This window comes from Duganella sp. P38, assembly GCF_050859475.1.
In the GTDB taxonomy this organism is placed as follows: Bacteria; Pseudomonadota; Gammaproteobacteria; order Burkholderiales; family Burkholderiaceae_D; genus Rugamonas.
The window spans coordinates 4,019,833-4,077,503 of the sequence record NZ_CP193936.1; the positions used below are offsets into that span (position 1 = coordinate 4,019,833).

43 protein-coding genes and 5 pseudogenes (2 of these 48 only partly in view) are annotated in these 57,671 nt (G+C 64.8%); 24 read left to right on the top strand and 24 right to left on the bottom strand.

Annotated features, from left to right (window positions below):
- Positions 1-939, top strand: the 3' portion of a protein-coding gene (locus tag ACRQ5J_RS18640) for a tetratricopeptide repeat protein (protein ID WP_432378786.1). The gene continues 15 nt to the left of window position 1, outside the view; 939 of the gene's 954 nt are visible here — the last part of the coding sequence; its start codon lies beyond the left edge, outside the window; the stop codon is at positions 937-939.
- Positions 940-989: 50 nt separating this feature from the next.
- Here ACRQ5J_RS18640 and ACRQ5J_RS18645 read toward each other — a convergent pair whose 3' ends face one another.
- On the bottom strand, positions 990-1,769 hold the full coding sequence (locus tag ACRQ5J_RS18645; RefSeq protein ID WP_432378788.1) for a substrate binding domain-containing protein: 780 nt from the start codon (positions 1,767-1,769) through the stop codon (positions 990-992).
- Complete coding sequence (locus ACRQ5J_RS18650; RefSeq protein ID WP_432378790.1) at positions 1,682-1,963, bottom strand: LysR family transcriptional regulator; 282 nt, start codon at positions 1,961-1,963, stop codon at positions 1,682-1,684. The genes ACRQ5J_RS18645 and ACRQ5J_RS18650 overlap by 88 nt, the downstream gene beginning before the upstream one ends.
- Before the next feature lie 106 nt (positions 1,964-2,069).
- On the opposite strand from ACRQ5J_RS18650, the gene ACRQ5J_RS18655 reads away from it, so the two are divergent.
- Both ACRQ5J_RS18655 and ACRQ5J_RS18660 read left to right on the top strand, forming a co-directional pair.
- A complete protein-coding gene (locus ACRQ5J_RS18655; RefSeq protein WP_432378792.1) occupies positions 2,070-3,038 on the top strand; it encodes an MBL fold metallo-hydrolase in 969 nt (322 codons plus the stop codon).
- Between the two features lie 70 nt (positions 3,039-3,108).
- On the top strand, positions 3,109-3,720 hold the full coding sequence (locus ACRQ5J_RS18660; protein WP_432383684.1) for a response regulator: 612 nt from the start codon (positions 3,109-3,111) through the stop codon (positions 3,718-3,720).
- On the opposite strand, the gene ACRQ5J_RS18665 is transcribed toward ACRQ5J_RS18660, so the two are convergent.
- From ACRQ5J_RS18665 to ACRQ5J_RS18685, 5 genes and pseudogenes are all read right to left on the bottom strand, one after another.
- Positions 3,717-4,373, bottom strand: a complete 657-nt coding sequence (locus ACRQ5J_RS18665; protein ID WP_432378794.1) for a YoaK family protein — start codon at positions 4,371-4,373, stop codon at positions 3,717-3,719. The genes ACRQ5J_RS18660 and ACRQ5J_RS18665 overlap by 4 nt on opposite strands.
- A pseudogene (locus tag ACRQ5J_RS18670) lies at positions 4,360-4,766 on the bottom strand (DoxX family protein). The gene ACRQ5J_RS18665 and the pseudogene ACRQ5J_RS18670 overlap by 14 nt, the downstream one beginning before the upstream one ends.
- A 94-nt stretch (positions 4,767-4,860) precedes the next feature.
- Complete coding sequence (locus tag ACRQ5J_RS18675; RefSeq protein ID WP_432378796.1) at positions 4,861-6,789, bottom strand: amidohydrolase; 1,929 nt, start codon at positions 6,787-6,789, stop codon at positions 4,861-4,863.
- A complete protein-coding gene (locus ACRQ5J_RS18680) occupies positions 6,790-7,053 on the bottom strand; it encodes a XapX domain-containing protein (protein WP_432378798.1) in 264 nt (87 codons plus the stop codon).
- Positions 7,054-7,167: 114 nt separating this feature from the next.
- Positions 7,168-7,821 (bottom strand): response regulator, encoded by a 654-nt coding sequence (locus tag ACRQ5J_RS18685; protein ID WP_432378799.1) that lies wholly within the window; start codon positions 7,819-7,821, stop codon positions 7,168-7,170.
- 194 nt (positions 7,822-8,015) lie between these two features.
- On the opposite strand from ACRQ5J_RS18685, the gene ACRQ5J_RS18690 reads away from it, so the two are divergent.
- The 12 genes and pseudogenes from ACRQ5J_RS18690 (at position 8,016) to ACRQ5J_RS18745 (ending at position 19,855) form a co-directional block, all read left to right on the top strand.
- Positions 8,016-8,618 carry a LuxR C-terminal-related transcriptional regulator gene (locus ACRQ5J_RS18690; protein ID WP_432378800.1) on the top strand — a complete coding sequence of 201 codons (603 nt, stop codon included), beginning with the start codon at positions 8,016-8,018 and terminating at the stop codon, positions 8,616-8,618.
- 48 nt (positions 8,619-8,666) lie between these two features.
- Entirely contained in the window at positions 8,667-8,981 is a 315-nt protein-coding gene (locus ACRQ5J_RS18695) for a hypothetical protein (protein ID WP_432378802.1), read from the top strand.
- Between the two features lie 75 nt (positions 8,982-9,056).
- Entirely contained in the window at positions 9,057-9,929 is an 873-nt protein-coding gene (locus ACRQ5J_RS18700; protein WP_432378804.1) for a TonB-dependent receptor plug domain-containing protein, read from the top strand.
- Positions 9,917-11,164, top strand: coding sequence for a TonB-dependent receptor domain-containing protein (locus ACRQ5J_RS18705; RefSeq protein WP_432378806.1), 1,248 nt, complete (start codon positions 9,917-9,919; stop codon positions 11,162-11,164). The genes ACRQ5J_RS18700 and ACRQ5J_RS18705 overlap by 13 nt, the downstream gene beginning before the upstream one ends.
- Before the next feature lie 108 nt (positions 11,165-11,272).
- A complete protein-coding gene (locus ACRQ5J_RS18710) occupies positions 11,273-11,926 on the top strand; it encodes a MarR family transcriptional regulator (RefSeq protein ID WP_432378807.1) in 654 nt (217 codons plus the stop codon).
- Between the two features lie 55 nt (positions 11,927-11,981).
- Positions 11,982-12,523 (top strand): annotated as a pseudogene (locus tag ACRQ5J_RS18715) (carboxymuconolactone decarboxylase family protein).
- Between the two features lie 9 nt (positions 12,524-12,532).
- Complete coding sequence (locus ACRQ5J_RS18720) at positions 12,533-13,042, top strand: redoxin domain-containing protein (RefSeq protein WP_432378809.1); 510 nt, start codon at positions 12,533-12,535, stop codon at positions 13,040-13,042.
- Between the two features lie 74 nt (positions 13,043-13,116).
- Positions 13,117-13,899: a rhombotarget lipoprotein gene (rhlP, locus tag ACRQ5J_RS18725; RefSeq protein WP_432378810.1), complete on the top strand. Its 783-nt coding sequence runs from the start codon at positions 13,117-13,119 to the stop codon at positions 13,897-13,899.
- A gap of 21 nt (positions 13,900-13,920) precedes the next feature.
- Positions 13,921-16,842, top strand: coding sequence for a rhombosortase (gene rrtA, locus ACRQ5J_RS18730; RefSeq protein ID WP_432378812.1), 2,922 nt, complete (start codon positions 13,921-13,923; stop codon positions 16,840-16,842).
- A gap of 60 nt (positions 16,843-16,902) precedes the next feature.
- Positions 16,903-18,237: a serine hydrolase domain-containing protein gene (locus ACRQ5J_RS18735; protein ID WP_432378814.1), complete on the top strand. Its 1,335-nt coding sequence runs from the start codon at positions 16,903-16,905 to the stop codon at positions 18,235-18,237.
- Positions 18,234-19,217 carry a MaoC/PaaZ C-terminal domain-containing protein gene (locus ACRQ5J_RS18740; RefSeq protein WP_432378816.1) on the top strand — a complete coding sequence of 328 codons (984 nt, stop codon included), beginning with the start codon at positions 18,234-18,236 and terminating at the stop codon, positions 19,215-19,217. Before ACRQ5J_RS18735 ends, ACRQ5J_RS18740 begins: the two co-directional genes overlap by 4 nt.
- 62 nt (positions 19,218-19,279) lie before the next feature.
- Entirely contained in the window at positions 19,280-19,855 is a 576-nt protein-coding gene (locus ACRQ5J_RS18745; protein WP_432378817.1) for an NnrU family protein, read from the top strand.
- A 112-nt stretch (positions 19,856-19,967) separates the two neighbouring features.
- On the opposite strand, the gene ACRQ5J_RS18750 is transcribed toward ACRQ5J_RS18745, so the two are convergent.
- The 5 genes and pseudogenes from ACRQ5J_RS18750 to ACRQ5J_RS18770 all read right to left on the bottom strand — a co-directional run bounded on the left by ACRQ5J_RS18750 (position 19,968) and on the right by ACRQ5J_RS18770 (position 27,595).
- Positions 19,968-20,984, bottom strand: a complete 1,017-nt coding sequence (locus ACRQ5J_RS18750; protein ID WP_432378819.1) for a diguanylate cyclase — start codon at positions 20,982-20,984, stop codon at positions 19,968-19,970.
- An 8-nt stretch (positions 20,985-20,992) separates the two neighbouring features.
- A pseudogene (locus tag ACRQ5J_RS18755) lies at positions 20,993-24,066 on the bottom strand (efflux RND transporter permease subunit).
- 12 nt (positions 24,067-24,078) lie between these two features.
- Positions 24,079-25,227 carry an efflux RND transporter periplasmic adaptor subunit gene (locus ACRQ5J_RS18760; RefSeq protein ID WP_432383685.1) on the bottom strand — a complete coding sequence of 383 codons (1,149 nt, stop codon included), beginning with the start codon at positions 25,225-25,227 and terminating at the stop codon, positions 24,079-24,081.
- 38 nt (positions 25,228-25,265) lie between these two features.
- Positions 25,266-26,816: an efflux transporter outer membrane subunit gene (locus ACRQ5J_RS18765; RefSeq protein WP_432378820.1), complete on the bottom strand. Its 1,551-nt coding sequence runs from the start codon at positions 26,814-26,816 to the stop codon at positions 25,266-25,268.
- Between the two features lie 146 nt (positions 26,817-26,962).
- On the bottom strand, positions 26,963-27,595 hold the full coding sequence (locus tag ACRQ5J_RS18770; RefSeq protein WP_432378821.1) for an EF-hand domain-containing protein: 633 nt from the start codon (positions 27,593-27,595) through the stop codon (positions 26,963-26,965).
- A gap of 312 nt (positions 27,596-27,907) precedes the next feature.
- Here ACRQ5J_RS18770 and ACRQ5J_RS18775 point away from each other — a divergent pair, with 312 nt between their 5' ends.
- Positions 27,908-29,560, top strand: coding sequence for an alkaline phosphatase family protein (locus tag ACRQ5J_RS18775; RefSeq protein ID WP_432383686.1), 1,653 nt, complete (start codon positions 27,908-27,910; stop codon positions 29,558-29,560).
- 7 nt (positions 29,561-29,567) lie between these two features.
- Here the strand turns inward: ACRQ5J_RS18775 and ACRQ5J_RS18780 are convergent, their stop codons facing one another.
- The 3 genes and pseudogenes from ACRQ5J_RS18780 to ACRQ5J_RS18790 form a co-directional block, all read right to left on the bottom strand.
- A complete protein-coding gene (locus tag ACRQ5J_RS18780; protein WP_432378823.1) occupies positions 29,568-29,936 on the bottom strand; it encodes a response regulator in 369 nt (122 codons plus the stop codon).
- Between the two features lie 79 nt (positions 29,937-30,015).
- A pseudogene (locus tag ACRQ5J_RS18785) lies at positions 30,016-30,489 on the bottom strand (VOC family protein); the annotation flags it as partial.
- A gap of 38 nt (positions 30,490-30,527) precedes the next feature.
- Positions 30,528-32,615: a TonB-dependent receptor domain-containing protein gene (locus ACRQ5J_RS18790; protein ID WP_432378825.1), complete on the bottom strand. Its 2,088-nt coding sequence runs from the start codon at positions 32,613-32,615 to the stop codon at positions 30,528-30,530.
- 144 nt (positions 32,616-32,759) lie between these two features.
- Between ACRQ5J_RS18790 and ACRQ5J_RS18795 the strand changes: the two genes are divergently transcribed.
- Positions 32,760-33,140 (top strand): Fur family transcriptional regulator, encoded by a 381-nt coding sequence (locus ACRQ5J_RS18795; RefSeq protein ID WP_432378827.1) that lies wholly within the window; start codon positions 32,760-32,762, stop codon positions 33,138-33,140.
- Positions 33,141-33,183: 43 nt separating this feature from the next.
- Here the strand turns inward: ACRQ5J_RS18795 and ACRQ5J_RS18800 are convergent, their stop codons facing one another.
- The 8 genes and pseudogenes from ACRQ5J_RS18800 to ACRQ5J_RS18835 form a co-directional block, all read right to left on the bottom strand.
- The gene (locus tag ACRQ5J_RS18800) at positions 33,184-35,562 is read right to left on the bottom strand and encodes a glycoside hydrolase family 3 N-terminal domain-containing protein (protein WP_432378828.1); all 2,379 of its coding nucleotides are present in this window, start codon (positions 35,560-35,562) and stop codon (positions 33,184-33,186) included.
- A 33-nt stretch (positions 35,563-35,595) separates the two neighbouring features.
- Positions 35,596-36,738: a sugar ABC transporter permease gene (locus ACRQ5J_RS18805; RefSeq protein ID WP_432378830.1), complete on the bottom strand. Its 1,143-nt coding sequence runs from the start codon at positions 36,736-36,738 to the stop codon at positions 35,596-35,598.
- Positions 36,739-36,752: 14 nt separating this feature from the next.
- Entirely contained in the window at positions 36,753-38,276 is a 1,524-nt protein-coding gene (gene xylG, locus ACRQ5J_RS18810; protein WP_432378832.1) for a D-xylose ABC transporter ATP-binding protein, read from the bottom strand.
- A 9-nt stretch (positions 38,277-38,285) separates the two neighbouring features.
- A pseudogene (xylF, locus tag ACRQ5J_RS18815) lies at positions 38,286-39,209 on the bottom strand (D-xylose ABC transporter substrate-binding protein); the annotation flags it as partial.
- Between the two features lie 196 nt (positions 39,210-39,405).
- Positions 39,406-41,181 (bottom strand): IlvD/Edd family dehydratase, encoded by a 1,776-nt coding sequence (locus ACRQ5J_RS18820; RefSeq protein ID WP_432378834.1) that lies wholly within the window; start codon positions 41,179-41,181, stop codon positions 39,406-39,408.
- Between the two features lie 7 nt (positions 41,182-41,188).
- Positions 41,189-42,061 (bottom strand): SMP-30/gluconolactonase/LRE family protein, encoded by an 873-nt coding sequence (locus ACRQ5J_RS18825; RefSeq protein ID WP_432378836.1) that lies wholly within the window; start codon positions 42,059-42,061, stop codon positions 41,189-41,191.
- Positions 42,058-42,837 carry an SDR family NAD(P)-dependent oxidoreductase gene (locus ACRQ5J_RS18830; RefSeq protein WP_432378838.1) on the bottom strand — a complete coding sequence of 260 codons (780 nt, stop codon included), beginning with the start codon at positions 42,835-42,837 and terminating at the stop codon, positions 42,058-42,060. Before ACRQ5J_RS18830 ends, ACRQ5J_RS18825 begins: the two co-directional genes overlap by 4 nt.
- A gap of 24 nt (positions 42,838-42,861) precedes the next feature.
- On the bottom strand, positions 42,862-44,052 hold the full coding sequence (locus ACRQ5J_RS18835; RefSeq protein WP_432378840.1) for a fumarylacetoacetate hydrolase family protein: 1,191 nt from the start codon (positions 44,050-44,052) through the stop codon (positions 42,862-42,864).
- A 263-nt stretch (positions 44,053-44,315) separates the two neighbouring features.
- Here ACRQ5J_RS18835 and ACRQ5J_RS18840 point away from each other — a divergent pair, with 263 nt between their 5' ends.
- Genes ACRQ5J_RS18840 through ACRQ5J_RS18850 form a run of 3 tightly spaced genes read left to right on the top strand, consistent with a single transcriptional unit; the run spans position 44,316 to position 49,908 of the window.
- Positions 44,316-45,428 carry an SGNH/GDSL hydrolase family protein gene (locus tag ACRQ5J_RS18840; RefSeq protein ID WP_432378842.1) on the top strand — a complete coding sequence of 371 codons (1,113 nt, stop codon included), beginning with the start codon at positions 44,316-44,318 and terminating at the stop codon, positions 45,426-45,428.
- Positions 45,429-47,039 carry a glycoside hydrolase family 43 protein gene (locus tag ACRQ5J_RS18845; RefSeq protein ID WP_432378844.1) on the top strand — a complete coding sequence of 537 codons (1,611 nt, stop codon included), beginning with the start codon at positions 45,429-45,431 and terminating at the stop codon, positions 47,037-47,039.
- Positions 47,040-47,043: 4 nt separating this feature from the next.
- Positions 47,044-49,908, top strand: a complete 2,865-nt coding sequence (locus ACRQ5J_RS18850) for a glycosyl hydrolase 115 family protein (RefSeq protein WP_432378845.1) — start codon at positions 47,044-47,046, stop codon at positions 49,906-49,908.
- Between the two features lie 4 nt (positions 49,909-49,912).
- Here the strand turns inward: ACRQ5J_RS18850 and ACRQ5J_RS18855 are convergent, their stop codons facing one another.
- Entirely contained in the window at positions 49,913-51,025 is a 1,113-nt protein-coding gene (locus tag ACRQ5J_RS18855) for an endo-1,4-beta-xylanase (protein ID WP_432378846.1), read from the bottom strand.
- Positions 51,026-51,233: 208 nt separating this feature from the next.
- Between ACRQ5J_RS18855 and ACRQ5J_RS18860 the strand changes: the two genes are divergently transcribed.
- The 4 genes from ACRQ5J_RS18860 to ACRQ5J_RS18875 form a co-directional block, all read left to right on the top strand.
- Positions 51,234-53,282 carry an alpha-glucuronidase family glycosyl hydrolase gene (locus ACRQ5J_RS18860; protein ID WP_432383687.1) on the top strand — a complete coding sequence of 683 codons (2,049 nt, stop codon included), beginning with the start codon at positions 51,234-51,236 and terminating at the stop codon, positions 53,280-53,282.
- Between the two features lie 57 nt (positions 53,283-53,339).
- On the top strand, positions 53,340-54,449 hold the full coding sequence (locus tag ACRQ5J_RS18865; protein ID WP_432378847.1) for a LacI family DNA-binding transcriptional regulator: 1,110 nt from the start codon (positions 53,340-53,342) through the stop codon (positions 54,447-54,449).
- Positions 54,446-55,963: a carboxylesterase/lipase family protein gene (locus ACRQ5J_RS18870; protein WP_432378849.1), complete on the top strand. Its 1,518-nt coding sequence runs from the start codon at positions 54,446-54,448 to the stop codon at positions 55,961-55,963. Before ACRQ5J_RS18865 ends, ACRQ5J_RS18870 begins: the two co-directional genes overlap by 4 nt.
- Positions 55,964-56,056: 93 nt before the next feature.
- A protein-coding gene (locus ACRQ5J_RS18875) for a M1 family metallopeptidase (protein ID WP_432378851.1) crosses the window boundary here: on the top strand, positions 56,057-57,671 show its 5' portion. 731 nt of this gene lie beyond the right edge of the window; only the first 1,615 of its 2,346 coding nucleotides appear in the window; the start codon lies at positions 56,057-56,059; its stop codon lies off the right edge, out of view.

A 57,671-nucleotide genomic window follows, 5' to 3' on the forward strand; every position in this document is an offset into this window, starting at 1 on the left:
ATTGCACGTATTACATTGCTGGCCAGCGCGCTTGCGCTGTCGGCCCCGGTATTTGCCGCCGAGCCCTCCGTCCAGGAGGTCTACGCTGCGGCCAGCGCAGGCAAGTACAGCGAAGCGCAGAGCATGCTCGATCAGGTGATCGCTGCGCACCCGAAGAGCGGCACCGCGTATTTCGTACAGGCTGAGTTGCAGGCCAAGCAGGGCCAGTTCGAGGCCGCGCGCGCCTCGCTGGCCAAGGCGGAACAACTGACGCCCGGCCTGCCGAAGGTGAAGCCCGAGGCGCTCACCAAGCTGCGCACGCTGCTGGACGAAGGCAGCAAAACCTACGCCCAGAAGCCGGCGCGCGGCAACGGCTATGAAAGCGGCGGTTACGCCAGGGAGCCCGAAGCCAAGGGCTTTTCCTTCGGCGGCATCCTGATCATTGGCCTGGGCCTGGCCGGCTTCATCTGGCTGGCGACCCGCTTCATGCAGCGCCGCCAACAGCAACAGGCGGTCAATGATCCGTACAACCAGTACAATCCGGGCGCGCAGCAACCGGGCTATGCGCCGGGCGGCTATCCGCAGCAGCAAGGCGTGAATCAGCCGGGCTGGGGCCAGCAAGGTTATCCGCAGCAGCAGGGCTACGGCCAGCCGGGCTACCCGCAACAGCAGCAACCGGGCATGGGCTCGCGCATCATGGGCGGCCTGGCGACCGGCGCGGCGGTTGGCGCGGGCTTTGTGGCGGCCGGGGCGATCGCGCGCCAGTTCACCGGCAACCATAACGAGGCCAACGCGGCTTCGCACGACCAGCCGCGCAACGATATCGTCTACGACGACCCGTCCTCGCGCGATGAGCTGCTGCGCCGCGACGACATGGGCGGCAACGACTTCGGCGTCAGCGGCGGCTGGGATGACGGCGGTGGCGGGGGTGGCGACAGCGGTGGCGGCGACTGGGATTGACGGCTTGGCCTAAGACGGCGGCTCAGCGCCCTGCTCCACCAGCCTCCTCCTCACGGGGCGCGGCGCTCGCCCGCCCCGGCAGCTTCCATCGCCAGGTCCCAGTAAGCGGGACTGCCAAAATATTCCTTTAAATGCCGTATCAGCAGTTGTGCCTTGCCCTGGTTTGAACGCCCGGGCATGTGCACCGCATGGATCGCCGGTTCGTTCGGATCGCGGCGCGGCGCCGGATCGCGCTCGATCGGCAGCATCGGGAACACCGGCACCAACTGGCCGGAGACGATGGCGTCGCTGGCCAGCCAGTTCGCCATGTGGACGATGCCGGCGCCGGCGATGGCCGCATGCAGCAGCGAGTCGGTGTCGTCGCAACGCAGATTGCCCTTCACCGGCAAGGGCTGGTAGTCGTTGACGCCCTGGAAGCGCCACCAGCCGCGCGGCGGCACCCGGCCGTTGACCGTCAAGCATTGATGGTTGAGCAGGTCCTCCGGCGACTTCGGCCAGCCATGCCGTTCCAGGTACGCCGGGCTGGCGCTGACCACGCGGTTCATGCCGGCCAGGTGCGTCGCCACCAGGTCGCTGGCCGGCAGCACGCCGGCGCGCACCGCCACGTCCACCCGCCGCGCCGACAAGTCCACCACATCGTCGCTGACGTGCAGGTCGATTTCGATCAGCGGATGGCGTTGCAGGAAGGAGGCGATGGCCGGCGCCACGTGCAGGCGGCCGAAGGCGGCCGGCGCCGTCACGGTCAGCAGGCCGCGCGGTTCGGTGTCCAGTTCCTGCACCGCGCTGCGGCCTTCGGCCAGCTCGGCCAGAATATTGCGGGCGCGCGGCAAAACCGTTCGCCGGCGTCGGTCACCAACACCTGGCGTGAGCTGCGCAAGAGTAACCGCGCGCCCAGCTCGTCCTCCAGCGCGTTGATCTTGCGCGAGACTGAAGAGACGGCCATTTCCAGCTGCACCGCCGCTTTCGACAGACTGCTCAACTCGGCCACAGTCACAAAGCACTTCAAACCATCAATCACAAGCATCCCTATCTTTGCGTTTTCAGCAAATTGCCTTTGCCTTTTTCAATATTGTGCCATTTTTTGCAAAGATGCATACTGTGTTTATTGGAAATTGTTAAGGAATAATAATATGAAATTCACACCGATCTTCGCCGCCCTCGCGCTAGCCGCTGCTATCACCGCGCCAACTGTCGCTGTTGCCGCCGCACCGCTGGCCGGCACCAACGCGCCGGGCTTCCACCGCGTGATGCTGGGCGAGTTTGAAGTCACCGCCGTCAGCGACGGCACCGTCGACCTGCCGTTCGACAAGCTGCTGCACCAGCCGGCCGACGCCACCAGGAAGGCGCTGGCGCGCAACTACCAGTCGGTGCCGACCGAGGCCTCGGTCAACGCCTTCTTGGTCAACACCGGCGGCAAGCTGATTCTGGTGGACACCGGCGCCGGCGGCCTGTTCGGCCCGACGCTGGGCAAGCTGGTGGCCAATATCAAGGCGTCCGGCTACCAGCCGGAGCAGATCGATGAGATCTACCTGACGCACCTGCACCCGGACCACGTGGGCGGCCTGGCCACCGATAGCAAGATCGTCTTCCCCAACGCCATCATCCGCGCCGACCAGCGCGATACCGATTTCTGGCTGAGCCAGGCCAACCTCGATAAAGCGCCGGCCGACAACAAGGGCTTCTTCCAGGGCGCCATCGCCTCGCTGTCGCCATACGCCGCCGCCCAGCACCTGAAGCCGTTCAGCGGCGACACCGAGCTGGCGCCGGGCGTGCGCGCCACGTCCAGCTACGGCCACACGCCGGGCCACACCATCTACACCTTCGAGAGCAAGGGCCAGAAACTGGTGCTGGTCGGTGACCTGATCCACGTGGCGGCCGTGCAGCTGCAGCATCCGGGCGTGACCATCGGCTTCGACAGCGACGCCAAGGCGGCCGCCGCCTCGCGCGCCAGGGTGTTCCAGGCGCTGGCCAAGGAAGGCGCGCTGGTTGGCGCCGCCCACCTGTCCTTCCCCGGCCTCGGCCACCTGCGCGTGGACGGCAAGGGTTACGACTGGCTGCCGGTCGCCTATTCGCAGCTGCGCCAACCAGCCGCCAAATAAGCATCGGTCAGCACCGTGTCAGCAACTTCTGTAAAATTAGCCGCATGAATATCAGCAACTCCCCCGCCCTATTTCCGTGCTCGTCGTCGACGATCACCCCTTGCTGCGCGCTGGCCTGGCCGAGGCCATTTCCAGCCAGAGCGATATGTGCGTGGTCGGAGAAGCCAGCAACGGCCGCGAGGCCGTGGACGCCTACGGGCGTTTGCGGCCCGATGTCACCATCATGGATATCGCCATGCCGGAACTGGATGGCGTCGGCGCGCTGCACGAAATCCGCCGCGAGCATCAGAACGCGCGCGTGGTCATGCTCACCACCTACAAGGGCGATGCGCAGATCCTGCGCGCCGTGCAAGGCGGCGCCGCCGGTTTCCTGTTGAAGAGTACCTTGCGCAAGGATTTGCTGGACACGGTGCGCGGCGTCCACCTCGGGCAGCGCCGCATCCCGCCGGAGATCGCGATGGAACTGGCCCAGCACATGGGCCAGGGACCGTTAAGCACGCGCGAGATGGAAGTGTTGAATCATGCGGCGAGTGGACATTCCAATCGCCGCATCGCGGAGCGCCTGTCGATTTCCGAGGAAACCGTCAAGGCCCACATGAAGAACGTGCTGGCCAAACTGGCCGCGAACGATCGCACCCACGCGGTGACGATCGCCCTGAAGCGCGGGATTATTTCGATTTAATCCTTGGCCGACATGGCCAGCCACACCAGCAGCACGCACGGCAGCAGCAGGCCGTGGAAACCGGTGTAGATAAAGGCGACGCCGCCCAGCATGCAGCCGGCGGCAAACGCCAGCACCGGCCAGGTCAGCTTTTTGCAGCGGCCGATGGCTTCCGGATCGCCCCGCATCGAATCGACCGCCTCGATCACCAGCGTGGTGACGTTGCCGGTCATGACGGTGGTGGCGGCGGTTTTACCCAGCAACAGCTTGCCGTAGCAGTTCTGCACCGCCATCGCGCCGGCGCACAGCATGCCGGTCAACAGCGTCAGCGGCGCCGAAGCTTCCACCACCGGCGCCGCGTGCCATGCACACACCACCGTCGCCAGCATCATGAACAGCTGGAACAGGAAGCTGTTGCGCAGCACCTTGCTGCCATTGCGCTCCCAGCGCACGATCGCCAGCCGCGCCAGCGCGACGAACAGAATAAACACCGGGAACACCATCAGCTTGATGGCGATCGATTGCGACGGCTCGATCAGCGCACGGCCGATCAGCACGAAGTTGCCCGTCACGTGCGCCGTGAAGAGGCCGAACAGGCCGACAAAGCCCAGCGTGTCGACGTAGCCGGCCAGGAAGCCCAGCGCTACGCCTTGTTTGATATTACCGCGTTCCATTACTACCTTTCTGAAGATCGAGCCAGGCCACCAGCAGGAAGGCGCCGGTCAGGCCAAGGTGCTCAAAAAACTATTCGCCGCCATGAAGCGTTCCTGCCCGCCCATTTCCCAGAAGCGGTTGGCGACGAAGGTGGCCATCAGCGTAAACACGCCGAGGAAGCCGGCGCCCAGCCAGCGATAATAGCCGGTCAGGATAGCCACCGAGGCGCCCAGTTCCAGCGCGACCACCAGCGCCGCCAACGGCGCCGCCGGCGCCAGGCCGAAATGCTGCATCTCGGCGATGGCCGAGTTGAAGTCGGTCAGCTTGTTGATGCCGCCCTGGAGATAGGCGGCACACAGCAGCAGCAGACATACGCGGCCGATCCATGGGGATGCTAATAATTGCCGAGTCATTAAAACTCCTATTGTTGCCCACGTCGTCGTTCCCGCGAAGGCGGGAACCCATGCTCACCATGGGTTCCCGCCTGCGCGGGAACGACGAGAGTTATTAAACTGCCCAGCAGGCGCAACCGAGCGCGCCCCAGAACGACTTGAGATCCGACACCGGCGCCTTGCTGCCCCAAGAGTTGGCGTGCTGGTGGCCGTGCACATTGCAGTTATTGGCGCAGCCGCAGGCGGCCGCCTGCTTCTCGCGTTCCCGCTTCTGCGCCAGCTGGCGTTTTTCCAGCTCCTTCAGCGCCGCGCGGCTAGTGCCTTGCTTCTCGCCCCAGCCGGCATAGCCGCCGAAACGGCGCACCGGCGACCAATCCGGCATGGCCGGCGGCGGCGGCAGGTCATGGCTGGCAAAGGCGCCGGCCGCGTAAACCACTTTGCCGCCAACCACGGTCAGCTCGGAACTCAGGTCCCAGATCTCGCTCTCGGCGCAGGCGAAGAAATCCTTGTCCGGCACGATCATATCGGCCAGCTGGCCCACTTCGATGCGGCCCTTCTTGCCTTCCTCGTTGGAGAACCAGGTGGTGTTCTCGGTCCACATGCGCAGCGCGGTTTCGCGGTCCAGGCAGTTGGCGCGCGGGTACAGCTGCGCGCCGCTGACGGTTTTACCGGTGATCATCCAGGCCAGCGATACCCACGGGTTGTACGAGGCAACGCGGGTGGCGTCCGTGCCGGCCGAGGTTTTCACGCCCGATTCCAGTATCTTCTTGATCGGCGGCGTGGCTTCGGCGGCGCCGTGGCCATAACGCTCGATGAAGTATTCGCCCTGATAAGCCATGCGGTGCTGCACGGCGACGCCGCCGCCCAGCGCGGCGATACGGTCGATCGACTGGTCCGAAATGGTTTCGGCGTGGTCGAAGAACCAGTTCAGGCCCGCCAGCGGGATATCCTGGTTGACGCGCTCGAACACGTCCAGCGCGCGGCTGATGGTTTCGTCGTAGGTGGCGTGCATGCGCCACGGCCACCGGTTCTGCGCCAGCACACGCACCACGCCTTCCAGGTCATCTTCCATATTCGGCGGCATATCCGGGCGCGGCTCGCGGAAGTCCTCGAAGTCGGCCGCCGAGAAGGTCAGCATTTCGCCGGCGCCGTTGTGGCGGAAGTAGTCGTCGCCCTGCTGGTACTTGACGCTCTGCGTCCAGTTGATGAAGTCTTCCTTCTCCTGCTTCGGCTTTTGCGTGAACAGGTTGTAGGCCAGGCGCACGGTCAGCTGCTTTTCGTCCGACAGCTGCTGGATCACCTGGTAGTCTTCCGGGTAGTTCTGGAAGCCGCCGCCGGCGTCGATCACGCCGGTGATGCCCAGGCGATTGAGTTCGCGCATGAAGTGGCGGGTCGAGTTGACCTGGTATTCCAGCGGCAGTTTCGGGCCTTTCGCCAGCGTCGAGTACAGGATGGCCGCATTCGGCTTGGCCAGCAGCAGGCCGGTCGGATTGCCCGAGCCGTCGCGCAGGATCTGGCCGCCCGGTGGTTCCGGCGTGTCCTTGGTGTAGCCGACGGCGCGCAGCGCGGCGCCGTTCAGCAATGCGCGGTCGTACAGGTGCAGGATGAACACCGGCGTGTCAGGCGCCACCGCGTTCAGTTCCTCGATGGTCGGCAGGCGCTTCTCGGCAAACTGGTGTTCGGTGAAGCCGCCGACCACGCGCACCCATTGCGGCGCCGGCGTGATGGCCACTTGCGCCTTCAGCATGGCCATGGCGTCGGCCAGCGAGCGCACGCCATCCCAGCGCAGCTCCAGGTTGAAATTCAGGCCGCCGCGAATGATGTGGCAGTGGTTGTCGATCAGGCCTGGCAGCACGCGCTTGCCGTGCAGGTCGATGATCCGGGTGCCGGCGCCGGCGAGCGCCATCACTTCGTTGGCGCGGCCGACGGCGATGAACTTGCCATCCTTGATGGCCACCGCTTCGGCGGTCGGATTGCTGCGGTCCAGCGTGGTGAACAGGCCGCGATGCAGGATCAGGTCGGGAGTTTGGTTCGCTTGGGTCATTTAGGAGCTCCGGGTTTCATCGGTTTTCTGTGCGCTCGGCAGTTGGCCGAAGCAATGCGGCTTGACGTGGTCTTCGATCCACGACACTTTCGGCGCTTCCGGCTGCCACAACTGGCGCAGCAGCGGCGGCAGCTGCTCGCCGATCAGCATGCCGAGCAGGCCAACCAGCGCGATCACCGGCGGCGCCGGCGAACGCACGTTGAGGAAGCCGTAGATCAGGCCAACCAGCAGGCCGACGGCGATCGAGACGATATACATTTTCATGATTTAGCGTTACTCCAGTAGTTAAATCGTGGCCACAGTGTAGTGACGCGGCGGGCTTTTCACATCACCGGTATTGATTGATTCATCCCCTCCCTTTTGGGAGGGGCGGCGTGATTACTGGTTCACGCCGCAGGCGTGCAGGTCGAGGATGCCGCGCTCGATGGCCAGCCGCACCGCGTGGGTGCGGTCGCTGGCGTTCAGTTTGGCGAGGATGCTCTTCATATGCACCTTGACGGTTTCCTCCGAAATCGCCAGGTGCATGCCGATGCGCTTATTGCTCTGGCCTCCGGCCGCCAGTTGCAGCACTTCGACTTCGCGCTTGCTCAGCGCCCCGGCGTGCCAATGCTCTGCAATGCCGCTGGCCACCGCCTGCGGAATGCTGCGCCGGCCCTCGTGCACACTGCGGATGGTGGCCAGCAGCTCCTTGCGCAGCATGCTCTTGAGCAGATAGCCGGCGGCGCCGGCGTCGATGGCGCGCTGCGCCAGCACATCGCCCTCGTACGTGGTCAGCACCACGATGCGGGCGTCGGGGAACTCCTTGCGGATGGTCAGCGTGGCGTCGATGCCGTTCATATCGGGCATCTGGATATCCATCAGCGTGACGTCGGGCTGCAGGCGGCGATAGGCCTCGACAGCCTGCACGCCGTTGGTGGCCTCTTCCAACAGCAGCATATCTGTTTCGTCGGCGATCACGCTGGCTATGCCCTCGCGGAACATCGGATGGTCGTCGACGCTCAGGATGGTGATGGGCGGGGAAGTTATGGGCATCTCGGGATTAAGGTTCGGGCATCCAACGGTAATAATGACATAAGCGCAAGTGCTTTCCTATACCTCTATTTGGGTAGGCGCCCCCTCCCGGATCGGGGCGTGGCAAAAATGGCAGCGGACATTAATCTTTCACATCATTGACATAGGAGAGCGACATGCGAGATACCAACGACGCTGCCCCACAAGGCAATCAAGTGAAAGTACTGATCGCGCACGCCGACGTTATTGTCAGCGCCGGCCTGGCCGCGCTGCTCGGCGCGCAACATGACATGCAAGTGACCGCCATTGAAGGCGACCCGCTCGAATACAGCGGCGCCGACGTGATCATCCTCGATCACCGCAAAGGGCTGGAACACATGCGCCGGGCCGCCGCCGCGCACCACGGCGAAGGCCAGCCGCGCGTGCTGATCGTCACCCAGCTGGAGCGCGAGTGGGAGGTGCGCACGGCGATGATGGCCGGCGTGCACGGCTACCTGCTGCAAAACTCCGACACCGAGCAACTGCTGACGGCCGTCCGCTCGCTGAGCCGCGGCATCCGCTACCTCAGCGCGGAACTGAGCCGCTGCGTGGCCGACAGCTTCACCCGCATCGGCCTGACCAGCCGCGAGACCGACGTGCTGCAACTGCTGGCGCAGGGCCAGTGCAACAAGTCGATCGCGCGGGAACTCGGCATCGGCGTCGGCACGGTGAAGACCCATGTCAAAGGCCTTTTCGACAAGCTTGGCGCTACGGCACGCACGCACGCGGTGGTGCTGGCCACGCGCCGCGGCCTGGTGAGCGAACATTACTCGCACTAGCATTAACAACCATTGTAGAATCATGGGATGCATACCCGGAACATCTCCATGAGCGCAGCACATCGCCAGACGCGTTATCAGCGCGTCATGATGTTCTTCGTCCTGCTGTTCCTGGCGCTGCAACTGATCGGCGCCAACGCGCACGGCCACGCCTACACCGACCACGAGCCCGATTGCGCCGCCTGCGCCTTGCAGGACATGCCAGCCGGCGACATGCCGCCGCTAGCGCTTACGGTCGAACCGCTGCCGCTGCCCGGCAGCCTGCCGGTATTGGCGCCGGCCGGCGTGGTGCGCGTCGCGCAAACCGGCTACCTCAAGCCACCATCCCACGCGCCGCCCGGCGTTGCTGTTTCTTCCAACTGAATTCCGACCTTTGAACGTTGCACGACCCCGCGCGGGCCGCCGCATCGCCACGCCTGAACATTTTGAGGATTGAACATGCAACTCCGTACCCTGCCGCTGCTGCTGGCCACCATTTTCTCCACCCACCATGCCTGTGCCGACGACGACGCCGTCGTGCCGCAGGTGGAAGTCACCGCCGCCCACCTGAAAAGCGCGCGCATCGATTTGTCGCCGAACGTCGGCACCACCATCTACAGCATCGACAGGCACATGGTCGACCAGCTGGGCCAGGGCGACAACACGCCGTTCAACGAAGTGCTGCTGCGCCTCCCCGGCGTGAGCCAGGACTCCAAAGGCTCCGGCTCGATCCACGTGCGTGACGATCACGCCAATGTGCAGTACCGCGTGAACGGCGTACAGCTGCCGGAATCGATCAGCGGCTTCGGCCAGTCGATCGACACGCGCTTCGTCGAGTCGACGGATTTCATCACCGGCGCGCTGCCAGCGCAGTTCGGCCTGCGCACTTCGGGCATTGTTGACATCCAGACCAAGGAAGGCCAGCCCCAATCGGGCGGTCGCGTGGGTGTGCTGGTCGGTAGCCACGACCATGTGCAGCCGAGCGCGGAATTCTTCGGCACGCAGGGCGCCTTCAACTACTACCTGTCCGGCAGCTACCTGACCAGTCACCTGGGCATCGAGAATCCGCTGCCGACGCGCAGCGCGCTGCACGACGAAACGCACCAGGCCAAGTCCTTCGGCGCCCTCTCCTACTTCCTCGACGATAACACCCGCCTGGGCCTGATGTTCGGCACCTACAACGGCCGCTTCCAGATTCCCAACAACCCGGATCAGCAGCCGGCGTTTGCCGTCACCGGCGCCACCGCGCCCGATTCGGCGCAACTGGACGAGCGCCAGCGCGAGGTGAACCGCTTCCTGGTGCTGTCGCTGCAAAAAGCGTGGGCGACCTGAATTACCAGCTGTCCGGCTTCCACCAGTATTCGGAACTGCACTACACGCCGGACGCCATCGGCGACCTGGCGTACAACGGCGTCGCCTCCGACACGCTGCGCTCCAACACCGCCAACGGCCTGCAATTTGACGCCAGCTACAAGCTCAATGCCGCGCACACGCTGCGCACCGGCCTGGCCTACACGCGCCAGAACACGCACAGCGACAACAGCGTCGGCGTATTCGACATGAACGACGACGGCACGCAGGCCAGCACCGACCCGCGCACCATCGTCGACAACAGCAGCAAGACCGGCAAGCTGTCCAGCGTTTATCTGCAGGACGAATGGCATATCGGCGCGCCGCTGACCATCAACTACGGCGTACGCTTCGACAAGGTGGACGCCTTCGTCAACGAGCAGCAATGGAGTCCGCGCATCAATGTCGCCTACCAGCTGGCCAAAGGCACGGCGCTGCATGCCGGCTACTCGCGCTACTTCACGCCGCCGCCGCAGGAGCTGGCGGCGCAATCGAGCATCGACAAATACGCCGGCACCTCGAACGCGCCGGAAGTGGCGGTATCGGACAACGTCAAGTCCGAGCGCACCAACTACTATGACGTGGGCATCAGCCACCAGTTCAGCGGCGCGCTGACGATGACGGCGGACGCCTACTACAAGAAGATCCGCAACATGCTGGACGAAGGCCAGTTCGGCCAGGCGCTGATCCTGTCGCCGTTCAACTACGACCGCGGTTACGCCAAAGGGCTGGAGCTGTCGGCGGTGTACAGCCAGAAGGACTGGGGCAGCTTCCTCAACGTCACCACGCAGAAGGCCGAGGGCACCAACATCACCTCCGGCCAGTCGTTGTTTGGCCCGGACGAACTGGCCTACATCGCCAACCACTACATTCACGTCGATCACGACCAGACGGTGACAATATCGGGCGGTGCGCACTATCACTGGGGCGACTCGCAGATCAGCGGCGATGTCCTCTACGGCAGCGGCCTGCGCCTGACGCCGGACACGGACGGCGCCGCGCCGAACTCCGGCCACCTGCCGCACTACACCACTGTCAACCTGGCGCTGACGCACACGTGGAAGGCCACCCCGGTCGGCGCCGTCGAAGGCCGCCTGGCCCTGATCAACGCCTTCGACAAGGTCTACCTGCTGCGCGACGGCTCCGGCGTGGGCGTCGGCGCCCCGCAATACGGCGAGCGCCGCTCGCTCTACGCAGGCATTTCAACCAGCTTCTAACGCCTGGACTCGTCCTGCGGAGATGCGGGTTGGCTTGGTGCGCCGTGGACGCGGAAATTTTTAATTAGGAGTCCTTGACAAATGCTTTTTGGGCGTATGATGCAAAGCATGGACACCAAATCTAAAAAGCCGTGGCAGGATACACCGGAGGTTTCGGCCCGTATCGTTAGCTCTATCGGGCGCATCGCCAGCGTGATGCGCTCCGGTATGTGGGAGTTTGCCACGGCCGAAAACCTGAATCCCACCCAGGCCGAGATGCTGCAACTGCTTCAAGGCCGCAAACAGGGTGTGCGCCTGTCCTGGCTCGCTTCGCAATTGTCGATCAGCGCCGCCAGTGCCAGCGATTCGGTATCGGCTTTGGTGTCCAAGGGTTTGCTGTACAAGGCGCGCGCAGAAGATGACGGCCGTGCCACCGCGCTTTTCCTCACAGCGGAAGGCGCGGTCATGGCGGCCCGTATCGGTAGCGCCCTGGGTTTTGCGGAACACGCCGCAGCCGCCCTGCCTGCGTCTCAACAGGCGGAGCTGCTGACCGGCTTGTTCAAGCTGATCGCGCAGTTGCAAAAAACGGATCGCTTCCCCGAGATGCGCGCCTGCTTGTCGTGCCGGTTCTTCCAGCCGAACGCGCATCCAGGCAAGCCTGCTCCGCACCACTGCACGCTGGTGGATGCGCCGCTGTCGGTGCCCCTGTTGCGCACGGATTGCCTTGAACACGAGCCGGCCGATCCGGCAGCCAAGGCGCGCAACTGGAAAGTGTTCGCGTAAGTTTTTTTGATTACAATAGTTAGGACTCCTACCTTAACCACTGAAAGGAAATATCATGTCCCGCATCGCTCTCGTTAACCCTGCCGATACCACCGGCGAACGTCAACAACTGCTGTCGCAGATCCATGGCGCCTTCGGCGTGACGCCGAATATGTTCAAGGCCGTCGCCAACTCCACCGCCGCACTGAAGTCGATGTGGGGTTCGTTCGGTGCGCTGGGCGGCGGCGTGATTGGCGCCAAGCTCGGCGAGCAGATCGCTGTCGCCATCGCCGACCGCAATGACTGCGAATACTGCCTGGCCGCGCACACCGCCCTCGGTCGCAAGGCCGGCGCCACCGCCGAGGAAATGGCCGCCGCCCAGGCAGGCCAGTCGGCCGATCCAAAACCGCCGCCGCCCTGCGCTTCGCCACCGCCGTGGTGAACAACCGCGCGCAGATCGGCGATGAGGAGGTAGTGGCGCTGCGCGACGCCGGCTTCAATGACGAGGAAATCGTCGAGATCCTGGCGCATGTGGCGCTGAACCTGTTCACCAACTACGTCAATGTGGCGTTCAAGGTCCCGGTCGACTTCCCATCGGTCAAACTGCGCGCAAAATAAGGAGCCGCCATGAACGCTATCGCCCCCGAACTCCAGGTTGCGTCGTGGCTGAACACCGCCAGGCCGCTGTCGCTGGAACAGTTGCGCGGCAAGGTCGTGGTGGTCTACGCCTTCCAGATGCTGTGCCCCGGCTGCGTTTCGCACGGCATCCCGCAGGCCAAGGCCATCCGCGCCGCTTTCGATCAGCAGGATGTGGCGGTGCTTGGGCTGCATTCGGTGTTCGAGCACCATGAGGTGATGAATCGCGCCGCGCTGGAAGCCTTTGTGCACGAGTACCGGATCGACTTCCCGGTGGCGATAGACCAGCCCTCGGCCCACGGGCCGATCCCGCTGACGATGGAGGCCTATCGGTTGAACGGCACGCCGACACTGCTGGTCATCGACCGCCAGGGCCGGCTGCGGCTGCACCACTTCGGCCGGGCCGATGACATGAAGGTCGGCGCCATCATCGGCCAGTTGGTGGCGGAACGGGCGCCACAGCAGGTTCAGTGTGACGATACCGCGTGCAGCATACGCTGATACCTTGATCGCCGGGGCTATCTGGGCGAATCTTGTTTGCCTTATACTTAAGCCATCATGGTGAGGAGAGGCATATGAAATTCCTGAAGGTCCTGGCGATCGTCATCGCCGCCGCGGCATTGAGCAGTTGCGCCATCTGGCGCAGCAGTGGCGGCATCAAGCAAACCGGAAGCATCGTCGATTATCTGTACCCGGACGCCACAACGCCGCCCGCGTTGACGCCAACGGTGGTCAAACTACGCCCGCCGGTCAAGGTCGGCATCGCCTTCGTGCCCGGCTCGGGCTACGGCGGCCTGTCGGAAGTGGCCAAAATGAAGCTGCTGGAACGCGTGCGCGATTCGTTCGCGAGGCACGAATATATCGGCAAAATCGAAATCATTCCGTCGCAATACCTGAAGGCCAAGGGTGGCTTCAACAATCTGGAACAGGTGGCGCGCATGTTCGACGTGGAAGTCGTCACCCTGCTCTCCTACGACCAGGTGCAGTTCAACGACAGCAACGTCCTGTCGGTGCTGTACTGGACCATCATCGGCGCCTACGTTGTACAAGGCGAGCAATACGACGTGCAGACCATGCTGGACGCCGCCGTGTTCGACGTGAAAAGCCGGCAGCTGTTGTTCCGCGCACCCGGCACCAGCCGCGTGAAAGGCAGCGCGAGCCTGTCGGGCGTCAGCGAAAAACGCGCCAGGCCGGCGGCGAGGGCTACGAACGCGCGGTCGCCCAGCTGGTACCTGCGCTACAGGCGGAGCTGGATGGCTTCCGTGACCGCATCAAAAATAACGCCGCTTACCAGGTTGAGAACAAGGCTGGCTACAAGGGCGGCGGCAGCATCGGCTGGATCAGTCTTGCGATGGTGATGCTGCTGGGTGGCGTTGCCTATGCCGTCGGCCGCCGCCAGTAGCCTGCTGGAGTTCGACCGCCAGGCGATACTGGCGGGAGAAATCTGGCGCCTGTGGACCGGGCACCTGGTTCACTACACGGCGCAGCAGGCGCTGATCGATTGCGCCAGCGCGCTGGTGGCGGGCGCGATTGTGCTGCCGGCGCTTGGCTGGCGGCGCCTGTGCCTGATATTGGCGCTGGCCGCGCCACAGATCAGTGCCGGCATGCTGCTGATCGCGCCGGACTGCGCTTACTACCGTGGCGCATCCGGCATCGCGGTCATGCTGGCCGTGCTGGCGGCACGCACGCTGTGGCCACGCGCGGATAAAATCTCACGCGGCGTGCTGCTCCTGCTGGGCGCCGCGCTGCTGGTGAAGATCGCCGCTGAAGCCTGCGGCCAGCCGGCGCCGTGGACCGACCTGCCGGCAGATGTTCGCGTGGCGTGGCAAGCGCACCTGCTGGGCGCCCTCGCCGGCCTCACAATGTCATATAATCCGTTCGATCTGAAAGATCGTGACGGAGGACGAGATGAACACGCAGCGCACCATGGTCGCCGCCAGCCTGGCGACAGCCTTTTTGCGCCGCCCGCATGGGCACAGGAAGACGTGCAATCCGTGCTAGTCACCGCGCAATCGCGCAAACAGCTGGCGCAGGACGTGCCGATGACCGTGCATGTCCTCACCAGCAAGGAAATCGATGCTGTCGGCGCCAGGGACCTGGCTGACCTGAACGGCTACATCCCCGGCCTGGCGGTGGACGCCATCGCCCCCACCCAGCCCGCGTTTGGCATACGGGGCGTGCAGACCGGCGATTTTGGCATCGCAACCGACTCGCCGGTCGGCGTGTATGTCGACGGCGTCTACACCGGCAAGACCGGCGGCGCGCTGATGAACTTCATCGACGTGCAGCGTATCGAAGTGGTCAAGGGGCCGCAAGGCACGCTGTTCGGCCGTAACAGCGCGGCCGGCGCCATCGCCATCACCACCAATGAACCGGGCAAGGAAGTGGATGCCGCCGCCCGCGTCAAGCTGGGGCGCTTCGGCCGCGCCAATGCGGACGTGATGATGAACGCCCCCGTTTCCGGAACCACCGCCGTGCGTATCGTCGCGGTCCGCAACGGCAGCGAGGGCTGGGCCGACAACACCGCCACCGGCAAGAAGTCCGGCGGCGATAAGGACTGGGCCACCCGCGTGTCGCTGCGCCAGGACCTGAACGCCGCCAAGCTGGTTTTCGCGTGGGAGCACGAGCGCATGGAGCAGTATGGCCGGCCTTCTTTCGGCGTGGTCAAGGACCCTTCGCTGCCGCTGGGCGCATATCGCGGCGTGTACGATGCGGCCTACGTCGCCAACTTCGTCAATCCACTGGATGCGCCGCTGTCCAATGACCAGCAAGGCAGCGAGGGGCGCGAATTCAACGGCGCCACCGTGCGCCTGGAAGCGCCGCTGGGCGGCATGACCTTCAGCGCCATCAGCGGCTGGCGGCGCTTCGACACCCATAACCTGACCGATAACGACGGCACCGCGCGCCCGGAACTGCACCTGACCACGCAGGACGCCAAGCGCGCGCGCAGCTTCCAGCAGGAGTTCAAGCTGTCGGGCCAGAGCGATAAGCTGGACTGGATTGCGGGCCTGAGCTTTTACCACAACAACGAGCGGCAGATCGCCGGCGCTTACCTCAACACCGCCACGCTGGACACGCTGAGCCGCTTCAGCGGCGGCCAGCCGAATTTCGCCATGCTGTTCGGCGGCCTGGCCGCAGCGGGACTACCGGGCGTGGGCGCCGGCACCTTGTTCTCGTGGGATGAAAATCACTACAGCAATGTACGCACCCAGTCGGCCGCCATTTACGGCGACACTATCTGGCGCCTGACGCCGCAAACCAGCGCCACGCTCGGCCTGCGCTACACCCGCGACAAGAAGCGCATGACGTGGCACGTGCCGGGCCGTGTTTCGCCGCAGCTGGACGTTTTCCTCGATCGCTTTGGCGCACTGGCCGGCCTGAGCCCCGCAAGCTTCCCGTCCAACGTCATTTTTGCCTCGGCGGCCCAACTGGCGGCAGCGCCGGTAACGCGCGAGAAGGCCTGGAGCGACTGGAGTCCGCGTGTGGTGCTGGACCATAGGCTGAACAAGGACACCATGCTGTTCACGTCCCTGTCACGCGGCTATCAGGCAGGCGGCTTCAATGTGTTCACGCCGCCGAATCCCGCCGCGTCGACGCAAACCGGCCAGGACCCGAGCTTTGAGCCGGAGAAGATGACCAACTTCGAGGCCGGCGTCAAACTGGCGCTGCCCGCTTACGGCGCCACCGTCAACGCCGCGCTGTTTGCCTACAGGTTCAAGAATCTTCAGGACGTGCAGCTATACAGTGTTGGCACGATACCGACCTATAACGTCATCACCAGCGACCAGAAGGCGCATGGCCTGGACGTGGATGGGCGGCTTCGCATTTCGCCCCGCGTGGCGCTGTTCGGCGGATTCGAGTACATCAACCAGACTTATACCCGCTACCAGCGGCTCGACGCCAATGGCCGCGTGGCGCTGGACCTGGGTGGGCAGCCCGTGGGCACGCCACGCCTGACCGCCATGGCGGGTGTCAACCTTAATTGGGAAATGGCTGCCGGCCGCGCCAGCGTGAATTTCCAGGGCACGCATGCGACGGCGCAGCGCTGCAACAGCGATACGGCGGCGCTGGAGTGCCTGCGTACCGCCACGCTGAAAACCGGCACCGCCACCAGCAAGTTCGATCTGCGCGTGGGCTGGGATAGCCCGGACTCGCGCTACGGCGCCGCGCTGATCGTCAACAATGTGTTCGACCAGCGTTATGTACTATCCTTGGCGGGCCAGACCAGGCAGTACGGCGCGCCGTATTCCAACATAACGCCGCCGCGCGCAATCGGCGTTGAATTCAGGGCTAGCATGTAGATGGCATCAAAAATCGGACTGGCTGCTGCGGCAGTGTTGTTGATTGCGGCGGGCGGCACGATGACATTGGCCGTGAAGCCGCCGGAGTTGCTGAAGGTCGGCGCCAACTACGGCGCCAAGATCGTTTGTTCGAATGTGTTCCTCGCCGGCCGCGACGCGCAGGCGGTGCTGGCGGACGATGTGCAGGCGCCCGGACATCCGGTGCTGAAGCATCTGAAGGTGAGCATCGACAAGGAACGCAAGACGGTGCGGGCGCAGTTCTTCGGCTTCGTCGGCGATGGCATGGCGGTGTACCGGCCGGGCACGGGTTGCGCGGCCGTGCCGGATGGCGATGTGGCGCTGGCGTCGCAATACCGGTTCCATCCTGTTCCGATCTGGGCGCCCTCGCCCAATGTGTCCTGGCCCACCGGTTCGCTGGCGCAGACCAATGCGGCGGTGCAGGCCTTGCTGGATCAGGATGCGCTAGCCGGTCCGGGCATGCGTGGCATGGCGGTGATTCATCGCGGGCGGCTGGTCGCGCAGCGCTATGGCGCCGGCTTTAACGCGGCTTCGCCGCTGCTGGGATGGTCGATCACCAAGTCCGTGTCGGCGGCGTTGGTGGGCATGCAGGTGGCCGACGGCAAGCTGTCCTTGCAGCAGAGTGGTTTCTGGCCACAGGGCGATGAGCGCGCGCAGATTACGGTGGCGCAGCTGATGTCCATGACCAGCGGCTTGCGCTACAACGAGAGCTATGGCGATGTGTCTGATGTGACGCGCATGCTGTATCTGGAGCCGGATATGGCGTCGTTCGCGTCGGCGCAGCCTTTGGAGGCGGCGCCGGGCAGCAAGTGGAATTATTCGAGCGGCACGACATTGCTGTTGTCGCGCATCTGGCAGCGCGCAGCGAAAGGTGATGCCGCCACGCCGGCCACCACGGCCGATGTGCTGGCGCTGCCGCATGATCGTCTGTTTGCCCCATTGGGCATGAGCAGCGCGGTGATGGAGGCGGATGCACGTGGCAATCTGGTCGGGTCCAGCTATATGTATGCGAACACGCAGGATTGGGCGCGCTTTGGCCAGTTTCTTTTGCAGGATGGCGTGTGGCAGGGAAAGCGCATGCTGCCCGAAGGCTTTGTCGAGGGCATGCAGAAGGTGGCCACTGCGTCCGGCGGTCAGTATGGTCAGGGACAGGTGTGGCGTTGGGGGCCGTCCGGTGATACGCCCGAAGGGCAGAGTCCCGACGTGCGCTTCCAGCTCCCGGCGGATACGTACTGGATGCAGGGACATGATGGGCACAGTATCGCGATTGTGCCGTCGCGACAGCTGGTGGTGGTGCGGCTCGGATTGACGCCGCATCGCCTGCTGTATCAGCCGCAGGCACTGCTGGCGGCTGTGGTGAAAGCGCTGCCGCAATGAACGGCGTGCCTTACCGCCTGCTGCGCCATCAGCTACCAATGCTGCTCATCGGCGCGCGGGTGGTTTGGCACACGCTGCGTAACTCAGTGTCGCCACCATCGCGCGCAGCGAACAGCGGCGCGACGGATCGGGACGCTTTGGTTGCGGACGATTGCGGCGGGACAGGTGCGGTGAAGCGAGACGCGCCGGCAGCGAACGACCGTGTGCAGGCTGCCGCGTGGCGCGGCGCCCGCGTGACGCGGGTGATCGCGGCGCCGCCGGCGGAGCTGGTGGATGCTTATCGCGCCTGGGCGGGAGCGCCACCGGCGGCGGACGAACTGCCGCCGCATATGGTGTCGCAATGGAGCCTGCCGCTGGTCGGAGAGCTGCTGCTGCGGATGCCTTACAGGCTGACAAGCGTAATTAACCAGGGCGTCAGCCTGCGTGCGCACGGCCCGCTGCCGCGAAACGTGCCGTTGCACGTCAGCGCGGCGGTCGAGCAGATCGAGGAAACCCCAGGCCGCACCAAGGTCGTGGTGGCCGTCGTCACCGGCACCGCTGCGCAACCGGCGCTTGTGGAAGCCAGGCTGCATATGAGCTTCCTGCTCCCCGGCCCGCGCGCCGCCAAAACCGTGCAGGCAAGGCCGCAAGAGCCGCACTGGAATACCATCGGCACATGGCAAGCCGATGCCCGCGACGGACTGCGCTTCGCGCTGCTGACCGGCGATTTCAATCCGATCCACTGGTGCGGTCCGCTGGCGCGACGCTCGCTATTCCGTGGCCTCGTGCTGCACGGCTTCGGCAGCTTCGTGCGCAGCCACGAACTGCTCAAACAACAAGGCATCGCATTCAGCGAAATCGATGTGCGCTTCGTCAAGCCGGTGCCGCTACCCTGCTCCACGCTTGCGGTACAGATCGCGGCGGCCGACCACGAAGGCCGGCGTCCGATCCGCCTGGCAGGCGCCGGAGACGCCGTCCATTTAGCGGGAAACTTGCGCTAGCGGCGTTGCGCCTGCCGGCCAGCCGGTGTATCGTCACGCCACACCAACCACAGGGAAGCGCGATGACGATACTGATACTGGGCCTGATACTATTTCTCGGACTGCACTCGATCCGCATCTTCGCCGAAGACTGGCGCAACGCCGCCCGCGCGCGTATTGGCCTGCTGGCCTGGCGCGCCATGTACTCGGTGGTGTCGATTACCGGCTTCCTGCTGATCGTCTGGGGCTACAGCCTGTGTCGCGAAGCGCCGGTCGTCATCTGGACGCCGCCTCCGGCCACGCGCCATATCGCCGCGCTGCTGGCGGTCATCGCCTTCATCTTCATCGCCGCCGCCTACGTTCCGCGCAACGGCATCAAGGCCAGGCTGCATCACCCGATGACGCTGGGCGTCAAGACCTGGGCGCTCGCGCACCTGATCGCCAACGGCACGCTGCACGACATCCTGCTGTTCGGCGGCTTCCTGGCCTGGGCGATATTGCTGTACCGCGCCTCGCGCAAGCGCGATGCAGCGCAGGGCACTGCCTACGCTGCCGGCAGCGTCACCGGCACGGCGGCAACCATCGCGGCCGGCATTGCCAGCGCTGGCGTATTCGCCATGTGGCTACACGCGCCACTGATCGGCGTGCGCCCGTTCTAGGGTGCGGCGTACACCACGCGTATCATCGGCACTTCCCCGGATGGCCGCGCTGACCATCCATGGCAGCGCATAAGGGCCAATGCCAGCGTAGCGGCGGCGAACAACGTGACAATCATGGCTCGGCCACGCGCACGGCATTGCGGCCGGCCTGTTTGGCGGCATACAGCATCTTGTCGGCGCGCGCCAGCCACTCTGCCGGCGGGTCGGCCTTGTCCATCAGCGCGACACCGATGGAAATGGTGATTGGATGGTCTTCCAGCAGCGTGGCCGAGGCCACCGCCGCCCGCAAGCCCTCGGCCAGGTGCGCGGCCGCGGCCAGGCCTGCGCCGCAGGCGATGATGGCGAATTCCTCGCCGCCGTAGCGAAAGATGCGGTCCGATGACCGCGTATGCGCCCGCATCAACTCGGCCAGCCGCTTGAGCACCTTGTCGCCCGCCGCATGGCCATACCGGTCGTTGATCTGCTTGAAGTGATCGAGGTCCAGCAACAGCAGGCTCGATGCCAGCTGCGGCCTGCGCTCCTGTGCATACTCCGCCAGCTTGCGATCCATCGCGCGGCGGTTGCCCACCTCGGTCAGGAAGTCCAGCTCCACCGCCGTGTGCAGGCGCTGCGTCTGCAGGCCGGTGCGGTAGGCGAACACGTAGGCGAACAGATTGACCAGCGCCACCGTAACCACAATGGTCGACAGGTTATCCAGCGCCACCTGCCACCACAGCATCATCAGCAGCAGCACCAGCGCCACGCTGTTGATCGCCAGCGCCGCCACGGGCCGCACGACGAAATAGGCGGCGATCATGGTCGGATAAACCCAGTACACCAGCGCCATGCCGCGCAGGTAGACCACCGCCAGCATGCCGACCGAGTAAAAGATGGTGACCGCCAGCCCCGCCACCTGATAGCGGCCGGTGCGCCAGACGTGCACGATCACCGCCGACATGGCGGCGATCAGCGACGCATCGACCAGCGCGGTGGCCCAGCTGCCCTGCCACATGCGGTAGATGCCGAAAGGCAGGATGCTCAATATCGTCAGGCCGCACAGCAGCATCAGGATGATTTCTTCCTGACGCCGCTGGCGACCGCCTGACAGCCAGCGCCAGCGACCGGCGTCCGGCTTGCTGCTTCTATCCATCGCCGCGCTCAGTGAACCGCTTGCGGCGCAGGCTCGGAGGGCGGTGCGCCGGCAGGCCTGGCTTCCGTCTTGTGCTCACCGGCCAGCCACAGATACATCGCCGGCACCACGAACAGCGTAAACAAGGTGCCGATCGACAGGCCGGTGAAAATCACCAGGCCCATGGCGTGACGGCCGGCCGCGCCGGCGCCCGATGCGATCACCAGCGGCACCACGCCGAACACCATGGCGGCGGTGGTCATCAGGATCGGGCGTAGGCGGGTGGCCGCCGCTTCCTCGATCGCCTCGCGCTTGGACTTGCCGGCCTCGCGCAAATGATTCGCCACCTCCACGATCAGGATGCCGTGCTTGGAGATAAGGCCCATCAGCGTCACCAGCCCCACTTGGGTATAGATATTGACCGAGGCGAAGCCGAGGAAGATGAAAGTCATCGCCCCGAACAGCGCCATCGGCACCGAGAACAGGATCACGACCGGATCGCGGAAGCTCTCGAACTGCGCCGCCAGCGCCAGGAACACGATGACCACCGCGAACAGCATGGTTACCAGGAAGCCGCCCGATTCCGCCGCGTACTGGCGCGATTCGCCCGAGAAGTCGGCCGTGTAGCCCGACGGCGCCACTTCCTTCAGCGTGTCGCGCAGGTACTGCTGGATCTCGCCCTGCGAGGCGCCGGTCACGCCGGAAATGGTGGCGGAGTTCAGCTGCTGGAAGCGGGTGATCGATTCCGGCTGCACGGTGTACTTGATGCTGGCGACGGTGCTGGCCGGGATCATCTCGCCGGTCGGCGTCTTGATATGGAAGTCCAGCACATCGTTCGGGTTCAGGCGGTCCACCTGCTGCACCTGCGGAATCACCTTGTACGAACGGCCGGCGATCGAGAAGTAGTTGACGTAGCCGCCGCCCAGCGCCGCACCCATGGCGTTGCCGAAGTCCTGCTGCGTCAGGCCCAGCGTGGCCAGCTTGTCGCGGTCCACTTCGACCTTGGCCTGCGGCGTATCGATCTTCAGGTCGACGTCGACGAAATAGAACTTGTTGTCGGCCTGCGCCTTGGCCAGCACCGCCTGCGCCACCGTATTCAGGTTCTCGAACGGCTCGGTGGTGGTAATCACGAACTGCACCGGCAGGCCGGAGCTGCCCGGCAGCGCCGGGAACTGGAACGCCGCCACGCGGCCGCCGGCGATCTGGTTCCACTTGGCCTGCAACTCGGTCTGGATTTCGTGCGCCGAACGCGAACGCTTGTCCCACGACTTGAACAGCACCCCCCGATGCCGGCATTGGTGGTCGGCACGCCGGTGATCTGGAACATCTGCTCATATTCCGGCATCGATTTGGCGACGTCGAAAATCTGCTTGGCGTAAGCCTGCATCTGGTCCGAGGTGGCGGTAGGCGCACCCACCACCTGCGACAGCACGATGCCCTGATCCTCTTCCGGCGCCAGCTCCGACTGCGACATCTTGAACTGGACGATCAGCAGCGCGAACACGATGAAGCCGAACACGATCAGCACCACCCAGGTATCGAGCAGGCTGTGTAACAGGCGCAGATAGCCGTTGTGCACCTTCTCGAACACGCGGTCGATGGCCTTGACGAACTTGCCCTCGTCCTGCGTATGGTCGAAGAAGTGCCCGCACATCATCGGCGACAAGGTCAGCGCGACGATGCCGGACACCGCCACCGCCCCCGCCAGCGTAAAGGCAAACTCGGTGAACAGCGCGCCGGTCAGGCCGCCCTGGAAGCCGATCGGCACGTACACGGCGATCAGCACCACCGTCATCGCCAGAATCGGGCTGCCCAACTCGCGCGCCGCGACGATGGCGGCGTCGAACGGCTTCATGCCCGCCTTCATGTGGCGGTCGACGTTCTCTACCACGATGATCGCGTCGTCCACCACCAGGCCGATGGCCAGCACGATGGCCAGCAGCGTCAGCAGGTTGATCGAATAGCCGAGGATCAGCATCACGAAGAAGGTGCCGATCAGCGACAGCGGCATCGCCACCACCGGCACGATGACCGCGCGGAAGCTGCCCAGGAACAGGTAGATCACCACCGTCACGATCAGCAGTGCCTCCACCAGCGTCTTCACCACTTCCTCGATCGAGGTGTTGATGAACTCCGTCGAGTCGTAGACGATTTCGCCGGTCAGGCCGGTCGGCAGCTGCGATTTGATGCCGGGGAAGGCTTCGCGCACGCGCTTGGCCACGTCCAGGATGTTGGCGTCGGGCGCCACCTTGATACCGATGAACACCGAGCGCACGCCGCTGAAGGCGACGTTGAAGTCATAGTTCTCCGATCCCAGCGTGACGTTGGCGATGTCCTCCAGGCGGACGATGGCGCCGCCCTCCTGCTTGACGGCCAGCTGCTTGAACTCCTCCACCGTATGCAGGTCGGTGCCGGCGGTCAGCGGCACGGTCACGGCCTGGCCCTTGGTCGAGCCCAGGCCGGCCAGGTAGTTGTTGGACGCCAGCGCGGCGCTGACCTCCGCCGCCGTGACGCCGTGCGCCGCCATCTTGCCGGCGTCCAGCCACGCGCGCAGCGCGAACTGGCGCGCGCCCAGCAGCTCGGCGGTCTGCACGCCCTGGATCGAATCGAGCTTCGGCTTGACCACGCGCGCCAGGAAGTCGGTGACGTTATTGGTCGGCAGCGTGTCGCTGTAGAAGCCCATGTACATGGCGTCGGTGGTCTGGCCGGTCTGCACCGACAGCACCGGTTCCTGCGACTGCGCCGGCAGCTGGTTCTTCACCGAGTTGACCTGGGTGGTGATCTCGGTCAGCGCGCGGTTGGAATCGTAGTTCAGGCGCAGCGTGGCGGTAATGGTCGACACGCCGCTGTTCGACGACGACGACAGGTAGTCGATGCCCTGCGCCTGTGCGATGGCCGATTCCAGCGGCTGCGTGATGAAGCCCGCCACCGTGGCCGCATCGGCGCCATAGTAGGTGGTGGAGACGGTGACCACCGCGTTCTGCGTCTTCGGATACTGGTTGACCGGAAGGCTGAACAGCGAGCGCAGGCCCAGCACCACGATCAGTAAACTGATCACGCTGGCCAGCACCGGCTTTTTAATGAAGATATCGGTAAAGTTCATGGCGCTTTATCCTCACTTTTCCTGCGGCGTAGGATTCGGGCTGTTGGCCGGTTGCACCTTGTTGTCGATGGTGGCCGGGGTGCCGTTCTTCAGTTTCAGCTGGCCGCTGGTGACCACGGTCTGGCCTTCCTTGACGCCGGAGAGAATCGCCACCTGGTCGCCGCGGGTCGGGCCGGTGGTGACGAACACCTGCTGCGCCACCAGGTAAGGCTGGCCCTTGTCATCCTTGAGCGCATCCTTGGCCGCCTCGCCGGCCGGCGGCGCCAGCACGAACACGGTGGAGCCGTAGGGGTTGTAAGTGATGGCGGTCTGCGGCAGCGTCAGGTATTTTTTCAGCTCGCCCTGATCCAGGCTGACGTTGGCGAACATGCCGGGCAGCAGCTGGCGCTTCGCGTTCGGCACGGTGGCCTGCACCTGCACGTTGCGCGTGGCCGCATCCACCTTGGGACTGATGGAAGTGACCTTGGCGGCGAAGCCGACGCCCGGCCAGGCGTCGCTGGTCAGGTTCAGTTTCTGGCCGATCGACAGCTGCGACAGCTGCTTTTGCGGCACGAAGAAATCGACGTACACCGTGTCGATGGTTTGCAGCGTCACCAGCTTGTCGCCCGGGTTCAGATACTGGCCCGGATTGATGGCGGTGATCCCCAGCTTGCCGGCGAACGGCGCGCGGATGGTTTTCTTGTCGACCGCCGCCTTCTGCTGCGCGACCAGCGCCTGCTTGCTCTTCAGGTCCGCCTCGTCGCTGTCGACCTGCGCCTGCGAAATGGCCTGCGCCGCCAGTTGCAGCTTGTCGCGTTTGAGCGTGGTCGCGGCCAGGTCGGCGGCCGCCTGCAGCGAGCGCAGTTGCGCCACGTCGGTATCGGCGTTCAGCTCGAACAGCACCTGGCCCGCCTTCACTTCGTCGCCGGACTTGAAGCGCACCTCGCGCACCAGGCCGGCGATCTCGGTGGTGACGTCGACACCGCGCACCGGCGCCAGCGTCCCGACCGAACTCAATTGCGGCTGCCACTCGGCCGACTGCACCTTGACCGCCGTGACCACCTGCGCCGCCGGCTTGGGCGCGCTGGCGATCAGCTTCCTGATCTGCAAAAACTTGCCGAACGCGAGGACGGCGATCAGTAAAATAACGCACCCCACCATGATGAGCATACGCTTGGTCATCAGTCGCTTGGCCATGAATCGTTCTCCTGCTTTTTAAGTTATTTGTTAGTGCCGCTGGCGCCGTAAGGTGCGGCGGCGGATACCGGCGTGGCGGCCGGAACGCCGTTGGCGCGGTTCCACCAGCCGCCGCCGAGCGCCTGGAACAGCGCCGCCGTGTCGGCATAGCGCGCCGCCTGCGCCTGCACCAGGTTGATATGCGTCTGCTGATAGCTGCGCTGCGCGTCGAGCAGCACCAGGTAGCTGATGCCGCCGAGCTTGTACTGCTCCTGCGCCAGGTCCAGCGTTTCCTTGGCCAGCGTCTCGGCTTCCGCCTGCGACTTCAGCGCGGCGGCGTCGGCATCGAGCGCGCGCAGCGTGTCGGCGACGTTCTGGAACGCCGTCAGCACGGTGGCACGGTATTGCGCAGCCGCCGCGTCGTAGGCCGCTTCCGCCGCGCGCCGCTGGGCGCTCAGCGCGCCGCCGTTGAAGATCGGCTGCGCGATGCCGGCCGCTAGGCTCCAGGCGGTGGTTTCGGCGTCGAACAGTTTGCCGAAGCTCGACGCCGACGAGCCATAGCTGCCGCTCAGCGTGAACTGCGGATACTGGGCCGCCGTGGCCACGCCGATATTGGCGCTGGCCTGGTGCAGCGCTTCCTCGCTGGCGCGGATGTCGGGCCGCTGGCGCACCAGCGCCGACGGCAGCGACACCGGCAACTGCTCCGGCAACGTCAGCGACTCCAGTGTGAACTGCGGCATGCCGCCCTCGCCCGGCAGCTTGCCGGCCAGGACCGACAGCTGGTGCTGCGCCGCCGCCAGCGCTTTTTCCAGCGGCGCGATGGTGGCGTTGATCTGCGCCACCTGGTTGCGCTGGCTGAGCACCGTGGTGCGCGGAATGGCGCCGTACTCGAACTGCTTCTCGATCACGTTCTGCTGCCGGGTCAGCGCATCGAGCACTTCGCGCGTGGCCTGCAACTGCGCGCGCAGCGAGGCCTCCTGGATCGCTGTGGTGACCACGTTGGCGCTCAGCGTCAGGTAAGTCGCCTCGACCTGATAGCGCTGGTAATCGATGGCCGCCTGCGCGCCCTCCAGCGTGCGCCGGGTGCCGCCAAACACGTCCGGCGTGTAGGCGACGTTGACCGAGGCGTTGTAGACGTTGTACACGCCGGCCGCCGCGCCGGCGGTGGTGACACTGGTCTTCTGCCGGCCCGCGCCCAGTTGCGCGCTCACCGCCGGGTAGACCAGGTTGCCCGCTTGCGCGTTGTAGCTCTCCTGGGCCTGGCGCAGCACCGCTTCGGCCGCCGCCATATTCGGGTTCTGGGCCAGCGCGTTGCGGATCAGCTGGTCCAGCGCCGGCGAACGGAACAGCGTCCACCACTGCGCCGGAATCTCCTGGCCGAAGGCGAACTGCTGCGCGGCGCCGCCAGCGACCGGCGCCGAGGCGGTCTGCCGCGGCAGCGGCGTCGGGGTGTAGCTGTCGCCGGCGGCGGCCGGCGGCTCCGGTGTCTTGAAGTCCGGGCCGAGCGCGCAACCGCCCAGGCCGGCGGCAAGCAGCACCGCCGCGCCGGCACGCAGGGCCAGCGAATTGAATTGCATGAAGATCCGTTTTGTCACTGCAGTCTCCTGCGCCTGTTATGAATATAGATTGCATAACATATTCGCATTTTTTCCTGATCAGGTGTGACTTTATTGCCGTGCGGCGATAAAAAACGGGCTTTGCCATCGCTGGCAAAGCCCGTTTCGGGATCGGGGAGTAAATATCAGGCCGGCACCACTGGCGCGGCCGCGCCGTAGCCGCGATTGACCTCGTTGACCGAGAAGATATTCGGGCCGTTGGTCTGCGCATCGGCGATTTTCTCGCCCGGCATGCTGCGGTAGGTCAGCGGCGCTTCGTAGCGTACGCGTTCCTCTTCGCTGATCTTGCCGTCGTGGTTGACGTCGGCCGCCATCTCGGCCGCCGGCGGCGGCACGCCCAGGACGCCGTCTTCGCCCACGCCCGGCAGCGGCACTGGCTGCAACAGCACTTCCTGCGCGCTGTCCGAAGTCGTGCCTTCGGCGCCGCTGAAGCGGGCCTGGAAGATCTGCGTTTCCGGACGCTGCACCAGTTTCTTCAGGCCTTCGTCGAATTCCTGCAGCGCGCCTTTCAGCGTATCGTCTTCCGACACCGCCTTGACCAGCGCGTTGGCCTGGTCGCCGGTGTTGCTGGTGTTGCTCGTATCAGCCTGCAGGGGGCTGGTGGCATTGAAACCGGGCAGCGAAAAATACGCGGCGACCGATGCGCTCAGGTCCGCGTTGGTGCTGTTTTCCGTGCCCGTTTTGACAGGGGTAAGCGCCTTGTCCGCCACCATGGCTGCGGAAAGCGTGGCGCCACCAATATTATTTACCGTAATCATTTTCGACTCCTGCAAGAGATTCCTCACCACGCCATTCTATCAGCGTTTTGGCAAGAGTTTCCATTACATGCCGGCATCTACTGTAAAAAAGCACGCTTTCCGCTAAAAAAAGTTTCCATACAACACTTGTTTCATGGAAAAGACTAACGAAATGAAAGTTTTGATAGTTTCAGCCTGTTTTGTGTGTGGAAACAACAACATTGCCCCAGTCATCTTCTCGTCACATGATTCGGGTAGCATGCCGCACGCCCGTGGTACGCTGCGCGGCAATGCATCCCCAACAACCTGACGACGACCTTTATGACCATAAACATGTCCTTGCGCGCCATCGTACTCGCCGCAGCCAGCCTCGCGCTTTCCAGCGGCCACGCCGCCACCGCCACCCCGGCCCCCGCCCTGCCCAAGCTGGTCGTGGTGCTGGTGGTGGACGGCCTGCCGAACGAACAGGTGCAGCGCTACCGCGACCAGTTCGGCCAGGGCGGCCTGCGCCGCATGCTGGATCAGGGCGCGTCCTTCAGCAACGCCCACCAGGCGCATGGCGTGACTGTCACCGCCATCGGCCACAGCGCGGTGCTGACCGGCGCCTATCCATATGTGCACGGCATCATCGGCAATAACTGGATCGACCCGGTCACCAGGAAATCGGTGTACTGCACCGAAGACCGCAACTACACCTACATCGGCGAGGAAACCAAGCCGAACGACGGCACCTCGCCGGCCAGGCTGAAAGTGAACACGCTGGGCGATGAACTGCGCTACGCCACCGGCAGCAAGAGCAAGGTCATCGCGGTGTCCGGCAAGGATCGCGGCGCGATTTTGCTGGCCGGAAAAACCGGCACCGCCTATATGTATATGGACAAAACAGGCAACTTCGCCAGCAGCACCTATTACATGAAGCAGCACCCGGAATGGGCCACCAAGTACCTGGCCAGCAAGCCGCAGGACCGCTACTACGGCAAGACCTGGTCGGCGCTGCTGCCGGCGGCCGCCTACGACGGCGACGCGCCGGAAGAATTGAACGCGCCGAAAGCCGGCGGCCATAACCGCCTGCCGTACAGCTACTACAGCGAGAGCGGCGAGATCGACGCCGGCTACTACGCCAGCCTGCGCGTCGGCCCTTACCTCGATCAGCTGACGCTGGACTTCGCGCGCGCCGCGGTCGAAGGCGAAAACCTCGGCCGCAATCCGGCCGGCGTGCCGGACCTGCTGGGCGTCAGCCTGTCGGCGCACGACTACGTCAACCACGCCTTCGGCCCGGAGAGCAAGCTGTCGCACGACCACCTGCAACGCCTGGACCGCATGCTGGCCGAGTTCTTCACCTATCTGGACAAGCGCGTCGGCATGGACAACGTGCTGGTGGTGCTGACCGCCGACCACGGCTTCCCGAACACGCCGGAATTCGCGCGCACCCAGCACTTCGACGCGCAGCGCCTCGACGGCGACAAGCTGATGGCGGCGCTGGACAAGCACCTGCAGGAAAAATTCGGCGTCGCCAAGCTGGTGCAGGCCTGGTCGCTGCCCAACATCCATCTCGATTACGCGCTGGCCGAGCAGAACCAGCTGAAACACGCCGACGTGGAAAACGCCGCGGCCCAGTACCTGCTGGCGCAGGAAGGCATTGTCGACACCTTTACCCGCACCCAGTTCGAAAGCGGCGCGGTGCAGGGCACGCACATCAACACGCTGATGCGCCGCGCGTGGAACCGCGAATCGTCGGGCGACCTGATGGTCATCACCAAGCCATACTGGTACTTCGGCAGCGGCGCCAGCGGCACCTCGCACGGTTCGCCGTACGCCTACGACACCAATGTGCCGCTGATGGTGATGGGCAAGCGCTGGATCAAGCCGGGCGCCTACGGCCAGTACGCCGAAGTGGTCGACATCGCGCCGACGCTGGCGCACCTGCTGCGCCTGCGCCCACCAGCCGGCTCGGAAGGCCGCGTGCTGGTGGAAACGCTGCGCTGAGCGCCGCTTACGACAGGCTGCTCAGGTATCGGTTCAGGTGATCGAAGTTGAGCGGCTTGGAGAAATGCTGGGTGAAGCCGGCCGCGACGGCCTTCTTGGCCGAATCACGGTCGGCCGAGCCGGTCAGCGCGATGATCGGCACCGACTGCGCGCCCGGCATGCGGCGAATCGCGCGCACGGCGCCAAAGCCGTCCATCCACGGCATGCCCAGGTCCATGATGATGGCCTTCGGCATCGCATCCTTGACCCAGTCGCAGGCTTCGTAGCCATTGTGGGCAGCCGCGGTTTCGTAGCCGTGGCATTGCAGCATCGCCGACAGCGACTCCACCACGTCCACGTTGTCATCCACTACCAGTACCTGTTTTGCGCTTGCCATGATCAGCCTCACCTTGATTTGAAATTGTGAGGCCATCGTACTGCCGAGCTAACGCAACGTATGTTCGACAGCGCACCTGGCCGCGCACGGCGCTCTCAATTTGAGCGACGTCGATTTTTCGCATCGTCATCATCGCCTCGAAGGCGCGCCTGGCCACGTCGCCGCCCTGCGCCATGGCCTCGGTCAGCACGCGTGGCGTGATCTGCCACGACAGGCCCCATTTATCCTTGCACCAGCCGCACTCGCTTTCGGCGCCGCCGTTGCCGACGATGGCGTTCCAGTAGCGGTCGGTTTCGGCCTGGTCGTCGGTGGCGATCTGGAACGAGAAGGCTTCGCTGTGGCGGAAGTCGGGTCCGCCGTTGAGGCCCAGGCACGGCAAGCCGCACACCGTGAATTCGACGGTGAGCACGTCGCCGGCCTTGCCGGACGGGTAATCGGCGGGTGCGCGGTGCACCGCTGTGACCGCGCTATCAGGAAACGTCCGCGCGTAGAAGTTTGCCGCTTCTTCCGCATGCTTGTCATACCACAGGCAGATGGTATTCTTTTTCATGATCCCTCCTCTGTTTCCAGTCCGGCGATTCTACTGCGGAATCAGAACATCACACGCACGCCTGCGGTCAGGTTACGGCCGGTCAGCGGGGCGGCGTTCTTGATGAACGAGGTGTGGTTGTAGGCCAGCTTGTCGGTCACATTGTTCAGGCGCGCGTAGAACTGGGCCGGCATGCCGCCGATGCGCGTCGAATAGTGCGTGCCCAGGTTCAGCATGTTGTAGCCTGCGGTCGCAGTCTCGTAATCGGCCACCTTGTCCTGCTTGCCGACACGGTAGAACTCGACCATGCCGTGCCACTGGTTCCACTCGCCGTCCAGCTTCGCGCCCAGGCGCCGGGCCGGGATGCGCGGCAGATTGCGGCTGCCGTCGCCCTCATCGAAACGCGCACGCACGTAGTCGCCGAACACCGTCGCGCTCAGCGCCGACGACAGCTTGTGCTTCACCTCTCCTTCCAGGCCGGTAAAGGTGGCGTCGCGCTGCGCATACTCCACCAGCTGGAAGCCTTCATGGTTGTCCAGCGTGTGGGCGTAGATGTAGTTGTCGACGCGGTTATGGTAGGCGCTCAGCGAGAAGGTGGTGTCGCCAGCGAACTTGCGCAGGGTCAGGTCGACATTGTTGGAGGTTTCCTTGTCGAGATTCTGGTTGCCGACTTCATAGGTGTTGGTTGCCAGGTGGGCGCCATCGGCATACAGCTCCTCGGCGGTCGGCAAACGATGGCTGCGGGCCAGCGACGCGCGCAGCGAATACGCCGGCGCCAGCTTCCAGACCGCGCCAACCGACACCGACGTGCCGCGCGCATCGGTGTCGCGCAGGCCCGGCGCATCGACCGTGATGTCCTGCCACTCATGGCGCAGGCCCGCTTCGAAACGCCAGTCCTGCAGCCTGTATTCCTCGGTCAGGAAGGCGGCGTGCTTTTGGTCAGCGTCGGCGGCACATAGGCTTCCTCGCCGGTCGCGCTGAAATCGCGGCGGGTGGTTTGCAGGCCGAACACGCCACGCCAGCCGGCCAGCGGCGCGTTGCACGAACTCCAGGCGGCCATCGTGGCCCTTGTTGCGGAACGAGGTGGCGACGACGCCGTCTTCCAGCTCATCGTGAACGTAGTCGGTGAACGAGGCGCGCACGCGCACACGCTCGATGCCGGCGACCGGATTGCGGTATTCGCCGCGCACGTCCCAGCGGTCGCTGGTCAGTTTCACGACCGGGACTTCCTCATGCTCGTGATCGTGGTCATGATCGTGGTCGTGGCCCTCTTCCTCCTCTTCCTCGTGGCCGCCGCAATGCAGATGGTCGCCGTGCGGATGGCAGTCGTGGGCGGCGTGGCTGTGGCCTGGAATGCCGTATTCGGTGCGCTCGCGGGTGAACGCCGCGCCGATATAGCCATTCTGGCCGATCCACGACAGGCCCACCGTGCCGGTGTCGCTATCCTTGTAGCTGCCCTGCACCTTGCGACCCTCGCTCCAGTCCTTGCCGACGCGGTAATCGTCCGAATTGCGCTTCACGCCTTCCAGGTGCAGCGCGATATTGCCGGCGCCCGTGGTGAACTCGAACGCGCCGGTGCGTTCTTTGGCCGCCGAGTTGGCGCGCAATTCGGCGCCGCCTTCCAGGCCGTTGGCCGGCATCGCGGACGGGATCTTGCGGTCCAGGATATTCACCACGCCGCCGACCGCGCCGCCGCCATACGCCAGCGCCGACGGACCGCGCAGCACCTCGATGCGCTCGGCCAGCACCGGCTCGAACGCCACCGCGTGGTCCGGGCTGATGGTGGAGGCATCCTGGATTTCCGCGCCATCGGACAGGATCTTGACGCGCGGGCCATCCATGCCGCGAATCACCGGCCGGCTCGCACCCGCGCCGAAGTGGCTGGAGGTGATGCCGGGCAGGCTGCCCAGCGTCTCGCCCAGCGTCGATTCGCGCAGGCGCACCAGTTCACCGCCGCCGATCGACGTCACCGGCGTAATCATGTCGTCCCCCACCACACCGAGCGCGCTGGCCGACACCACTACGCTCGGCACACTGTCCGGATCGGCCGCAGTGCGGCTGGTGGTTTGGGCATGCACAGTGGCTGGTGCGCCGAATGCCAGGAGTAATGCGATCGTCAGCGGCGAGCGCTTCAGGGTGAAGTCGGTCATGGGATTTCCTCTAGGTGGTAAATTGGCCTGCGTTGATAATGGGAATCTATTATCATTTATTGAATGGCACTAATGATAGTGCATTCTCACTATCGATTCAAGCCTTGGCTGGTCCGTCACCGGCCTTTCAGGTATTCTTCGTCTATGCAACGAAATACACGTCAGAAATCCGCCATTCTCAACGCCATCGAACAAGCGCGCCGGCCGCTGACTCCCCAGGAGATTCTGGCGGAAGCCAGCCGCGAAGTCAGCCAGCTCGGCATGGCCACGGTGTACCGCAACCTGAAATCGCTGCTGGAAGACGGCGCGCTGAAACTGGTTACACTGCCCGGCGAGAACGCGCGTTATGAGTCGACCAGCGTGGCCGAACACCATCACCACCACTTCCAGTGCACCGCATGCCAACGCGTGTTCGACGTGCACGCCTGCCCGTCCAACATGGAGAACCTGGCGCCGAAAGGCTTCAGCGTCGAGCGCCACGAGCTGACGCTGTACGGCCGCTGCGCCGATTGCCAGCCCAAATAAAAAATCCGGCGCGAGGCCGGATTTTGCTGGAGCGTGACAGGCCCTAGCCCACCATCAGCTTGACGGATTTGAGGTTGACGCTGTCCGGTCCGGCGTGGATGGTGAAGCTGCCCGGCTCCACCACCCGCTGCATCTCGGTGTTGAAGAACCACAGGTCGGACGGCTTGATGTCGAAGCTGAGCGTGCGCTTCTCGCCCGGCTTCAGCGTCACGCGCTTGAACGCCTTCAGTTCCAGCACCGGGCGGGTGACCGAGCTGATGTCGTCGCGGATATAAATCTGCACCACTTCGTCGCCCAGCCGCTTGCCGGTGTTGCTTACATCCACGTCCACCCTGGTCGATTCGCCGACCGCGATCTTGGCTTTCGCCAGGCGCGGCTGGGAAATCTCGAACGTGGTGTAGCTCAAGCCAAAGCCGAACGGGTACAGCGGCTTGGTCGAACCGTCGATATAACCACGTCGCGCCGACGGCTTGTGGTTGTAGAACACCGGCAGTTGGCCGACGCTGCGCGCAATCGACACCGGCAGCTTGCCGCCCGGGTTGGCGCGGCCGAACAGCAGGTCGGCCGCCGCGTTGCCGGTTTCCTGGCCCATGTACCAGCCTTCGATGATGGCGTCGGCCTTCTCCGCCAGCAAGTTGATCGACAGCGGACGGCCGTTCAGCAGGAACACCACGGTCGGTTTGCCCAGCGCGAAAATGGCGCGCGCCAGGTCGTTCTGCTGGCCCATCAGGTCCAGCGTTTCGCGGTCGCCCAGGTGGTTGTCGGCCCACGCCTCGCGGCTGGTCTGCTCGTTGTCGCCCAGGACCATGACGATGGTGTCGGCCGACTTGGCCGCTTCCACCGCGTCGGCAATCAGCCTGGCGTTCACCGCCGGATCGGTAAACTTGATTTCGTCCTTGCCCCAGATGCGGCTTTCGGTAATCCGCACGCCTTCCGAATACGCCAGCGTAAAGCCCTGCGCCCTGGCCTCCGCCTGCAAGCCTTCGTGGATCGACACCACGTGGCGCGGAATGTCCGAGTAGCCGCCGATCGGCGTGTCCTTTGCGTGGGTGCCGATCAACAGCAGCTTGCCGACCTTTTTGCCGTCCAGCGGCAGCAGGCCCTTGTCGTTCTTCAGCAGCACCGGCGTGCGGGTGGCGGCCAGGCGGGCCAGCGCGATGGCTTCCTTGTTGGCGGTCAGGCCATCGGCGGCCTTCGCGTCCACATACGGATTCTCGAACATGCCGGCTTCGAATTTCATCTTCAGCACGCGGCGCACCACCACATCGATCTCGGCTTCGCTGATGCGGCCTTCTTTCACCAGCTGGCCCAGTTCGCGGAAGGCCTTGCCGTCCGGCGTTTCGATATCGACGCCGGCCTTGAAGGCGCGGTAGGCGGCTTCCTTGTCGGAGTCCACCAGCTTGTGGCGCGAAATCAGCTCGGTCACGCCCATGTAATCGGACACGGTGATGCCCTTGAAGCCCCACTCCTCGCGCAGGATCTTGTGCAGCAGCCAGTGGCTGGCGTGCGACGGAATGCCGCCGATCTCGTTATACGACGGCATGACCGCGCCGACATTGGACTCCTTGATGGCGCGCTCGAACGGCGGGAAGAACTCTTCGCGCAGCGTGCGTTCGGTCACTTCCGCCGGGCCGATGTTGGTGCCGCTCTCCGGCTGGCCGTGGCCCGTCATGTGCTTCAGCGTGACGAACACCTTGTCCTTGGCCAGCCGGGGGTCGGTGCCGGCGAAGCCCAGCACCGCCGCCTTGCCAATCTCGCCGCAGACATAGGGATCTTCGCCGAAGGTTTCCTCGATGCGGCCCCAGCGCGGATCGCGCGCCACGTCCACCACCGGCGCCAGCGCCAGCTGGGAGCCGCGCGCGCGCATCTCGCGCGCCGCCACGCTGAAGATTTTGGTCGTCAGCTCGGTGTCGAAGGAGGACGCGATGCCGATCGCCTGCGGGAAGCAGGTCGCGTCTCTCGCCGCAAAGCCGTGCAGCGCTTCCTCGTGCATGAACATCGGAATGCCCAGGCGGGTCTGCTCCATCGACCACTTCTGCGCGGCGTTGACGTAGTTGGCCGTTTCCAGCGCCGTGCGGTTGCGCACCTGTCCATCGTCGCCGGCGGCGCCGGCACCCTGGCCAAGGCGGCGGTCCGACGGCCGCGTCACCATGCCAAGCCCGTGCGGGTACTCCTGCTGCGCCTTGGCGGCGACAAACTCGCCTTGCTCATCCTGGATCTTGACCTTGCCCAGCCAGACGCTGCGCAGTTGCATGATCTTCTCTTCCAGCGTCATGCGGCCGATCAGGTCATCGACGCGCTTATCGGCCGGCAGCGAAGCGTCCTTGTACGGCAGCTTGGCCGGCGCGGCCAGCGCCGGTAACACGGTGATGCCGGCCAGGCCGGTCATGGAGGTGAGGAACTGCCTGCGGTGATTGGTCATGCATTTGTCTCCGGTAGTTTTTTATATTTTGATTTATCGTTTGCCTGCGCGGGTGCTGACGTCCACCCATACCGCCAAGGTCAGAATTGCTCCTTTGACGATCATCTGCCAGTACGTATCCACGTCCAGCATCGACATGCCGTTGTCCAGCGACGCCATCACCAGCGCGCCGACCAGCGCGCCGTGCACGGTGCCGGAGCCGCCACGCATCGAGGTGCCGCCGATGAAGCAGGCCGCGATCGCATCCAGCTCGCCCGAGGTGCCGGCCGATGGCGAACCCGCCGCCAGGCGCGCGGTGTTGACGATGCCGGCCAGTGCGCACATCAGGCCCATGATGCCGAAGATCCACAGCTTGATCGACTTAACGTTGATGCCGGACAGGCGGGTCGCCTCCATGTTCGAGCCGACCGAGTACACGCGGCGGCCGAACACCGTCTGCGTGGTCACGTAGCTGAACACCGCCAGCAGCGCCAGCAGCAGCAGCACCGGCAGCGGAATCCCCTCGTACGAATTGAAGGTGATGACGAAGGCGGCCAGCACCACGCCCAGCAAGGCCAGCTTGGCGGCGTCGCGCCACATCGGCGCCACTTCCAGCGCGTGGGCGGCGCGGCCGCGGCGGCGTTGCAGCACCAGGTAAATCCCGACCGCGAACAGCACGAAGCCGAGCGCAATGCCCAGCGTCGGCGACAGGTAAGCCTGGCCGATGTAGACCATATCGTCCGACACCGGCGCAATGGTGGTGCCGCCGGTGACGCCCAGCACAATGCCGCGATACGCCAGCATGCCGCCAAGGCCGACAATGAACGACGGGATGCCCAGGTAGGCAGTCAGGTAGCCGTTGAACAGGCCAATCAGCAGGCCGACCACCAGCACGGCGATCAGCGTGACCGGCAGCGGCAGGTGGTGCGTCACATCCAGCACCGCCGCGATCCCGCCCAGCAGCCCAAGCAGGGAGCCGACCGACAGGTCGATCTCGCCGGCGATGATCACCAGCGACATGCCGCAGGCGACAATGCCGGTAATGGCCATCTGGCGCATCAGGTTCGACAGGTTGCGCGGCGTGAGGAAGCCGCCTTCGGTGTGGTAGCTGAAGAAGGCCCAGATCAGCGCCACCGCGATCAGCAGCGCGAGCATTTTGTACTGCGTGAACAGCTGTTTGATATTGTTACTCTTCATGGATCATCCTGAATTCAATGCGCATCGAGCGCCGCCGCCAGCACGGTTTCCTGGCTAAGATTGTCGTTGACGAAATCGCCGCGCAGCTTGCCCTCGCCGATCACCAGCACGCGGTCCGAGGTGCCCAGCACCTCGGCCAGTTCCGACGACACCATGATGATCGACACGCCCTGCCTGGCCAGGTCGAACATCAGCTGATAGATCTCGAACTTGGCGCCGACATCGACGCCGCGCGTCGGCTCGTCCAGGATCAGGATCTTCGGTTTGGTCAGCAGCATCTTGGACAGCACGGCCTTTTGCTGGTTGCCGCCCGACAGGCCGGTAATCGGCAGGAAGGGACTGGAGGTCTTCAGCTTGACGCTCTGGATCTCCTTGCGGATGGTGGCCAGTTCGGCATCCTGGTCGACGCGGGTGGCGCGCGAGAAGTCCTTCAGCACTGCCAGCGTCATGTTATGGCCGACGCCGAGATCGGGCACGATGCCGTGGTGCTTGCGGTCTTCCGGCACCATCGCCAGGCCGTTGCGGATCGCCTTGACCGGCGTGCTGGTATCGAGCTTTTGCCCGTTCAACCATACTTCGGCCTCGCTCGGGCCGGGATAGGCGCCGAAGATGGCCGACACCAGCTCCGTGCGGCCCGCCCCAACCAGGCCGGCGATGCCGAGGATTTCCCCCTGCCGCAGCTGGAAAGAGATATTGTCGACGCGCTTGCGTTCCGGATTATCGGCGTCGTAGCAGGTGACATTGCGGGCTTCGAAAATTACCTCGCCGGGCGTGTGTTCGCGCTGCGGATACAGCTGCGTCATTTCGCGGCCCACCATCTGCGCAATGATGCGGTCGATATTCATCTCGCTCATCGGCGTGGTGGCGATATGCTGGCCGTCGCGGATGGTGACGATGGTGTCGCAAATCGCCGCCACCTCATCGAGCTTGTGCGAGATGTAGACGCAGGTGACGCCCTTGGCTTTGAGCGAATGGATAATATCCAGCAGCACCTTGATTTCGGCCGCCGTCAGCGATGACGACGGCTCGTCGAGAATCAGCAGGCGCGCGTTCTTGTTCAGCGCCTTGGCGATTTCGATCAGCTGCTGGTGGCCGCCGCCGTACTGCTTCACCGGCAGCACCACGTTCACATCGTTGATGTTCAATTCCTTGAGCAGCTGCTCGGCGCGGCGGTTCATCGCCGCGTAGTCCATGCGGCCGCCCGGCAGCGTGATCTCGTTACCGAGGAAGATATTCTCGGCCACCGACAACTCCGGCACCAGCATCAGTTCCTGGTGGATGATGACGATGCCGGCCGCCTCGGTTTCGCGGATCGACTGCGCGCGCAGCGGCTGGCCGTCCCACAGGATTTCGCCGTCCCAGGTGCCGTGCGGGTACACGGCGGACAGCACTTTCATCAGGGTGGATTTGCCGGCGCCGTTCTCGCCGCACAGGCCAGCGCACTCGCCGGCCTTGAGCTTGATGTCGATACCGTTCAACGCGCGCACACCGCCAAATTCCTTGACGATGTTGCGCATCTCCAGAAGATATTCAGCCATGCTGACTCCTTATTTGGCGGTCAGCTGGGCCTTGGTATAGAAACCGTCCGTTGCCAGCACATCGACGTTGGCCTTGGTCAGCGCGATTGGCGCCAGCAGCAAGGTGTTCACGTTCTTCATGCCGTTGTTGTAGGTCGAGTTGTAGGCCGGCGCTTCGTTGCGCACCAGTTTCACCGACAGCCGCGCCGCTTCGGTGGCGATCACCTTCAGCGGTTTGTAGACCGTCATGGCCTGGGTGCCGGCGATAACGCGCTTGACGGCCGCCAGATCGGCATCCTGGCCGGAGACCGGGACCTTGCCTGCCAGCTTTTGCGCGGCCAGCGCCTGGATCGCACCGCCGGCGGTGGCGTCGTTCGAGGCCACGACTGCGTCGATCTTGTTGCCGTTGGCGGTCAGCGCGTTTTCCACGATGGCCAGCGCTTCGGAGGCGCTCCAGTCCTTCACCCACTGCTTGCCGACGACTTTGATGTCGCCCTTGTCGATCAGCGGTTGCAGCACCTTCAGCTGGCCTTCGCGCAGGATCTTGGCGTTGTTGTCGGTGGGCGCGCCGCCCAGCAGGTAGTAGTTACCCTTTGGCTTGAGCGCCACCAGCGTGCTGGCTTGCAGCTCGCCGACCTTGGCGTTGTCGAAGGAGATGTAGGCGTCGATGTCGGCGTTGAGGATCAGGCGGTCGTAGGACACGACCTTGATCTTGGCTTTCTTCGCCTCGCGCACGGCGTTGTTCAGCACCGTGGCGTTGTAGGGAACGATGACCAGCACGTCCACGCCGCGCGAGATCAGGTTTTCGATCTGCGCGATCTGGCGCTGTTCGCTGGCGTCGGCCGACTGGACGTAGACTTTCGCGCCGAGCTTCTCCGCTTCTGCGGTGAAGTAGTCGCGGTCGCGCGCCCAGCGTTCCAGGCGCAGGTCGTCGATCGAGAAGCCGATCTTCGGGTTCTTGGCGTCCGCCAGGGCGCTGCCGGCGCCAAGGCCATCATCGCGCCGATGACGGCGCTCAGTACAATCTTCTTCATCTCTATCGTCTCCTTATTTTAGTCGTCACCGTCATTCCCGCGAAGGCGGGAATCCATGCCGGCTGGGATTCACATCCGCAGTATGGATTCCCGCCTGCGCGGGAATGACGAGGGGGTTAGTGGTTATGACGCGCCGGCGTCTGCCCCACATTCCGATACTCCAGCGCCAGCTCCATGCAGGCCCCGGTTTCCATCTGTCCCACGGTCGAGCGATACAGCTGCTGCCATGGGGTCTGGCTGGCCGGCACCGGCGGAATGCCTTCTGCCTTGCGCTTGGCCAGCTCTTCATCGCTGATCAGCATATTGCAGCTGCCTTCGTTCAGGTCCACGCGCACCGTGTCGCCGGTGCGGATATAAGCCAGGCCGCCGCCCACCGCGCTCTCCGGCGACGCATTCAGAATCGACGGGCTGTCCGACGTGCCGGACTGGCGGCCATCGCCCAGCGTCGGCAGCCAGTTGACGCCGCGCTTGATCAAGGCATCTGGCGGTTGCATGTTGACGACTTCCGCCGAACCTGGCCAGCCGATCGGGCCCGCGCCGCGGATCACCAGAATGCAGTTCTCGTCGATGTTCAGCGCCGGATCGTTGATGCGGTCGTGGTAATCGCCCGAACCATCGAACACGATGGCGCGCGATTCGAAGACGTTTTCCTGTCCCGGCGTGCTCAGATAACGCTGGCGGAATTCCGGCGAAATCACGCTGGTCTTCATGATGGCGAAATCGAACAGATTGCCCTTCAGGACAAAGAAGCCGGCATCTTCCTTCAACGGCGCGTCGAACGGATAGATTACCTCGCGGTCATTGGTCTCGCGGCCGACGAGGTTCTGCTTCATGGTGTTACCGGTAACAGTAAGGCGCTCGGAGCGCAGCTTGCCCTGCTGTTCCAGTTCCCACATCACGGCCGGCACGCCGCCGGCGCGGTGGAAGCGCTCGCCGAGGAATTTACCGGACGGCTGCATATTCAGCAGCAGCGGCACCTTGTGGCCATACTCCATCCAGTCGCTCGACTTCAGCTCAACGCCGGCGTGGCGCGCCATGGCGACGATGTGCTGCTGCGCGTTGGTCGAACCGCCGATGGCGGCATTGACCACGATCGCATCCAGGAACGCATCACGGCTCAGGATCTGCGACGGACGCAGGTCCTGCTTCGCCATTTCGACGATGCGCTTGCCGGTTTCGTAGGCCATCTGGCCACGCTCGCGGTACGGCGCCGGTATGGCCGAGCAGCCGGTCAGCGACATGCCCAGCGCTTCGGCAATCGCATTCATGGTCGACGCGGTGCCCATGGTGTTGCAGTGGCCCGCCGACGGCGCCGAAGCGGCGGCGATTTCGAGGAACTTCTCGTTATCGATTTTGCCGGCGGCCAGCTGCTTGCGGCCCTTCCAGATGGCGGCGCCGGAGCCAACCAGCTCACCATCGAGCCAGCCGTCCAGCATCGGGCCGCCGGACAGCACGATGGCGGGAATGTCGATGGTGGCGGCGGCCATCAGCTGCGACGGCGTGGTTTTGTCGCAGCCGGTGGTCAGCACCACGGCGTCGATCGGGTAGCCATGCAGGATCTCGACCAGGCCCATATACGCCAGGTTGCGGTCGATGGCGGCGGTCGGGCGGCGGCAGTTTTCGAAGATCGGGTGCAGCGGGAATTCCATCGCAATGCCGCCGGCGTCGCGGATGCCGTCGCGCACGCGCTTGGCCAGTTCCAGGTGGATGCGGTTGCACGGGCTAAGATCGCTGCCCGATTGCGCAATGCCGATGATGGGACGGCCGGAACGCAGTTCTTCCGGCGTGATCCCGTAGTTCATGAAGCGCTCAAGATACAGCGCGGTCATATCGATGTGGTCCGGATTATCGAACCAGTCCTGCGAGCGGTAGCGGCGTGGTTGGGTGCTCATAGAGTGCCTATTCTGGTAAGTACAGATGTTGCAGTTGTCCCGGCGAGGCGACGCGGAAGCTGAAAATGCCTCCGGCCAGCGGCTCCCGGCTCAATTCTTCGGCCGACAGTCCCTTGCGGGCCGTGGTCACGAACACGGTGCGCAAATCCTCGCCGCCGAAAGTGACCTTGGTGATATTCGAACACGGCATGGGGATGGTGTCCAGCAGTTCGCCGGCCGGCGAGTAGCGCTCGATGCGGGCGCCCGCGAACAGGCCCACCCACAGCGCGCCATCGGCATCGACCGCCGTGCCGTCCGGATAACCGCTGCCGGCGATCCTGACGAACACGCGCTTGTTGGACAGATTGCCCTCTTCGTCCAGGTCAAACGCGTAAATGGTTTTTTCCAGCGTGTCGGTATGGTAGAAGGTGCGGCCGTCCGGGCTGACGCACGGACCGTTGGTGATGACGTAGCCGCCATCCTTGTGCTGCAAGCCGGCGGCGCCGAGGCGGAACAGCGAACCGCTGGGCGCCACCTCGGCGTTGTCCATTGAGCCGAACCACAGCGCGCCGTGGCGGTCGACATAGCCGTCATTGAGGCGGTTGCCCGGAATGTCGGCTTCCAGCTGCTGGATGGTGGTCAGTTCGCCGGTCTCGAACGAAAAACGGTCGACGCGGCCCGGCAGGCCGATGGCGAAATCGCCGCCGTGGATCGGCAGCGCAAAGCCCACTTCCTCCGGCACCGTCCAGCTTTGACGGCGGCCGCCGTCCTCGGCGCAGCGGTGTATCGCGCGCTGCTTGATGTCGACAAAATACAGCGCCTTGTCTTCGGGGTGCCATACCGGGCCTTCCGCCAGCGTGGCGGCGAGAGGCCAGATGCATTCAGGCTGGTAGACGCTCATGCGCCATACCATCCGGCGTCGACAAAGTAGTCGCGGCCGGAGCAGCGGCGCCCGTTGTCGGAGGAAAGGAACAGCGCCATGGCGGCGATGTCCTCGATTTCCACCGGTTGCGGCAGCACTTGCGCGTCCAGGATCGCCTGGCCGGCTTCGGGCGAATGCCACAGCGCCTTCTGGCGCTCGGTCATCACCGAACCCGGAATCACGGTGTTGACGCGGATGCCGTCCTTGCCCAGGTCGCGCGCCAGGCCACGGGTCAGGCCTTCGATGGCGGCTTTGGCGGTCATGTACAGCGTCAGGTTCGGCAGCGCCAGGTGCCACGAGATCGAGCCGAAGTTCAGGATCACGCCGCCGCCGGCCTTCTTCATGCCCGGCGCCACGGCCTGCGCGCAGAAGAACTGGTGGCGCAGGTTGACGGCCAGGCTGTTGTCCCAGTACTGGCCGGTGACCTCGTGCACTTCGTGGCGGTTGTCGTTGGCGGCGTTGTTGATCAGGACTTCGATCGCGCCGTGATCCCGTTCGATCTGCGCGATCACCTTGGCCAGCGCATCCAGATTGGTCAGGTCGCAGTGGAAGAACACCGGCGCATGCCTGGCGTCTTTCAGGCGCTCGGCCAGCGCGCGCGACGCGTCTTCAACGATATCGATGAAGAACACTTGCGCGCCCTGCTTGACGAAGGCATCCACGATGCCGGCGCCAATGCCGGAGCCGCCGCCGGTGATCAGAACCCGCTTACCTGCCAGGTCCGGGTAGGTAGCGAAGACCAAAGGTTTCCCCATTTATTCTCTCCAGAGATTTGTTTTTTAGTTGAGCAGGCCGCGCTGGGCCAGATTGCGGTACAGCGCGCGCACGCCGAAGGTCCATGGCGTGACAGCGTCGCTGCGATAAACGTGATTCACCAGCATGCCCAGCGACGGGCTGGCGATGCTGACGCGGTCACCCAGCTTGTGGGTGAAGCCGGCGCCCGGCGCGCCACGGTCTTTAATCGGCGAGAACATTGTGCCGAGGAAGAGCATGAAACCGTCCGGATACTGGTGATGGGCGCCGCTGGTTTGCGACACCAGGTCCAGCGGGTCGCGGCTGATTTCGCGCATGCGGCTCTCGCCATCGAGGCGGAAGCCGTCTTCGGCGCCTTCGATCACCAGGCGCAGTTCCGCGTTGCGCACGGTGTCGATGGTAAAGCGCTCGTCGAACAGGCGGATGAAGGGACCGATGCCGCAGGAGGCGTTATTGTCCTTGGCTTTCCCCAGCAGCAGCGCGCTGCGGCCTTCGATGTCGCGCAGGTTGACGTCGTTGCCCAGCGTGGCGCCGACCGCTTGCGCGCGGCTGTTCACGGCCAGCACGACTTCCGGCTCCGGGTTGTTCCATTTCGATTCAGGGTGCAGGCCGACGTCCGCGCCGAAACCGACCGCCGACATCGGCTGCGATTTCGAGAACACTTCGGCGTATGGGCCGATGCCCACTTCCATGTATTGCGACCAGGCGCCGCGCGCGATGAATTGCTGTTTCAGCTTTTCCGCCTCGGGCGAGCCAGGCTTGATGGCCGACAGGTCGGCGCCGATATCCTTCAGCAGCGTGGCGCGCAGCTCGTCGGCCTTGGCCGGATTGCCGCCGGCTTGTTCCTCGATCACGCGTTCCAGCAGGCTGACGGCGAAAGTCACGCCGCAGGCCTTGATGGCTTGCAGGTCGTTTGGCGCCAGCAGGCGTGCCGGCGCGTTGTCGTCACCGGCCAGCGCGGCGTCGATCAGCGCTTCCACGCGGCCCAGCGATTCGCCTTGCGCGGCCTTGGCGAAAGCCACCACGTCTTCGCGGTCCAGCAGATCGGATACGGTTGGCACCTTGGCGGTGATGTCGAACACTTCGCCGTTGCGCACCACGACCACGCTCGGGCCGTTGATGTCGCCGCCGCGCCATACGCGGCCAACCAGCAGCGCGTCCGGCAGGTCGGCAGGAAGGTGCGCCGACGCCGGCGCGTGTTTCAGGGTGTTCTTCACGGTGTCTCCTCGTTAATGGCTTTAACCGGCATTTTTGTTGCATGTACCATCCGGTTAACCTAAAATGAATAGCGCTAACATTTTATGAGTGTGAAGGATTTATGCAACCAAGTCAACACGCTTTACCCCGTTATGTGGCGGCCGCCCTGGCATGCTGTTTCGCCGCTGGTTTGATGCACGCGGCAGCCGCCGCACCACCGTCAACGCGGCACTGGGTGGCGAGTTGGGGTGCGGCGCAGCAAATTCCTGATAGCGCAAACCAATTGGCGGCCGAACACTGGCGCGACGCCAGCCTGCGGCAGACCGTCCATCTCACTCTGGGCGGCCAGCAGTTCCGGGTCCGCGTCAGCAATCTGTATGGCACCGCACCATTGGTGCTTGACGGCGCCAGCGTGGCGCTGGCCGAGGCGCCCGGCCAGCCCGGCGTCCTGGCCCCTACCGTGCGCCCGCTGACCTTCGGCGGCAGCGCATCGGTGACCATTCCGGCCGGCGCGGAATACTATAGCGACGCCGTCGCGATGGAGGTGAAGCCGGCCGCCGACCTGGCGGTATCGTTGTATTTCAAGGGCGAGCCGGCACGCCAGACCAGCCATAACGGCGCGCGCGCCACCACCTTCCTTGCCAGCGGCAACCGCGTGATGGACGCCGCCTGGCCCGAAGCCGGCAAGGTCACCCGCTGGTATTCGATCAGCGATGTCGAAGTGCTGGCGCCGCGCGGCGCCGGCGCGCTGGTCGCCATCGGCGACTCGATCACCGACGGCTACGGCATCCCCAACGACAGCAACACGCGCTGGCCGGACGTGCTGGCGGCGCGTCTGCGCGACAACGGCCACACGTTGGGCGTGGTCAATGCCGGCATCGGCGGCGGCCGCATGCTGAAGGACGGCATAGGCCCGAATCTGGCGGCGCGCTTCGACAACGATGTGATCTCGCGCGCCGGCGTCACGCATGCGTTGGTGCTGATCGGCGTGAATGACCTGGGCGTCCAGCACCGCAACGGCCCGGACACGCCGGCCGACCGCCGGCAGCTGCTGGCGGACCTGAAGCTGGCGCACCGCCAGCTGGTGCAGCGCGCGCACGCGCACGGCATCTGCGTCATCGGCGGCACCGTCACGCCCTATGCCGGCAGCGAGTACTATCACCCGGAGCCGGACAATGAGGCGGACCGCCAGGAACTGAACAACTGGATACGCTCCTCGGGCGTGTTTGACGCCGTGGCCGATTTCGACGCCGCGCTGCGCGATCCCGCGCGGCCGGCCTATATCAAGAAGGTCTACGATTCAGGCGACGGCCTGCATCCATCGCTGGCGGGCTATCGCGCGCTGGCGGAAACCGTGCCCTTGAAGGCGCTAAAAATAAAATGCGGAGACAAATAAATGATGATTGCAGCGCGCGCCGTTTTGACGGCGCTGCTGGCCAGCGCCACGCTGGCCGGCCCGGTTGCGCACGCGGCGCAGCCAGCCACCTACACCAATCCGATACTCAGCGGCTTCCACGCCGATCCTAGCATCTGCCGCGTCGGCGGCGACTACTACCTGGCCACCAGCAGCTTCGAATACTTCCCCGGTGTGCCGATCTACCACAGCAAGGACCTGGTGCACTGGCGCCAGATCGGCCATGCCCTGTCGCGCGGCAGCCAGCTGAATCTGGCCAGGACCCGCAGCTCGCAGGGCATCTACGCGCCGACGCTGCGCTGCCACGACGGCGTGTTCTACATGGTCACGACCAATATGGAAGGCGGCGGCGCGTTCTATGTGCACACCAGGGACCCGGCCGGGGAATGGTCGGAGCCGGTGTGGCTCAACGACCCGGCCTTCGCCATGGACCCGTCGCTGTTCTTCGATGACGACGGCAAGGTCTATTACACCCGCCACGGCGGCGGTGAGCGCGGCGGCGTCTATCAGGCGGAAATCGACCTGAAGGCCGGCAAGCTGCTGGAGCCGCCGCGCCTGATCTGGTCCGGCACCGGCGGCGTCTGGCCCGAGGGGCCGCACCTGTACAAGCATGACGGCCAGTACTACCTGCTGATCTCCGAGGGCGGCACCTCGTATAACCACAGCCTGACGATGGCGCGTTCATCTTCGCCGTTCGGGCCCTTCACCGCCAACCCGGCGAATCCCATTCTCACCCATCGCGACCATCCTGAACTGCCGTTGCAGGCCACCGGTCATGGCGACCTGGTACAGACGCCGGAAGGCAAATGGTGGATGCCGCTGCTGGGCATACGCCCGGTCGACAAGCGCCACCACCTGGGCCGCGAAACGCTGCTGACGCCAGTGTCGTGGAACGACAAGGGCTGGCTCACGGTGAACGACAACAAACCGCTGCAAACGGAAATGTCCGCCGCAGGCCTGCCGCCGTCGGCGCCATGGCCCGCCGAACCGGTGCGCGACGACTTCAGCGCGTCCAAGCTCGCGCTGCAATGGACGCAATTGCGCGGCCCCGGCGACGGCTTGTGGTCGCTGGGCGAACGTAAAGGATACCTGCGCCTGAAAGGCAGCAGCATCACCATGAACGACATCGCGCAGCCGGCCTTTGTGGCGCGCCGCCAGGAGCACATGCGCATGCGCGCCGCCACGCAAGTCGAGTTCCAGCCCTCGGCCGCCGTGCAGGCCGCGGGGCTGGTGCTGCGCCAGAACGAAAAGAACTACTACCAGCTGCGCATCACCGGCGCGCCGGAGCGCCGCGTCGAGCTGGTGTCGCGCACCGGCGGCGTAACCACGCTGACCGCGTCCGCCCCGCTGCCTGCCGGTCCGGTAACGCTGCAGGTGGAATCGTGGCCGGACCGCTACGCCTTCAGCTATGGCAGCGCCGGCGCGCCACTCAAGCAAATTGGCGCTACATTGCCGACCGCGCCGCTGTCGTCCGAATCGGCCGGCGGGTTCACCGGCGTCTTTATAGGCATGTACGCCGAAGGCGCGCAAGCGGGACAGGCCAAGCCAGCGGCCGATTTCGCGTGGTTCGACTACACCCCACTGGAAAAATAACGATATGAGACAACGTGTTTTCGCCGCAGGGGCCATGCTGGTGGCCCTGCTCTGTCACGCCCTGCCCGCGCAGGCGCTGGGCCAGAGGAAACTGGCCTGGTTCGATCAACCGCCCGCCGACGCGGTGGCGCTGGCCCGCAACGGCCAGGCCGCCAGGATGTATGTCGATCCGGCCGACCATGCCGGCGTGCTGCGCGCGGCCGGCGACCTGCAGGCGGACATCACGCGCGTCAGCGCCGCCAGGCCGGTGCTGGCGCGCGGCGGCAAGCCCGCCGGTGCGGACGTGGTCATCATCGGCACCGTCGGCAAGAGCGCCTTGATCGACCAGTTGATCGCCGACGGCAAGCTCGATGTCTCGGCCATCAAGGGCAAATGGGAAGGCTGGCAGGTGCAAACCTTGCGCAAGCCGCTGCCGGGCGTCGAGCGCGCACTGGTGATCGCCGGCAGCGACAAGCGCGGCACCATCTTCGGCATCTACGAGATGTCCGAGCAGATCGGCGTCTCGCCATGGAACTGGTGGGCGGATGTGCCGGCGGCGAAGCACGCCAATGTCTACGCCTCGGCCGCCGCCGCAGTCAGCGACGCGCCGGTGGTGCAGTATCGCGGCATTTTCCTCAACGACGAGGCGCCGGCGCTGACCGACTGGGTCAAGCAGCGCTACGGCGGCTTCAATCACCAGTTCTACGAAAAAGTATATGAACTGATCCTGCGCATGCGCGGCAACTACCTGTGGCCGGCCATGTGGGGCAAGGCTTTCTACGACGACGACAAGCTAAACGGCAAGGTGGCCGATGAATACGGCGTCGTCATCGGCACCTCGCACCACGAGCCGATGATGCGCGCGCACGACGAATGGCGCCGTTACGGCGAGGGCAAGCCGTGGGATTACAACCGCGCGCCGCAAGCGCTGCGCGAATTCTGGACGCAAGGCCTGCGCGTATCGCAAGGCCAGGAAAAGCTGATTACGCTGGGGATGCGCGGCGACGGCGACGAGCCGATGTCGGAAGGCGCCAACGTGGCGCTGCTGGAGCGCATCGTGGCTGACCAGCGCAAGATCATCGCAAAAGAGATCAACCCGGATGTCACCAGGGTGCCGCAAGTATGGGCGCTCTACAAGGAAGTACAGGAGTATTACGAGAAAGGCATGCGCGTGCCGGACGACGTGATGCTGCTGTGGTGCGACGACAACTGGGGCAATATCCGCCGCCTGCCGACCGCCGATGAGCGCAAGCGCGCCGGCGGCGCCGGCATCTACTACCACTTCGACTATGTTGGCGGGCCGCGTTCGTACAAATGGATCAACGTCACGCCGCTGCCGAAGGTGTGGGAGCAGATGCACCTGGCATGGCGGCACCAGGCCGACCGCATGTGGATCGTCAACGTCGGCGACCTGAAGCCGATGGAAGTGCCGATCGAGTTCTTCCTCACCTATGCGTGGAATCCCGCAGCCTGGCCGGCCGCGCGCCTGCCGGAGTACCTGAAGCTGTGGGCCACGCGCGAGTTCGGGCCTGAGCACGCGGACGATATCGCCGACATCGTGGCCAAATACGCCAAGTACAACGGCCGCCGCAAGCCGGAGCAACTGGAGCCGGACACCTATAGCCTGGTCAACTACAACGAAGCGCAGCGCATCGTCGATGACTACAACGCCATCGCGGCGCGCGCCGGGAAGATTTCCGCCGCCCTCCCCGCCAGCCGGCGCGACGCCTTCTTCCAGCTGGTGCTGTATCCGGTAAAGGCCAGCGCCGTGGTGAACGAGCTGTATGTCAGCGCAGGCCTGAACCATCTGTACGGCGCGCAGGGCCGCGCCGCCACCAACGAGCTGGCGGCGCGCGCGCGGGCGCTGTTCGCGGAAGACGCGGAGCTGGCGCGCCGCTATCAGGAAGACATCGCCGGCGGAAAATGGCGTCACATGATGTCGCAGACGCACCTGGGCTACACCTACTGGAACCAGCCGCCGCGCAACGTCATGCCGCCGGTGACGCAGATGCAGGTGCCGAAGGCCGCCGACATGGGAGTGGCGGTGGAAGGCAGCGAGCTGGCATGGCCGGGCCGCGAAACAGGCACGCTTAGCCTGCCGGCGCTGGATGTCTTCGAGAAGCAGGCGCGCTTCATCGATGTCTTCAATCGCGGCCAGCAGCCATTCGACTATACGATCAGCGCCAGTGAGCCGTGGGTCACCATCGACAAGCCGGCCGGCAAGGTGGCCAGCCAGCAGCGCGTATTCATCGGCGCACGCTGGGCCCAGGCGCCGGAAGGCGCCAGCAGCGCCACGCTGACCATCAGCGGCGCGGGCGTCAAGACCATGGTGAAAGTCCCGCTGCGCAAGCCGGCCGGCGCGGCGGCGATGAAAGGGTTTATCGAGACGGCCGGCGTGGTGTCGATGGAAGCGGAACACTACGCGCGCGCCGTGGCGACGGACAAGCGCAGCTGGCTGAAGATTCCTGACCACGGCCGTACGCTGTCCGGCATGACCACGCTGCCAGCGGACGCGCCAGCCGGCGAGCAGCCGCGCATGCGGCTGGAATACGACATGCAGCTGTTCAGCGCCGGCAAGGTGGAAGTGCAGGCGACACTGGCGCCGACGCAGAAATTCCAGCCAGGCGCCGGCCTGCGCTACGCGATATCCATCGATGACGAAGCGCCGCAAATCATCAACATCCATGCAGACGCCAGCGAAAAGGCATGGGAACGCACGGTATCGGACGGCGCCACGGTGCTCGTCTCGCAACACCAGGTCGACAAGCCGGGCAAGCACACGCTGAAGTTCTGGGCGGTCGATCCGGGACTGGTGCTGCAAAAGCTGGTGGTCAACACCGGCGGCCAGCGTTCCAGCTATCTGGGGCCGCCGGAAAGCCCGCGCCAGTAAGCGATCACCCAGCCGCGCGCGGCGGCATCGCTTTGAGGGCGGAAGCGATGGCGTCGCGCAGCGGCTTGGCGCGCAGTTCATCATCGAACGGCGCCGGCCGCATCTGGTTGCCGTCGGTGCGCGAGATATCCTTCATGCGCTGCAGCCAGCTGGCGTCATCCACCATCCCCCACATCAGGAAGTCGCGGCACTGGCGGTAGCTCAGCGTCACGTCCAGATAATCCTTGGCCAGCGCCGCCACGCCGGCATCGCGCACCGCCAGTTCGGCCGGCAGCTTGCGGTCGTTGACATCGAACTCGGTGATCAGCAGGTTGTAGCCCATGCCGGTCACTTCGTCGAGGAACTTGCGCCATTCGCGCTGGCGCGAGCTGTCGCTCAAATCGTCCACGGAGCTGATATGGCTCTGCATTCCCAGCGCGTGGACCGGCGTGCCGCGCGACTTCAGGTCGTGCAGCAGCTTTAGCACGCCGGCGCGATGCTTGTCGCTCCATTTTCCGGGCACCATGTAGTCGTTGTACACCAGCTCCGCGTGCGGCGCGCGCTCCTGCGCCAGCCGGAAGCACAAATCGATCTGCTCGACCGCGCCCAGGCGCTCGGTGAAGACATTCTTGCGCAGCTCGCCGGTCTTCGGGTCCACCGCTTCGTTGACCACATCATAGCTATAGATCAGCGAACCGAAATGGTTGCATACGGTTGCGATGTGCCGGCGCAGCAGCGCTTCCGCCATCTCGGCCGGCTGCGCGCCAAAGTCGAATTCATTGACCCACTTCGGCATCCACCGGGCTTCCTGCCACACCAGGTTATGCCCGCGTATCAGCATGCCCTGCTCCTGCGCCCATGCGTACATCTCGTCGGCGCGCTCGAAGTTATAGGTTCCGGCGCGCGGCGCCAGCGACAGCCACTTTCCTTCATTCTCGGCCACCATCATATTGCATTCGCGCGCCATCAGGGCCTTGTAGGCCGGGTCCTTGAATTTGCGCGCGCCGATCGCATTGCCGACGTTCAGCCCCTTGCGCTTGCCCAGCGCTTTCAACGGCTCCGGCATTTCCGCGGCATGCAGCGGCAGCAAGCCGCCGGCCGCCATCAGCGCCAATACGCCACGACGGGAAATCTTCATTTTTGTCTTACTCCTTGGTCAAAATGTTTGCTAACATCGTGGCATAATTAAATGATTACGCTACCATAAAACTCACAACACACTAAAAACACTGGAGACATGATGCGATTTTCCTTGTCCGCCGCCCTCGCGGCGCTGCTGATTAACAGTCGCTGCGGCGGCATCCGCAACCGCACCACCGGCCAGCGAGGACGGCTACGACCTGTGGCTGCGCTACCGCCCACTCGACCGCGCCGCCCAGGCCCGCGTGCAGGCGCAAGCCCGCAGCATCGTGCTGCCCGGCCCCGCCACGCCGACCACGCAAGCGGCGCTGGACGAATTGCAAAAAGGCCTGGGCGGCTTGCTCGGCCGCGCACCTGCGCCGGCCGCCCGCATCAGCGACGGCGCCCTGCTGCTGGCCACGCCCGCGCGTCTTCCAGAGCTGCATGCTAACGCATCGCCGCTGCGCACGGAACTGGCGGCGATGGGGAACGAAGGATATCTGCTGCGCCAGACCCGCGTGCAAGGCCACAACGTCACGCTGATCGCCGCCAACAGCGACATCGGCCTGCTGTACGGCGCCTACGCCTGGCTACGCGACGCCGCCACCGGCGCCAGGCCGGAGGCCTCGTCGGCGCCAACGCTGCAACTGCGCCTGCTGAACCACTGGGATAACCTGAACCGCACCGTGGAACGCGGCTACTCCGGCCAGTCGATCTGGGACTGGTGGGCGCTGCCGGACATCAAGGACCAGCGCTACACCGACTATGCGCGCGCCAACGCCTCGCTGGGCATCAACGGCACGGTGCTCAACAACGTCAACTCCAAGCCGGAGGTGCTGACCGCGCCGTTCATCGCCAAAGCCGCCGCCATCGCCGACGTGCTGCGCCCTTACGGCATCAAGGTCTATTTATCGGCGCGCTGGTCGACGCCGCTGGAACTGAAGGAAACCGGCACCGCCGACCCGCTGTCGCCGGAAGTGCAGGCGTGGTGGAAGCGCAAGGCCGACGAGATCTATAAAGCCATTCCGGACTTCGGCGGCTTTGTCGTCAAGGCAAACTCCGAAGGCCAGCCAGGCCCGCAAGACTATCACCGCACGCACGCCGACGGCGCCAACATGCTGGCCGCCGCGCTGGCGCCGCACAAGGGCATCGTTATGTGGCGCGCCTTCGTCTACGCGCCGAAAGGCACGCACCTCGGCGAGGACCGCGCCAAGCAGGGCTTCGACGAATTCAAGCCGCTGGACGGCCAGTTCGCGCCGAATGTGCTGGTACAGGTAAAGAACGGCGCCATCGACTTCCAGCCGCGCGAGCCGTTCCACCCGCTGTTCGGCGCCCTGAAAACGCCGGTCATGATGGAGTTCCAGATCACCAAGGAGTACCTGGGCTTCTCAACCGACATGGCCTACCTGGGCACGATGTTCGAGGAAACCCTGCAAGCCGACACCATGACCGCGCCGGGCGGCCGCACCGTCGCCAGAACGCTGAGCGGCATCGCCGGCGTGTCGAACATCGGCACGGACCGCAACTGGGCCGGCTCGCACTTCGACCAGGCCAACTGGTACGCCTACGGGCGCCTGGCCTGGAACCAGCAAGGCAAGGCCAGGGATATCGCCGCCGAATGGGCCGCCCTCACCTTCGGCCCGGACCAGCGCGTGGTCGCGCCGATCGTCGACATGATGATGAAGTCGCGCGAAACGGTGGTCAACTACATGACGCCACTGGGCCTGCACCACATCATGGGCACCGGCCACCACCACGGCCCCGGCCCGTGGATCGACAATCTGGAGCGCCCGGACTGGAACCCGACCTACTACCACCGCGCCAGCCGCGACGGCATCGGCTTCGACCGCACCGCCAAGGGCAGCAACGCGCTGGAACAGTATGCGCCGGAGATCGCCCGCCAGTACAGCGATCCGAAAACCACGCCGGAGCAGTTCCTGCTGTGGTTCCACCACCTGCCATGGGACTACAGGATGCAGTCCGGCCGCACGCTGTGGAACGAGCTGCTGGCCCACTACGACAAGGGCCTGGCCGACGCCCGCGCCCTGCATGCGCAATGGGTGGCGCTCAAGCCACTGATCGACGCGCGCCGCCACGCCGAGGAGGAACAGCGCCTGGCGCGCCAGGTGGCCAACGCCGTGCTGTGGCGCGATGCCTGCATCGCCTACTTCCAGTCGGTGTCCGGCCTGCCGCTGCCGGCCGGCGTAAAAGCGCCCGCGCAATCGCTGGAATATTATAAATCCGTGACTTTCCCCTACGCGCCAGGCCATTGGTAAGCCCCGCTTGTGGTAAAGTCCGGGGCTTAACATAGCTTAATTATCAACAGAGGACAGATGACAAAGAATAAGGTGAAACCGGCGCCAGTACCGGCCGCGCAGATCCGCTCGCAGGCGCCGACCATGGCCGACGTGGCCGAACTGGCAGGCGTATCCCCGATGACGGTGTCGCGCGTGATGAACGGCGATACCAACGTCCGCGAAAAAACCCGCAACCGCGTCGATGCGGCTGTCGCTGCCCTCAACTACGTTCCCAACCAGGCGGCGCGCCGCCTGGCCGGCTCGCGCCCGATCCGCGTCGGCTTCCTGTACTCGAATCCGTCGGCGGGCTACCTGAGCGAGTTCCTGGTCGGCCTGCTGAACCAGGCCAGCCCGAATAACGTGCAGCTGGTGGTGGAAAAGTGCGAGGCCGATGAACATGGCGTCGAACAGGCGCGCCGCCTGATCGCCAATGGCGTCGACGGCATCATCCTGCCGCCGCCGCTGTGCGACACGCGCAACCTGATCGACCTGATCGCCGCTTCCGGCACGCCGGCCATCACCGTCGCCTGCGGCCAGCCCGACCCGCGCGTGGGCGGCGTCAGCATCGACGACTACCAGGCCGCGTATGCGATGACCTGCCACCTGATCGCGCTGGGCCACCAGCGCATCGGCTTCGTCATCGGCCACCCGAACCAGAGCGCCAGCGCGCGCCGCCTGGCCGGCTTCAAGGCCGCGCTGGCGGACAAGCATATGCAGCTGGCGCCGGAACTGATCGTGCAGGGCCTGTTCACCTACCGTTCCGGCCTGGACGCGGCCGAGAACATGCTGTCGCTCGACCAGCGCCCGACCGCCGTTTTCGCCAGCAACGACGACATGGCGGCCGCCGTTGTCGCCATCGCCCATCGCCTCGGCCTGGACGTGCCGGGCGACCTGACGGTGGCGGGCTTCGACGATACCGCGCTGGCCACCACCATCTGGCCGGAGCTGACCACGGTGCGCCAGCCGATTACCGACATGGCGGAGGAAGCGGTGCAGATCCTGGTACGCCTGATCCGCGCCCAGCGCAACGGTACGCCGGAGGCGCCCAGCCACGTGGTCATCGAACACACGCTTGTGCGCCGCCAGTCGGACGCCGCGCCGCGCCTGCGCCCTTCCACCAAGATTGCCAGCAAAGTGAAATCATGAAAAAAACCGGTCTGCTGCTGCTCTCCTCGATGCTTGCCGTGTCGGCCCACGCCGCGCCGCAGGTCGCCACCGCCAACGGCATGGCCGAAGGCACGCTGGAAGCGTCTGGCGTGGCCTCGTACAAGGGGATTCCGTACGCCGCGCCGCCGGTCGGCCAGTTGCGCTGGAAAGCGCCGCAGCCGGCGGCGAAGTGGCAGGGAGTGCTCAAGGCGGACCGCTTCGGCGCGCGCTGCATGCAGCTGCCGCTGTATGGCGACATGGTGTTCCGCTCGAACGGCGTCAGCGAAGACTGCCTGTTCCTCAACGTCTGGACGCCGGCCAGGTCGGCGCAGGAAAAGCTGCCGGTGCTGGTGTACTTCTACGGCGGCGGCTTTGCGGCCGGCGACGGCTCCGAGCCGCGCTACGACGGCGAAAGCATGGCCGCCAAAGGCATCGTCACGCTGACCGTCAATTACCGCCTGAATGTATTCGGTTTCCTGGCCCACCCGGCGTTGAGCAAGGAGGCGCCGCACCGCTCCTCCGGCAACTACGGCCTGATGGACCAGGCGGCGGCGCTGCAATGGGTAAAGCAGAATATCGCGGCCTTCGGCGGCGATCCGTCGCGCGTGACGATTGCCGGCGAATCGGCCGGTTCGTATTCGGTCAGCGCGCAGATGATCAACCCGCAGGCGAAGAACCTGATCGCCGGCGCCATCGGCGAAAGCGGCTCGCTGCTCGGCCTTAACGAGCCGGCCAGCCTGGAAAGCGCGGAACAGAAAGGCGCCGGATTCGCCCGCTCGATCGGCGCGCCGGCGCTGGCGACGCTGCGCAAGCTGCCGGCGCAAAAGCTGCTGGAATCGGCCCAGGCCTCGGGCATCTGGTTCTCCGCCATCCGCGACGGCTATGTGATCCCGCGCGCGCCGGTGGCAATGTACGAGGCCGGGCAGCAGGCCAGGGTGCCGCTGCTGGCCGGCTGGAACTCGCAGGAAGGCCATTACAGGCAAATCTTCAAGGACAACGAGCCAAGCGAGGCACTGTTCGCCGAACACCTGCAGAACCTCTACGGCGACAAGGCGGCGGCGGCGCGGCTGGCCTACGGCGGCGAGGTAAAACAGGCGGCCACCCACCTCGCCAGCGACCTGTTCATCGGCCATGGCGCCTGGAAGTGGATCGACACGCATGCGCGCACCAGCGGCAAGCCCGTGTACCGCTATTACTACACGCACGCGCGTCCCGGCCAGGAAGGCGCGGCGCATGCGGTGGAGATCGAATACGCGCTGGGCAACCTGGCGACGAATAAAGTATATGCGTGGACCGCGGAAGATTATGCGCTTTCCGCGCAGATGCAGGACTACTTCGCCAACTTCGTCAAGACCGGCAACCCCAATGGCGCCGGCCTGCCGGAATGGCCGCAAGCCGGCAACGGCGCGGCCTCCGGGCCTGCGCGCCTGATGCGCCTCGGGGTGCCGTCGGCCGCCGCCAGTGCCGACGACGAGGCGCGGCAGCGCTTCCTCGACGCCGGGGCCAGGCGCTGATAATGCAACAGGTTTGTATTTTATTGTATCAGCAGGTAATCGCTTGAAAAGCTGCTATACAATTTATCCTCTTATCATGAGGAAACAAACCCTATGCAAAAGAAGCTTGGCTTACTGGCCCTCTGCCTGACGGTGTCCGCCTACGCGGCGGAACCTTTTGACGACAAATTCCGTCAGCTCGAAGAAATCCTGCCAACGCCTAACGCCTACCGCACCGCCTCCGGTGCGCCGGGCCACGCCTACTGGCAGCAGCGCGCCGACTACACCATCAGCGCATCGCTGGACGAAGCCAAGCGCGCCATCACCGGCAGCGAGCAAATCACCTATCACAATAACTCGCCCGACACGCTGGGCTACCTGTGGGTGCAGCTCGACCAGAACATCTACAGGAAAGACTCCGACGCCCGCATGATGCTCACCCAGCCTTCGCGCGAGGCGTGGTCCAAGCCGGCGTCGCCGGAAGACGGCTACAAGTTCGAAGGCATGCGCGGCATCCTGGCCGGCCGCGAGTTCGACGGCGGCTTCAAGATCAAGGCCGTGGCGGCCGGCGGCCAGCCGCTGAAGTACGTCATCAACCGCACCATGATGCGCATCGACCTGCCGCAGCCGCTGAAGTCGGGCGAGAAGTTTGTCTTCAATATCGACTGGTCCTACAACATCAACGAGCAGAAGGTGCTGGGCGGCCGTTCGGGCTACGAGCATTTTGACGAAGACAAGAACGACCTGTTCGAAATCGCCCAGTGGTTCCCGCGCATGGCGGCTTATTACGATGTCTACGGCTGGCAGCACAAGCAGTTCCTCGGCTCGGGCGAGTTCACGCTGGAATTCGGCGACTACGATGTGCAGCTGACCGTTCCCGCCGACCACGTGGTGGCCTCCACCGGCGCGCTGCAAAACCCGAACGAGGTGCTGAGCGCCACCCAGCGCCAGCGCCTGGAAAAGGCCAGGACCGCGACCGCGCCGGTGGTCATCGTCACCCAGGAGGAAGCGACGCAGGCCGAGAAATCGCGCAGCAGCTCCACCAAGACCTGGCACTTCAAGGCCAGCAACGTGCGCGACTTCGCATGGGCGTCGAGCCGCAAGTTCATCTGGGACGCGCAAGGCTACAAGAAGGATTCCACCGACGTGCTGGCGATGTCCTACTATCCGAAGGAAGGCAACCCGCTGTGGGGCAAGTACAGCACCCAGGCCATCATCCACACCATCGACAAGTACAACAAGTACAGCTTCGACTATCCGTATCCGACCGCGATCTCGGTCAACGGCCCGGTGGGCGGCATGGAATACCCGATGATCTCGTTCAACGGCCCGCGCCCGACCAAGGACAAGAAAACCGGCCAGCTGACCTGGTCGCAGCAGACCGAGCATGGCCTGATCGGCGTGATCATCCACGAAGTGGGCCACAACTACTACCCGATGATCATCAACTCGGACGAACGCCAGTGGACCTGGATGGACGAAGGCCTGAACACCTTCGTGCAGTACCTCGCCGAGCAGGAATGGGAGGACGGCTATCCTTCGCGCCGCGGTGAGCCGCGCAACATCGTCGACTACATGAAGAGCCGCAACCAGGTGCCGATCATGACCAACTCGGAATCGGTGCTCCAGCTGGGTAACAACGCCTACGCCAAGCCGGCGACTGGCCTGAACATCCTGCGCGAGACCATTCTGGGCCGCGAACTGTTCGACTACGCCTTCCGCGAATACG

What these genes read in the sequence shown, in the direction of transcription:
- ACRQ5J_RS18650 (WP_432378790.1), bottom strand. Translation starts at nt 1,963, where the DNA reads ATGCTTGTGATTGATGGTTTGAAGTGCTTTGTGACTGTGGCCGAGTTG.
- ACRQ5J_RS18655 (WP_432378792.1), top strand. Translation starts at nt 2,070, where the DNA reads ATGAAATTCACACCGATCTTCGCCGCCCTCGCGCTAGCCGCTGCTATC.
- ACRQ5J_RS18665 (WP_432378794.1), bottom strand. Translation starts at nt 4,373, where the DNA reads ATGGAACGCGGTAATATCAAACAAGGCGTAGCGCTGGGCTTCCTGGCC.
- ACRQ5J_RS18675 (WP_432378796.1), bottom strand. Translation starts at nt 6,789, where the DNA reads ATGACCCAAGCGAACCAAACTCCCGACCTGATCCTGCATCGCGGCCTG.
- ACRQ5J_RS18680 (WP_432378798.1), bottom strand. Translation starts at nt 7,053, where the DNA reads ATGAAAATGTATATCGTCTCGATCGCCGTCGGCCTGCTGGTTGGCCTG.
- ACRQ5J_RS18685 (WP_432378799.1), bottom strand. Translation starts at nt 7,821, where the DNA reads ATGCCCATAACTTCCCCGCCCATCACCATCCTGAGCGTCGACGACCAT.
- ACRQ5J_RS18695 (WP_432378802.1), top strand. Translation starts at nt 8,667, where the DNA reads ATGAGCGCAGCACATCGCCAGACGCGTTATCAGCGCGTCATGATGTTC.
- ACRQ5J_RS18700 (WP_432378804.1), top strand. Translation starts at nt 9,057, where the DNA reads ATGCAACTCCGTACCCTGCCGCTGCTGCTGGCCACCATTTTCTCCACC.
- ACRQ5J_RS18710 (WP_432378807.1), top strand. Translation starts at nt 11,273, where the DNA reads ATGGACACCAAATCTAAAAAGCCGTGGCAGGATACACCGGAGGTTTCG.
- ACRQ5J_RS18720 (WP_432378809.1), top strand. Translation starts at nt 12,533, where the DNA reads ATGAACGCTATCGCCCCCGAACTCCAGGTTGCGTCGTGGCTGAACACC.
- rhlP (WP_432378810.1), top strand. Translation starts at nt 13,117, where the DNA reads ATGAAATTCCTGAAGGTCCTGGCGATCGTCATCGCCGCCGCGGCATTG.
- rrtA (WP_432378812.1), top strand. Translation starts at nt 13,921, where the DNA reads ATGCCGTCGGCCGCCGCCAGTAGCCTGCTGGAGTTCGACCGCCAGGCG.
- ACRQ5J_RS18735 (WP_432378814.1), top strand. Translation starts at nt 16,903, where the DNA reads ATGACATTGGCCGTGAAGCCGCCGGAGTTGCTGAAGGTCGGCGCCAAC.
- ACRQ5J_RS18740 (WP_432378816.1), top strand. Translation starts at nt 18,234, where the DNA reads ATGAACGGCGTGCCTTACCGCCTGCTGCGCCATCAGCTACCAATGCTG.
- ACRQ5J_RS18745 (WP_432378817.1), top strand. Translation starts at nt 19,280, where the DNA reads ATGACGATACTGATACTGGGCCTGATACTATTTCTCGGACTGCACTCG.
- ACRQ5J_RS18750 (WP_432378819.1), bottom strand. Translation starts at nt 20,984, where the DNA reads ATGGATAGAAGCAGCAAGCCGGACGCCGGTCGCTGGCGCTGGCTGTCA.
- ACRQ5J_RS18760 (WP_432383685.1), bottom strand. Translation starts at nt 25,227, where the DNA reads ATGACCAAGCGTATGCTCATCATGGTGGGGTGCGTTATTTTACTGATC.
- ACRQ5J_RS18770 (WP_432378821.1), bottom strand. Translation starts at nt 27,595, where the DNA reads ATGATTACGGTAAATAATATTGGTGGCGCCACGCTTTCCGCAGCCATG.
- ACRQ5J_RS18775 (WP_432383686.1), top strand. Translation starts at nt 27,908, where the DNA reads ATGTCCTTGCGCGCCATCGTACTCGCCGCAGCCAGCCTCGCGCTTTCC.
- ACRQ5J_RS18780 (WP_432378823.1), bottom strand. Translation starts at nt 29,936, where the DNA reads ATGGCAAGCGCAAAACAGGTACTGGTAGTGGATGACAACGTGGACGTG.
- ACRQ5J_RS18790 (WP_432378825.1), bottom strand. Translation starts at nt 32,615, where the DNA reads ATGACCGACTTCACCCTGAAGCGCTCGCCGCTGACGATCGCATTACTC.
- ACRQ5J_RS18795 (WP_432378827.1), top strand. Translation starts at nt 32,760, where the DNA reads ATGCAACGAAATACACGTCAGAAATCCGCCATTCTCAACGCCATCGAA.
- ACRQ5J_RS18800 (WP_432378828.1), bottom strand. Translation starts at nt 35,562, where the DNA reads ATGACCAATCACCGCAGGCAGTTCCTCACCTCCATGACCGGCCTGGCC.
- ACRQ5J_RS18805 (WP_432378830.1), bottom strand. Translation starts at nt 36,738, where the DNA reads ATGAAGAGTAACAATATCAAACAGCTGTTCACGCAGTACAAAATGCTC.
- xylG (WP_432378832.1), bottom strand. Translation starts at nt 38,276, where the DNA reads ATGGCTGAATATCTTCTGGAGATGCGCAACATCGTCAAGGAATTTGGC.
- ACRQ5J_RS18820 (WP_432378834.1), bottom strand. Translation starts at nt 41,181, where the DNA reads ATGAGCACCCAACCACGCCGCTACCGCTCGCAGGACTGGTTCGATAAT.
- ACRQ5J_RS18825 (WP_432378836.1), bottom strand. Translation starts at nt 42,061, where the DNA reads ATGAGCGTCTACCAGCCTGAATGCATCTGGCCTCTCGCCGCCACGCTG.
- ACRQ5J_RS18830 (WP_432378838.1), bottom strand. Translation starts at nt 42,837, where the DNA reads ATGGGGAAACCTTTGGTCTTCGCTACCTACCCGGACCTGGCAGGTAAG.
- ACRQ5J_RS18845 (WP_432378844.1), top strand. Translation starts at nt 45,429, where the DNA reads ATGATGATTGCAGCGCGCGCCGTTTTGACGGCGCTGCTGGCCAGCGCC.
- ACRQ5J_RS18850 (WP_432378845.1), top strand. Translation starts at nt 47,044, where the DNA reads ATGAGACAACGTGTTTTCGCCGCAGGGGCCATGCTGGTGGCCCTGCTC.
- ACRQ5J_RS18855 (WP_432378846.1), bottom strand. Translation starts at nt 51,025, where the DNA reads ATGAAGATTTCCCGTCGTGGCGTATTGGCGCTGATGGCGGCCGGCGGC.
- ACRQ5J_RS18865 (WP_432378847.1), top strand. Translation starts at nt 53,340, where the DNA reads ATGACAAAGAATAAGGTGAAACCGGCGCCAGTACCGGCCGCGCAGATC.
- ACRQ5J_RS18870 (WP_432378849.1), top strand. Translation starts at nt 54,446, where the DNA reads ATGAAAAAAACCGGTCTGCTGCTGCTCTCCTCGATGCTTGCCGTGTCG.